At 69.2% G+C, this 55,610-nt stretch carries 50 protein-coding genes, 1 tRNA gene and 2 pseudogenes (1 of these 53 running past the window's edge); 34 read left to right on the top strand and 19 right to left on the bottom strand.

Annotated features, from left to right (window positions below; all coding sequences use genetic code 11):
* Positions 1-119, bottom strand: partial view of an ATP-binding protein gene (locus VFZ09_RS29590; RefSeq protein ID WP_329731048.1) — the 5' end (the start) only. The gene continues 1,927 nt to the left of window position 1, outside the view; only the first 119 of its 2,046 coding nucleotides appear in the window; its start codon is at positions 117-119; its stop codon lies beyond the left edge, outside the window.
* Between the two features lie 386 nt (positions 120-505).
* Between VFZ09_RS29590 and VFZ09_RS29585 the strand changes: the two genes are divergently transcribed.
* Complete coding sequence (locus VFZ09_RS29585) at positions 506-1,306, top strand: NAD-dependent epimerase/dehydratase family protein (RefSeq protein WP_329731047.1); 801 nt, start codon at positions 506-508, stop codon at positions 1,304-1,306.
* A gap of 290 nt (positions 1,307-1,596) precedes the next feature.
* A complete protein-coding gene (locus VFZ09_RS29580; protein WP_329731046.1) occupies positions 1,597-2,184 on the top strand; it encodes a tetratricopeptide repeat protein in 588 nt (195 codons plus the stop codon).
* Position 2,185: 1 nt separating this feature from the next.
* Here VFZ09_RS29580 and VFZ09_RS29575 read toward each other — a convergent pair whose 3' ends face one another.
* Entirely contained in the window at positions 2,186-2,629 is a 444-nt protein-coding gene (locus VFZ09_RS29575; RefSeq protein WP_329731045.1) for a GNAT family N-acetyltransferase, read from the bottom strand.
* Positions 2,630-2,741: 112 nt separating this feature from the next.
* On the opposite strand from VFZ09_RS29575, the gene VFZ09_RS29570 reads away from it, so the two are divergent.
* The 5 genes from VFZ09_RS29570 to VFZ09_RS29550 all read left to right on the top strand — a co-directional run bounded on the left by VFZ09_RS29570 (position 2,742) and on the right by VFZ09_RS29550 (position 6,715).
* Positions 2,742-3,299: a sigma-70 family RNA polymerase sigma factor gene (locus tag VFZ09_RS29570; protein ID WP_329731044.1), complete on the top strand. Its 558-nt coding sequence runs from the start codon at positions 2,742-2,744 to the stop codon at positions 3,297-3,299.
* Complete coding sequence (locus VFZ09_RS29565; protein ID WP_329731043.1) at positions 3,296-3,868, top strand: hypothetical protein; 573 nt, start codon at positions 3,296-3,298, stop codon at positions 3,866-3,868. The genes VFZ09_RS29570 and VFZ09_RS29565 overlap by 4 nt, the downstream gene beginning before the upstream one ends.
* A 50-nt stretch (positions 3,869-3,918) precedes the next feature.
* Complete coding sequence (locus VFZ09_RS29560) at positions 3,919-4,518, top strand: periplasmic heavy metal sensor (protein ID WP_329731042.1); 600 nt, start codon at positions 3,919-3,921, stop codon at positions 4,516-4,518.
* 85 nt (positions 4,519-4,603) lie between these two features.
* A complete protein-coding gene (locus tag VFZ09_RS29555) occupies positions 4,604-6,058 on the top strand; it encodes an amino acid permease (RefSeq protein WP_329731041.1) in 1,455 nt (484 codons plus the stop codon).
* 48 nt (positions 6,059-6,106) lie between these two features.
* Positions 6,107-6,715, top strand: a complete 609-nt coding sequence (locus VFZ09_RS29550; RefSeq protein WP_047858431.1) for a hypothetical protein — start codon at positions 6,107-6,109, stop codon at positions 6,713-6,715.
* Positions 6,716-6,838: 123 nt separating this feature from the next.
* Here the strand turns inward: VFZ09_RS29550 and VFZ09_RS29545 are convergent, their stop codons facing one another.
* On the bottom strand, positions 6,839-7,786 hold the full coding sequence (locus tag VFZ09_RS29545) for a hypothetical protein (RefSeq protein WP_329731040.1): 948 nt from the start codon (positions 7,784-7,786) through the stop codon (positions 6,839-6,841).
* A 78-nt stretch (positions 7,787-7,864) separates the two neighbouring features.
* Positions 7,865-8,305 carry an EVE domain-containing protein gene (locus VFZ09_RS29540; RefSeq protein ID WP_329731039.1) on the bottom strand — a complete coding sequence of 147 codons (441 nt, stop codon included), beginning with the start codon at positions 8,303-8,305 and terminating at the stop codon, positions 7,865-7,867.
* A 22-nt stretch (positions 8,306-8,327) separates the two neighbouring features.
* Between VFZ09_RS29540 and VFZ09_RS29535 the strand changes: the two genes are divergently transcribed.
* Positions 8,328-9,806 (top strand): amidase, encoded by a 1,479-nt coding sequence (locus VFZ09_RS29535; RefSeq protein WP_329731038.1) that lies wholly within the window; start codon positions 8,328-8,330, stop codon positions 9,804-9,806.
* A gap of 90 nt (positions 9,807-9,896) precedes the next feature.
* Here the strand turns inward: VFZ09_RS29535 and VFZ09_RS29530 are convergent, their stop codons facing one another.
* The 3 genes from VFZ09_RS29530 to VFZ09_RS29520 form a co-directional block, all read right to left on the bottom strand.
* Positions 9,897-10,100, bottom strand: coding sequence for a cold-shock protein (locus VFZ09_RS29530; protein ID WP_043433126.1), 204 nt, complete (start codon positions 10,098-10,100; stop codon positions 9,897-9,899).
* Positions 10,101-10,239: 139 nt separating this feature from the next.
* Complete coding sequence (locus tag VFZ09_RS29525) at positions 10,240-10,908, bottom strand: hypothetical protein (protein ID WP_329731037.1); 669 nt, start codon at positions 10,906-10,908, stop codon at positions 10,240-10,242.
* Positions 10,909-10,993: 85 nt separating this feature from the next.
* On the bottom strand, positions 10,994-11,881 hold the full coding sequence (locus VFZ09_RS29520) for an RNA polymerase factor sigma-32 (RefSeq protein WP_329731036.1): 888 nt from the start codon (positions 11,879-11,881) through the stop codon (positions 10,994-10,996).
* A gap of 47 nt (positions 11,882-11,928) precedes the next feature.
* Between VFZ09_RS29520 and VFZ09_RS29515 the strand changes: the two genes are divergently transcribed.
* The 3 genes from VFZ09_RS29515 to VFZ09_RS29505 all read left to right on the top strand — a co-directional run bounded on the left by VFZ09_RS29515 (position 11,929) and on the right by VFZ09_RS29505 (position 17,140).
* Positions 11,929-12,297: an ATP-binding protein gene (locus tag VFZ09_RS29515; protein WP_329731035.1), complete on the top strand. Its 369-nt coding sequence runs from the start codon at positions 11,929-11,931 to the stop codon at positions 12,295-12,297.
* A 66-nt stretch (positions 12,298-12,363) separates the two neighbouring features.
* Complete coding sequence (locus VFZ09_RS29510; protein WP_329731034.1) at positions 12,364-16,479, top strand: MG2 domain-containing protein; 4,116 nt, start codon at positions 12,364-12,366, stop codon at positions 16,477-16,479.
* Positions 16,480-16,699: 220 nt separating this feature from the next.
* Positions 16,700-17,140: a DUF6918 family protein gene (locus tag VFZ09_RS29505; protein WP_329731033.1), complete on the top strand. Its 441-nt coding sequence runs from the start codon at positions 16,700-16,702 to the stop codon at positions 17,138-17,140.
* A gap of 68 nt (positions 17,141-17,208) precedes the next feature.
* Here the strand turns inward: VFZ09_RS29505 and pip are convergent, their stop codons facing one another.
* The 3 genes from pip to treZ are packed head-to-tail and all read right to left on the bottom strand — an operon-like array spanning position 17,209 to position 22,109.
* Entirely contained in the window at positions 17,209-18,168 is a 960-nt protein-coding gene (pip, locus tag VFZ09_RS29500) for a prolyl aminopeptidase (RefSeq protein WP_329731032.1), read from the bottom strand.
* Positions 18,169-18,195: 27 nt separating this feature from the next.
* Positions 18,196-20,232, bottom strand: a complete 2,037-nt coding sequence (locus VFZ09_RS29495; protein WP_329731031.1) for an amylo-alpha-1,6-glucosidase — start codon at positions 20,230-20,232, stop codon at positions 18,196-18,198.
* Positions 20,229-22,109: a malto-oligosyltrehalose trehalohydrolase gene (treZ, locus tag VFZ09_RS29490; protein ID WP_329731030.1), complete on the bottom strand. Its 1,881-nt coding sequence runs from the start codon at positions 22,107-22,109 to the stop codon at positions 20,229-20,231. Before treZ ends, VFZ09_RS29495 begins: the two co-directional genes overlap by 4 nt.
* A 305-nt stretch (positions 22,110-22,414) precedes the next feature.
* Here treZ and VFZ09_RS29485 point away from each other — a divergent pair, with 305 nt between their 5' ends.
* A complete protein-coding gene (locus tag VFZ09_RS29485) occupies positions 22,415-22,585 on the top strand; it encodes a hypothetical protein (protein WP_329731029.1) in 171 nt (56 codons plus the stop codon).
* A 54-nt stretch (positions 22,586-22,639) separates the two neighbouring features.
* Here the strand turns inward: VFZ09_RS29485 and VFZ09_RS29480 are convergent, their stop codons facing one another.
* Positions 22,640-22,840, bottom strand: a complete 201-nt coding sequence (locus VFZ09_RS29480) for a hypothetical protein (protein ID WP_329731028.1) — start codon at positions 22,838-22,840, stop codon at positions 22,640-22,642.
* A 359-nt stretch (positions 22,841-23,199) separates the two neighbouring features.
* Between VFZ09_RS29480 and VFZ09_RS29475 the strand changes: the two genes are divergently transcribed.
* The 6 genes from VFZ09_RS29475 to VFZ09_RS29450 all read left to right on the top strand — a co-directional run bounded on the left by VFZ09_RS29475 (position 23,200) and on the right by VFZ09_RS29450 (position 29,912).
* A complete protein-coding gene (locus VFZ09_RS29475; protein WP_329731027.1) occupies positions 23,200-23,841 on the top strand; it encodes a polysaccharide biosynthesis/export family protein in 642 nt (213 codons plus the stop codon).
* Positions 23,842-23,898: 57 nt separating this feature from the next.
* Positions 23,899-25,053, top strand: a complete 1,155-nt coding sequence (locus tag VFZ09_RS29470; protein ID WP_329731026.1) for a hypothetical protein — start codon at positions 23,899-23,901, stop codon at positions 25,051-25,053.
* Positions 25,054-25,080: 27 nt separating this feature from the next.
* A complete protein-coding gene (locus VFZ09_RS29465; protein ID WP_329731025.1) occupies positions 25,081-26,502 on the top strand; it encodes a GumC family protein in 1,422 nt (473 codons plus the stop codon).
* 40 nt (positions 26,503-26,542) lie between these two features.
* Positions 26,543-27,280, top strand: a complete 738-nt coding sequence (locus VFZ09_RS29460) for a CpsD/CapB family tyrosine-protein kinase (protein ID WP_329731024.1) — start codon at positions 26,543-26,545, stop codon at positions 27,278-27,280.
* Positions 27,281-27,378: 98 nt separating this feature from the next.
* Positions 27,379-28,764, top strand: coding sequence for a sugar transferase (locus tag VFZ09_RS29455; RefSeq protein WP_329731023.1), 1,386 nt, complete (start codon positions 27,379-27,381; stop codon positions 28,762-28,764).
* A gap of 89 nt (positions 28,765-28,853) precedes the next feature.
* Positions 28,854-29,912, top strand: coding sequence for a gluconeogenesis factor YvcK family protein (locus VFZ09_RS29450; RefSeq protein ID WP_329731022.1), 1,059 nt, complete (start codon positions 28,854-28,856; stop codon positions 29,910-29,912).
* 30 nt (positions 29,913-29,942) lie between these two features.
* Here VFZ09_RS29450 and VFZ09_RS29445 read toward each other — a convergent pair whose 3' ends face one another.
* Positions 29,943-31,358: an FAD-dependent oxidoreductase gene (locus VFZ09_RS29445; protein ID WP_329731021.1), complete on the bottom strand. Its 1,416-nt coding sequence runs from the start codon at positions 31,356-31,358 to the stop codon at positions 29,943-29,945.
* A 230-nt stretch (positions 31,359-31,588) separates the two neighbouring features.
* Here VFZ09_RS29445 and VFZ09_RS29440 point away from each other — a divergent pair, with 230 nt between their 5' ends.
* The 6 genes and pseudogenes from VFZ09_RS29440 to ppsA all read left to right on the top strand — a co-directional run bounded on the left by VFZ09_RS29440 (position 31,589) and on the right by ppsA (position 40,170).
* Positions 31,589-32,707, top strand: a complete 1,119-nt coding sequence (locus VFZ09_RS29440; protein WP_329731020.1) for a GNAT family N-acetyltransferase — start codon at positions 31,589-31,591, stop codon at positions 32,705-32,707.
* Positions 32,695-33,870: a DegT/DnrJ/EryC1/StrS family aminotransferase gene (locus VFZ09_RS29435; RefSeq protein ID WP_329731019.1), complete on the top strand. Its 1,176-nt coding sequence runs from the start codon at positions 32,695-32,697 to the stop codon at positions 33,868-33,870. Before VFZ09_RS29440 ends, VFZ09_RS29435 begins: the two co-directional genes overlap by 13 nt.
* Before the next feature lie 59 nt (positions 33,871-33,929).
* A complete protein-coding gene (locus tag VFZ09_RS29430; protein ID WP_329731018.1) occupies positions 33,930-35,141 on the top strand; it encodes a GNAT family N-acetyltransferase in 1,212 nt (403 codons plus the stop codon).
* A gap of 89 nt (positions 35,142-35,230) precedes the next feature.
* Positions 35,231-35,542 (top strand): annotated as a pseudogene (locus tag VFZ09_RS29425) (sensor histidine kinase); the annotation flags it as partial.
* A 127-nt stretch (positions 35,543-35,669) separates the two neighbouring features.
* Positions 35,670-37,361 carry a polysaccharide deacetylase family protein gene (locus tag VFZ09_RS29420; protein WP_329731017.1) on the top strand — a complete coding sequence of 564 codons (1,692 nt, stop codon included), beginning with the start codon at positions 35,670-35,672 and terminating at the stop codon, positions 37,359-37,361.
* A 202-nt stretch (positions 37,362-37,563) separates the two neighbouring features.
* Positions 37,564-40,170 carry a phosphoenolpyruvate synthase gene (gene ppsA / locus VFZ09_RS29415; protein ID WP_329731016.1) on the top strand — a complete coding sequence of 869 codons (2,607 nt, stop codon included), beginning with the start codon at positions 37,564-37,566 and terminating at the stop codon, positions 40,168-40,170.
* A gap of 74 nt (positions 40,171-40,244) precedes the next feature.
* Here the strand turns inward: ppsA and VFZ09_RS29410 are convergent, their stop codons facing one another.
* The 5 genes from VFZ09_RS29410 to VFZ09_RS29390 all read right to left on the bottom strand — a co-directional run bounded on the left by VFZ09_RS29410 (position 40,245) and on the right by VFZ09_RS29390 (position 43,986).
* Positions 40,245-40,880: an ankyrin repeat domain-containing protein gene (locus VFZ09_RS29410; protein ID WP_329731015.1), complete on the bottom strand. Its 636-nt coding sequence runs from the start codon at positions 40,878-40,880 to the stop codon at positions 40,245-40,247.
* A gap of 3 nt (positions 40,881-40,883) precedes the next feature.
* The gene (locus VFZ09_RS29405) at positions 40,884-41,885 is read right to left on the bottom strand and encodes a hypothetical protein (protein WP_329731014.1); all 1,002 of its coding nucleotides are present in this window, start codon (positions 41,883-41,885) and stop codon (positions 40,884-40,886) included.
* A 146-nt stretch (positions 41,886-42,031) separates the two neighbouring features.
* Positions 42,032-42,949 (bottom strand): hypothetical protein, encoded by a 918-nt coding sequence (locus VFZ09_RS29400; protein WP_329731013.1) that lies wholly within the window; start codon positions 42,947-42,949, stop codon positions 42,032-42,034.
* Positions 42,946-43,434 (bottom strand): cytochrome c-type biogenesis protein, encoded by a 489-nt coding sequence (locus tag VFZ09_RS29395; RefSeq protein ID WP_329731012.1) that lies wholly within the window; start codon positions 43,432-43,434, stop codon positions 42,946-42,948. The genes VFZ09_RS29400 and VFZ09_RS29395 overlap by 4 nt, the downstream gene beginning before the upstream one ends.
* Before the next feature lie 135 nt (positions 43,435-43,569).
* A complete protein-coding gene (locus VFZ09_RS29390; protein ID WP_329731011.1) occupies positions 43,570-43,986 on the bottom strand; it encodes a helix-turn-helix transcriptional regulator in 417 nt (138 codons plus the stop codon).
* A 238-nt stretch (positions 43,987-44,224) separates the two neighbouring features.
* On the opposite strand from VFZ09_RS29390, the gene VFZ09_RS29385 reads away from it, so the two are divergent.
* The 7 genes from VFZ09_RS29385 (at position 44,225) to VFZ09_RS29355 (ending at position 51,722) form a co-directional block, all read left to right on the top strand.
* A complete protein-coding gene (locus tag VFZ09_RS29385; protein WP_329731010.1) occupies positions 44,225-45,376 on the top strand; it encodes a serine/threonine-protein kinase in 1,152 nt (383 codons plus the stop codon).
* Positions 45,377-45,464: 88 nt separating this feature from the next.
* Positions 45,465-45,872 (top strand): (deoxy)nucleoside triphosphate pyrophosphohydrolase, encoded by a 408-nt coding sequence (locus tag VFZ09_RS29380; RefSeq protein WP_329731009.1) that lies wholly within the window; start codon positions 45,465-45,467, stop codon positions 45,870-45,872.
* A 1-nt stretch (position 45,873) separates the two neighbouring features.
* Complete coding sequence (locus tag VFZ09_RS29375) at positions 45,874-46,818, top strand: hypothetical protein (RefSeq protein WP_329731008.1); 945 nt, start codon at positions 45,874-45,876, stop codon at positions 46,816-46,818.
* Between the two features lie 206 nt (positions 46,819-47,024).
* Entirely contained in the window at positions 47,025-49,088 is a 2,064-nt protein-coding gene (gene ftsH / locus VFZ09_RS29370; RefSeq protein WP_329731007.1) for an ATP-dependent zinc metalloprotease FtsH, read from the top strand.
* Between the two features lie 117 nt (positions 49,089-49,205).
* Positions 49,206-49,451 (top strand): hypothetical protein, encoded by a 246-nt coding sequence (locus VFZ09_RS29365; protein WP_329731006.1) that lies wholly within the window; start codon positions 49,206-49,208, stop codon positions 49,449-49,451.
* Between the two features lie 50 nt (positions 49,452-49,501).
* Entirely contained in the window at positions 49,502-50,122 is a 621-nt protein-coding gene (locus VFZ09_RS29360; RefSeq protein WP_329731005.1) for a nucleotide exchange factor GrpE, read from the top strand.
* A 151-nt stretch (positions 50,123-50,273) separates the two neighbouring features.
* Positions 50,274-51,722, top strand: coding sequence for a trypsin-like peptidase domain-containing protein (locus tag VFZ09_RS29355; RefSeq protein WP_329731004.1), 1,449 nt, complete (start codon positions 50,274-50,276; stop codon positions 51,720-51,722).
* Between the two features lie 12 nt (positions 51,723-51,734).
* Here the strand turns inward: VFZ09_RS29355 and VFZ09_RS29350 are convergent, their stop codons facing one another.
* Positions 51,735-52,412, bottom strand: coding sequence for a DUF6066 family protein (locus tag VFZ09_RS29350; protein WP_329731003.1), 678 nt, complete (start codon positions 52,410-52,412; stop codon positions 51,735-51,737).
* A gap of 202 nt (positions 52,413-52,614) precedes the next feature.
* Here VFZ09_RS29350 and VFZ09_RS29345 point away from each other — a divergent pair, with 202 nt between their 5' ends.
* Entirely contained in the window at positions 52,615-52,980 is a 366-nt protein-coding gene (locus VFZ09_RS29345; RefSeq protein WP_329731002.1) for a PilZ domain-containing protein, read from the top strand.
* 77 nt (positions 52,981-53,057) lie between these two features.
* On the opposite strand, the gene VFZ09_RS29340 is transcribed toward VFZ09_RS29345, so the two are convergent.
* Positions 53,058-54,608: a Glu/Leu/Phe/Val dehydrogenase gene (locus tag VFZ09_RS29340; RefSeq protein ID WP_329731001.1), complete on the bottom strand. Its 1,551-nt coding sequence runs from the start codon at positions 54,606-54,608 to the stop codon at positions 53,058-53,060.
* A 312-nt stretch (positions 54,609-54,920) separates the two neighbouring features.
* On the opposite strand from VFZ09_RS29340, the gene VFZ09_RS29335 reads away from it, so the two are divergent.
* Together VFZ09_RS29335 and VFZ09_RS29330 are read left to right on the top strand one after the other, a co-directional pair.
* Positions 54,921-54,996, top strand: a tRNA-Thr gene (locus tag VFZ09_RS29335).
* 89 nt (positions 54,997-55,085) lie between these two features.
* Positions 55,086-55,610: pseudogene (locus VFZ09_RS29330) on the top strand (hypothetical protein); the annotation flags it as partial.

The following is a 55,610-nucleotide window of genomic DNA, read 5'->3' as shown; positions in this document are numbered from 1 at the left end:
AGTGCCTCCATTGCACAGCCGAGCGCTGCCTGCAGCCGCTGCTCGGGCTCCCCGGCCTGCTCCATCCGCTCCGTCATCCGCAGGAGCACTTCGAGCGGCGAGCCTCCTGGCGCAGTCATTGGCACGGTACCCGAACCCAAAGCAGGCCCCGCCGGAGCCTGCATCGAAACATCTCTATTCCTTGGAATGGGGGTGACTTCGGTGACGTTGCCTGGGACTTCCTGGTCTCCTCCCCCGGGCGGGGGCCTCCTTGATTCGCCGCTCGAGCGCGGGGGTCCTCCGGAATCGGAGACTCCGTGCTTCTCGATGAGCCCACGGGGGCTGTAACGGCCCTCCGGGAGGCGCGCTGACAGCTGTGGACGGCCAGAGAAGCCCGGCTGCTTTCCTGAGCTGCAACCATGGCTCCGCGCGCTGGCCAGCAGTGCTTCAGGTGAGCGGGGGGTAGACGGGCCGGGGCCACGGGGACGAAGCTCGAGGCGGTGTCGCGCGTGCTCGAGGCTCGGACATGGTTCCTCTCCACCTGCTGGGATGTGGCTATACGTTGACGCGGCTGGCGCGCGAGGAGGCCCGGCGGGGACGTCCCGTACGGGCGGTGACGCGCGACGCGGCTCGCCGGGAGGAGCTGTCCCGCGAAGGTGTCCAGCTCCTCTCGCTGGACGAAGCCGTGGCGTCCTCGCAAGGCGCCCACGTGGTCCTCTCCATCCCGCCGGAGGCCGGGCTCGACGCCTCCCTGTCCGAGTCCCTGGCGCGCACGGCTCCCGCCCGTCTCGTCTACCTCTCCTCCACGGCGGTCTACGGCGGCGCGCGGGGACACGTGGACGAGGACACGCCCGTCGACTCGGCCTCCCCGAGGGCCCAGGGCCGCATCGAAGGGGAAGCGACGTACCGTCCGCTCGGTGGAATCAGCCTGCGCATCGCGGGCATCTACGGCCCCGGCCGGGGCCTGCACGAGCGCATCCGTACCGGCACGCTCCGCATCCCCGAGAGCGGGGGAGGCCGCATCTCCCGGGTGCACGTGGACGACCTGGTGGAGGCCATCCGCGTGGTGCTGGAGCGCGGCGAGCCGGGAGGCACCTGGTGCGTGGCGGATGACCGTCCGGCGACCCAGGCCGAGACCGCCGAGTGGCTGTGCGTCCGGCTGGGGCTGCCCCTTCCACCCTCGGTGCCCCTGGCTTCCCTGCACGAGTCCCTCCAGGGCGATCGGGCCATCTCCAATGCCCGGCTGAAGGCCCTGGGCTGGCGGCCCCGCTACCCGGATTTCATCGCGGGTTTCTCGGCCCTCCTGGACCCCGGCGCCTCGCGCTGACAGCCGCGATTCCGCCGACTGACGCCGCCGTCGCTCTCGCAGTCCTCGCTCGTGCTGGAGAAGGGCCCTCGCCCCTGACGCAGCGCGGGGTGCGCCCGTGCAGAAGATGTGCTTTCCGCCCGGAGAAGCCGGGCGCCCGGTGTGCGGTGTGGCCCGGGCCACAGGTGGAGAAGCGCCTCTCGTTTGCGGGTTCTCGGCGAGCCCCCCGGCCTGTCACGCTCGGGGTCCCCGGCTGTACACTGAAGGACCGGGAACTCGGGCCGGCAAGCGGGCCGGCGAGAAGGGGCCATATGTCCACGCTGTTAGCGGCATTCAACGAGGGCGTCAGCCACTCGATGTCCGGCAACCACGAGGCCGCGCTCAAGGTGTTCGACCGCGTGCTGTCCCAGGATCCCAGCCACGTGTTGGCGCTGAGCGCGAAGGGATCCTCGCTCACGAGTCTGGGCCGTCCACACGAGGCGCTGAAGTGTTTCGAGCGCGCCATCGACCTGGACCCCGAGACGGCCGAGCACTACCGCAACGCGGCCATCTGCCAGCTGGAGCTGGACGAGCCCGAGGCGGCGAGGGGGCTGCTGGAGGAGGCCCTGCAGCTCAACACCGAGCTGGCCTGGCGCGAGGCGGCGGCGGTGGAGATCGCCAACCTGGGCGAGGCGCTGCTGACGGAGTCCGGCAAGCACCGCACCCGGGGCATCGGGCTGACGGGCAAGGCGCGCTACCGGCACGCGCGCCACGTGCTGGAGATGGCGCTGGAGCTGTACCCGGCGCTCACCGAGGCGGCCAGGTCCCTCGCGGACGTCTGGGCGCACCTCGGCGACACCGAGAAGCGCGATCAGTACACCCAGCTGGCGGGCCGGCTCCTGCGCGCCTCCGGGGGCTGAGTCAGAGCGGGCGCCACATGAGGTAGTGCGGGCCGATACCGGGCAGCTCGAACTCGGCCCCCTCCACGTTGAAGCCCAGCCGCTTGTAGAAGCCGGACGCCGTCGTGCGCGCGTTGCACCACAGCCGGGTGCCGCCCTGACGCGCCGCGTGATCGATGCAGGCCTGGAGCAGGGCCGCGCCGTAGCCCCTGCCCTGGTTGGAGGCGAGCACCGCCATGCCGCGCAGGCGCCACTCGGTGGTGGACTTCGTGCCCGGCCGGGGCTCGCGGTAGAGCGAGGCCACCCCATGCTGCTGGCCCCCCACGTACAGCGCGAAGTGGACGGTGTCCGGGGCGTCGTCGCCCGGGTAGATGAGCTCCTCGGGCCGCTGGTGGGGGCGGAGCACGACGTGGCGGAGGTAGCGCGTCTCCGAGGCGGGGACTCGTTGGAGCTCGTACGGGGCCATGGTGCGGGGGATTCTCCCGGAGGGGCCGGAAAATAGGGGGAAAATCCACCGGTATGCCGCCCGGGCGCCTCGTGCGTCCTCCTTCCTGGAAACCGGGCAACGAGGTCCAACCTTGAAGGGCACCGCCGTCATGGACGAGACGCCGATGGAAGCGAGGGGCAGCCCCCTCGACTTCGACGTGCTCGTGGAGGGGGAGCAGGCGGCCCTCCTGCGCCTGGCGCGGCGGCTCGTCTGGGACGGGGAGGAGGCGAGGGACCTGGTCCAGTCCGCCCTCGCCGATGCCTACGAGAAGCGCCACACCCTGAAGGATCCGAAGGCCGGTCCGGCCTGGCTGCGGCGCATCCTCGTCTCGCGGGCCATGGGGCTGCTGCGCCGCCGCCGGGTGTGGAACGTGGTGCGCGAGGTGCTGGACCTGGGGCCCGCTCCACAGCCTTCACCCGAGGAGCGCTTCGCCGGTGCCGAGCGCTGGCGCGCCTTCGGCCGGGCCCTGCGCACGCTCCCGGCCCAGCAGGCCACGGCCTTCTCCCTGCGTTACCTGGAGGGGCTCGACCTCGATGCCATCGCCGATGCCATGAACATCGGCCGGGGCACCGTCCGCATCCACCTCTACCGCGCGTTGCAGAAGCTCAAGGCCGCTGACGCGCTCCAATTCCAAGGAGACACCCCATGAGCTGCCAGGACTTCGCCGCGGCCCTCGTGGACGAGCGCCTGCCCAGGCCTCCCGGCTTCCAGGCCCACCTGGAGCAGTGCGCCGCGTGCCGCGCGCTCGCCGGCCTCCACGCCTCCGCCAACTCGCTGCGTCTGCCGGACCCGCCGGTCCCCGCCCGGATTCCTCGCGAGGCGATCCTCGGCGAGGTACGCCGCCGCCAGCATCGCCGCCGCAGGGTGGCCAGCGGCACCGCCACGGCCGCCGTGGTGGCCCTGGTGCTCCTTGTCTCGCCCCGGGTGCGGACGCCGGTGAGCGTCGAGAACGAGCCGGTGGTGGGAGGCCCCGTCGAGGGCTCCCTGCGGGCCGGGGAGCCCGTGGCCGAGGCACCGGTGGGGCAGGGGAGCGAGGTCGTCTCGCTCGAGGTGCTGGTCGACGAGGTGCACGGCTACACGCGCACCAACCCGAGCGTCGAGGACGAGGCGTACGCGCCCTTCGGAGCGCTGGCCGCGTGGGTGCGCCCGCCGGATGTCACGGCGCTCGACTCGGAGCCCTTCCAGACGGCCCTCGCGGTCCTCGAGGTGTCCCGGTGATCTCCCCTCTCCCCCTGGGAGAGGGCCATGCGCAACAAAGGAGCAGAGCCATGATGAAGAAGCTGCTGTGTGCCCTCGTGGTCCTCACCGCGGTCCCCTCGCTGGCGCAGGACAAGGAGGAGGACGTGCGCGTCCGGATGCACGGGCCGGGCGCCGCGCCGATGCCGCCCCGGCCTCCGATGCCGCCGATGCCTCCCGAGCCCCCCATGGGGCCGCCCTCCTTCGGGATTCCGCCGGAGGTGGCGGCGAGGATCGGCCTGCCGCAGACCCTCGTGCAGAAGGTGCAGGACCTGAGCTTCGAGGCCAATGACGCACTGATCGGCCTGGAGGCGGATCTCAAGCGGGCGCAGCTCGCGCTGGAGAAGGAGCTGCGTCAGCCCGCCCCGAACGAGGGGAGCGTGAAGGACCTGGTGGAGAAGGTGGGCCGGGCGGAGACGGCGGTGCGGCAGAACCGGGTGGGCCTGATGGTGGCCATCAAGAAGGCGCTGGGCCCCGACAACTGGCAGAAGCTGGAGGCGGAGATGGGGAGTCTGAGCATGGGAGGCTTCCCGCGCCGGGTCCACGTCTTGCGGCGCATCGAGGATCCGCGGGGTGGCCCGCCGGGCGCTCCCGTGCCCCCCGGGCAGGAGCCCCAGGAGCGCAAGCGGTAGGTCCGCCTCCCCGGAGTGCCGACGAGCCCACACTCCGCACCGGCGTCCCCTTCCATCTCCCGGCCGAGTGTTCATGGTGCCGGGCATGGACGCCGACAAGAAGCACCAGTTGGACGCGGATGCGGCCCAGCTCCAGCGGTTGGGGTACGCGCAGCAACTGCTGCGTGACATGGGTGGCTTCTCCAACTTCGCCGTCTCCTTCTCCATCATCTCCATCCTCACCGGGGCGGTGACGCTCTATGGCCATGGCCTGCGCTTTGGCGGGCCGTTCGTCATGGCGGTGGGGTGGCCGTTGGTGGCGGTGATGACGCTGACGGTGGCGGCGAGCCTCGCGCAGCTCGCCTCCTCGTTCCCCACGGCGGGGGCGCTGTACCACTGGTCGGCGATGCTGGGCGGCCCGCGGGTGGGCTTCTTCACGGCGTGGCTGAACACGATGGGCCAGTTCGCCATCACCGCGGGCATCGACTTCGGGCTGGCGGAGTTCCTGGCGGACATGCTCGGGATGCCGCGGGAGCGGGGCTATGTGCTGCCGCTCTACGCGGCCATCCTGCTGTCGCACGCGGTGCTCAACCACGTGGGCGTGCGCGCGGTGGCGCTGCTCAACAATCTGTCGGCCTGGTACCACGTGGCGGGCGTGGCGGTGGTGATCGGCGCGCTGGTGGCCTTCGCGCCCCGGCAGGACGCGGCCTTCCTGCTCACCCGCTTCACCTCCGAGCCCAACGTCTACACGTACGGTTTCCTGATCGGCCTGTTGCAGGCGCAGTGGACGTTCACCGGCTATGACGCGAGCGCCCACGTGTCGGAGGAGACGGTGGATCCGACGCGCAACGCGCCCTGGGGCATCTTCCTGTCGGTGGCGGTGAGCGCGGTGGTGGGCTACGCGCTGCTGGTGGGGGTGACGCTGGCCATTGGAAACCTGCCGGCGGCGGCCGCGGCGCCCAACCCCTTCCTGTACGTGCTGCGCGAGTCGCTCGGGCCGGCGTTGGGCGGGGCGCTGGTGTGGATCGCGATCGGGGCCATGTGGTTCTGCGGACTGTCCTCGGTGACGTCCAACTCGCGGATGCTGTTCGCGTTCGCGCGGGACGGGGGATTGCCGGGCTCGACGCACCTGGCGCGGGTGTCTCCGCGCTTCCGCAGCCCGCATGTGGCCATCTGGGTGTCGGTGGCGGCGGCCTTCGGGGTGGCGATCTGGAGCGGGGCCTACGCGGCCATGGTGGCACTGAGCACGCTGGCGCTCTATGCGTCGTACGCGCTGCCCATCTGGGTGGGCTGGCGGGCGAGGCGCAACGGGGCGTGGGCGCACCGGGGACCGTGGGACCTGGGACGCTTCTCGCCGCTGGTGAACGGGGTGGCGCTCGGCTGGAGCGCGGTGGTGATGGTGCTCTTCATCCTGCCGCCCAACGCGCTGGCGGGGTACACCTTCGCGGGCGCGCTGGGCCTGCTGATTGTCTACTGGGCGGCATCGCAGCGGCACACGTTCGTGGGGCCGAAGGTGACGTTGCTGGCGCCGGCACCAGTCCAGGCGGGTTCCGGGAAGTGAGATCTGCTAGGACGCGAGAGACGTCCCTTCTTCTGGAGTGGCACACGTATGAGCAAGCGGCAGCAATCCGAGTCCTCCGAGCTGGTCAGTGCCGCGGCGTCCATCGAGGAGGAGCTGCGCAAGTTCGAGTCACTGGCGGAGGAAGTGCGCACGGGGACGATGAAGTCGCAGAAGAACCTGGAGAAGATGGGGAAGCTGCTGACCCAGGTGGCGGACTGCGACGAGCGGATGGTGGGGCACATGCGCACGCTGCTGGGGGTGCTGAACGGGTGGAGGGATCGGCAGCAGACGTTGGCGGCCGAGGTGAACGAGCGGGCGCTGGAGCTGCAGGAGCGCACGAAGGTGTACCAGACGCTGATGGAGCGTTTCGGCGAGCTGGGGCAGCAGGCGGCGTCGTTGAGCTCGCAGATGCACCAGGTGGCGGGGATGACGCAGCAGGGGCAGGCGATGAAGACGGAGGAGGTCATCGCCTCGTTGCAGGCGGTGAACGAGCGGATGACGGAGGTGGCGGAGGGAGCGGGGAAGCTGGCGAGCGACGCGGAGGCGCAGGACTTCATCGACGTGTCGCGCGATGCCGAGTCCCTGCGTCAGCAACTGTTGTCGGCGCGCAACCGGGCGAACCTGTTGCAGCAGAAGCTGCACTCGGCGAATGCCTGAGCCCATTTCCAGCACCCATCGTCCGCACCAACCCCGTTCACACCACGCCCATCTCCCCTCAATTTCCCCTCTCCCCCCGGGAGAGGGACGGGGTGAGGGTATCCGGACCCCGGGTTGAACCTGTCACCCGGGGGCCGGTGTATCGGGAGTAGCCGGAGGCTCCGGGTCCTTGTGGAACATCCGTGCGAGGATCCGTTCCGCGGCATCCGCGAGCAGATCCCGCTCGAGCCGGATCTCCTCGCCGAAGAACCGGGACCCCACGGAGGTATCGAGCACGTGGGTGGCGAGGAGCGCGAAGGCGGCGCCCTCGTCGAAGGAGGTCTCGGAGGCCAGCACACGCTTGCCGGGCTGGAGGTCCTCCTGGTCGAAGCGGCCCTCCCAGGTCTCGCCGAGGGTGACGGAGAAGTACTGAAGGGCCACGTTCCCGGGGCGAGCGGTGTGAGACACGGCGACCACGGCGCGAAGCCGGGCGAGCTCCTCCGGGGTCATCTGCTGTTTCCAGGCCTCGATGGTGGCGTGCATGGTCTCGATCTGATCGCGGGCGGCGTCCTCGGCATTGCGGAGGATGTCGGGGACCTGGGCGCGGGTATAGGCGGAGAGCGCCTCGGCCGAGACACCGCCCGCGGAGAGCACCTGTTCGAGAATCGCGGCCGAGGCCTCGAGGACGCGGCGCTGGCGTGCGCTCTGCTCCTGGGTGAACCCACGGCGCTCGAGACCCTCCAGGGCGGCGGAGATGATCCGCTGTATCCCAGCGAGCCGCTCCCGCGTAGCCGGGTCCACCCCACCACGCCGGCCCGAGAGCAGCACATGAAGGGCGAGGGGAACGTGGGCGACCACCTTGAGCTCGTGGTAGCGCCGGGTGCGCGCGGGCCCGACGAGGCGCTGCCCGCCGCGCCGGAGGATGAGCAGGTCATCGATCTGGGCGATGACCGGGCCCATGCTGGCGAGGATGGCATCCCGGCGGGACGCATAGGCCTCGCGGAAGGCCATGTTGAGCGCGGAGAGCGGATCCGAGGGCTCGAGGGCGGCATCGGAGCTCGGGGGAGCGGACTCTGCGGGACCATCAGCCATGCGAGCACCGTAGCGCGGTGCACGCGGAGGCGCGTGGGTCCCGGGGAGCACCTGCTTCCTGCGCGACAGCGGGCCGGCTCAGGAGGCGCGGGCCCTGGGCAGCTTCGTCCCGCCCAGCTCCAGGATGCGCTGGAAGTGCTCGGGCGTCACGGGGGCCACGCTCAAGCGGCTCCGGGTGATGAGGGGGAACTCCTTCAAATCGCGGGTGGCCTTGACGGTGGCGAGCGTCACGGGCTCCTTCAGGGCGGCCACGGGGCCCACCACGACGGAGGCCCAGTCCTCGCCGGGGGCGGTGGGGTCCTCGGTGGGCCCGGAGAGCACGCGGGCCACGGCCACCACGGCCTTGCCCTCGTTCGAGTGGTAGTAGAGGCACAGGTCCCCGGGCTTCATGGCCCGGAGGTTGTTGCGCGCCTCGAAGCTGCGCACGCCCGTCCACTCCGTCCTGCCGTCCTTCTCCAGCTGGGCGTAGGCGTAGACGGAGGGCTCGCTCTTGATCAGCCAGTACTGGGGTTTCGCCATGGCGGTGCTAGATAGCAGGCCCATGGCCATTCAGGGATACGACGCACTCGACGCCACGGCGCTCGCCGAGCGGGTCCGCGAGAAGGAGCTCCAACCCATCGAGCTGGTGGAAGAAGCCATCTCGCGCATCGAAGCCGTCAACCCGAAGCTCAACGCCGTGGTCCACAAGATGTACGACCAGGCGCGCAAGGCCGCCGCGGGCCCGCTGCCCCAGGGGCCCTTCTCCGGGGTGCCCTTCCTGGTGAAGGACCTGGACGGCTATCTGGCGAACGAGCCCTACGCGGGCGGGTGCCGGGCACTGGTGGGCTTCGTCCCGGACCACGACGCGGAGCTCATGGCGCGCTTCCGCCGCGCGGGCGTCGTCATCGTGGGCAAGACGGCCACGCCCGAGCTGGGCATCCTCGGTGTCACCGAGACGGTGCTCAACGGGCCCACGCGCAACCCGTGGAACCCCGAGCACACGCCGGGCGGCTCCAGCGGAGGCTCGGCGGCGTGCGTGGCGGCCCGGGTGGTGCCCATGGCGCACGGCGGCGATGGCGGTGGCTCCATCCGCATCCCCGCGTCCGCGTGCGGCCTCTTCGGGCTCAAGCCGACCCGCGCCCGCAACCCACTGGGCCCCGACGTGGGGGAGGGGTGGGGTGGCTTCGTCCAGCAGCACGTGCTGACCCGGAGCGTGCGGGACAGCGCCGCGATGCTCGATGCGACCCAGGGGCCGGACCTGGGCGCGCCCTATGCGGTACTTCCCCCCGCGCGGCCCTTCCTCCAGGAGGTGGGCACGCCGCCCGGCCGCCTGCGCATCGCCTTCTCCACCGCCTCGCTCTACGGCAAGCACGTGCACCCGGACTGCAAGGCTGCCGTCCAGGACGCGGTGAAGCTCTGCCAGGAGCTGGGCCACGAGCTCGTCGAGGACGCGCCCAAATTCGATCGCGAGGAGCTGGTGCGCTCGTACCTGGTGAACGTCGCGGCCAACACCACGGTGCAGATGGACGAGATCGCCCGGGCGACCGGCAAGCCCGTGACGGCGGACGACGTCGAGCCCTCCACCTGGGCGCTGGTGCAGCTCGGCGGCATCCTCACCGCGGCGGACCTGCAGCGGGCGCGCAACACCATGCACCGGGCCGGCCGGATGATGGCGGCCTTCCACGAGCGGTACGATCTCTTCCTGGACGCGACGCTCGCGTACCCGCCGGTGCGCATTGGCGAGCTGGCGCCCAAGCCCGCCGAGCTCGCGGCGATGGCCATGCTGCGCAGGCTCCCGCTCAAGCCCGTGTTCCTCAAGCTGCTGGACGTGCTCGCCGCCAACTCCCTGGAGCGGACGCCCAACACGCAGCTCTTCAACCAGACGGGGCAGCCGGCCATGTCCGTGCCGCTCTACTGGAATGCCGCCGGACTGCCGGTGGGCGTGCAGTTCGCCGCGCGCTTCGGGGACGAGGCCACGCTGTTCCGCCTCGCCTCGCAGCTCGAGCAGGCGCGCCCGTGGGCCGGCCGCAAGCCGTCCTGACCTCCAGAAACACCAAGGGCCTGCCCCCGAGGTTGGGAGGCAGGCCCTGGATCGAGCCTCTATCGTCGAGCGAAGTGGCTCAGGTCCCCATCAGATGGGGCGCACGTTCTGCGCCTGCAGGCCCTTGGGGCCGCGGGCGACGTCGAACTCAACGCGCTGGCCCTCGGCCAGGGTGCGGAAGCCCTCGGTCTGGATGGCGGTGTGGTGGCAGAACAGATCCTCGCCACCGCCCTCCTGCGTGATGAAACCGAAGCCCTTCGCGTCGTTGAACCACTTCACAGTACCAGTCGCCATTACTTGTCTTCTTTCTCGTCCGACGCGGTGGAATGCGCCGGATCTCCGCCGCTCTGTGCGATCGGAGGCCCCTATCTGGCAGCTTTGAGGGAACAAAGGAAGTCCCCCCTTTCATTTCTTGGCGAAAAGTGTCGGGGAGTCACCCGGAACGTCCGATGAAGAGCGTATGGAGCGGCCCACCGCCCTTGCCTCGTGCCGGGGTTTCCACGACGTCCGTGGCGAACCCGGCCCGTTTCAGCCGCGTGACGAAGGCCCCGTCCGGTGAGGCGGACCACACCACCAGCACGCCCCGGGGCTTGAGGGCGCGCCGGATGGAGGCCAGCCCCCGCTCGCCGTAGAGCCAGCGGTTCTCCTCCTGGGTGAGCGCCTCGGGGCCGTTGTCCACGTCCAGAAGGACCGCGTCATAGTGCCCCTCCGCCTGGCGGAGCAGCTCCCCCACGTCGCGTGTCTCCACCTTCACCCGGGGATCCTCCAGCGGCCGTCCGGCCAGGGGTCCGAGGACACCCAGGTTCCACGTGACGACGGCGGGGACCAGCTCCGAGACCACCACCTCGGCTCCCGGGGGGAGCCGCTCCAGCGTGGCCCGGACGGTGTAGCCCAGCCCCAGGCCTCCCACGAGCACCCGGGGCCGCTTGCCGCCGAGGCCCGTGCAGGCCACCTCGGCCATCTTCTCCTCGGAGCCGTGCTGGCGGCTGGACATGAGCTCGCGGCCATTCACCCGGATGGCGAACTCCTCGCCCCGTTGGTGCAGCACCAGCTCTCCGCCGCCCGGCGCGGGCGCCCGATCAATCACCTTCCACGGCTTCATCGTCCCGCTACCTTACGCGTTCCCGAGGCAGCGTGGAGGTCCCCTCTCCCCCTGGGTGAGGGAGAGGGTGAGGGTCCGCCGCCCCCTAGCGGGCCTCGGCCGACTCGTCCTGGCCCACCTCGGCCATCAGCGAGGCCAGCTCGGCCTTGAGCTTGTCCTTGGCGCGGATCTCCAGCTGGCGGGCGCGCTCGCGCGAGAAGCCGAAGTGCTCGCCCAGCTCGCTCAGCGTCATCTCCGCGTCGCCCATCACCCGGTTCTCGATGATGAAGCGCTCGCGCGGATCCAGCCGCTGCAGGGCCATGCGGATGCGCTCGCGGGTCATCTGCGCCTGCTGCCGGTCGGCCACCTCGTCCACCTGGGAGGCGGACTCGGACTCCACGAAGTCCAGGTGCGTGGCGTCGCCCTCCTCGCCCACGGGGGCGTCCAGGGACAAGTCACGGCCGCCCATGCGCTGCTCCATCTCGCGTACCTCGGAGGCCTTCACGTTGAGCTTCCGGGCGATCTCCTCGGCGTCCACGATGGCGCCATCCCCCGAGCCCAGCTTCTCCAGCTCGCGGCGCGTGCGGGCCAGGCTGAAGAACAGCCGGCGCTGCGCCTGCGTGGTGCCGAGCTTCACCAGCGACCAGTTCTTCAGGATGTAGTTCTGGATGTACGCGCGGATCCACCACACCGCGTAGGAGATGAGGCGGATGCCCTTGTCCGGATCGAACTTCTGCACCGCCTTCATCAGGCCGATGTTCCCCTCCTGGATGAGGTCGGACATCTTGATGCCGTAGGAGCGGTACTCGTAGGCCACCTTCATCACGAACCGCAGGTTGCTCGTCACCAGGCGGTGGCCGGCGGACAGGTCGCCCGAGCGGAAGTTCCGGGCCAGCGTCTGCTCCTGCTGCACGGTCAGCAGCGGGTACTGGCTGATGTCCGAGAGGTACGTGGTGAGGGTTTCGGCGGAGGAGAGGGAGTGGGAGGCCTGCATGGAGTCTCTCGGGGGATGGAGGACGTTGAGCTTCGCGCTGCGACTTCGTGCCCATTGCCAAGAGCAACGGGGATGCCAGCCGCCAACTGGCACCGTTCCTCAGTGAATGCGCGGGGTTGCATCGCGAGCCCATCGTGCCTAGGGCGGAACCCTGTCGTATTTACAGGGCCGGTTTTGGAGGTTTTTTCGGGCCCCACCTGGACGTACGGAGGCCCACCTCCTGCCCTCGGGTAGGCGGCTGCGGGATTCCCGTGGAGAACCTCGAGCGCATCTTCGAGCCCTTCTTCACCACCAGGCCGGTGGGAGAGGGGACGGGCCTGGGGCTGTCCATCAGCCACGACATCGTCCGGGGGCTGGGAGGAACGCTCTCCGAGGAGCCGCGCCCCATGGCGCCCGGGCGTCACTCCGTGGCCTGAACCCCAGAACTTTCGACGTGCACGGCCGTTCCCCGTGGGCTCCTATTCTCGGGTCCAGGGAAATCCATGCTCGAACACGTCGTCCCACGCGCCCTCCTCGCCCTCCTCACCGTGGGCCTCGTCCTTCCCCCCGTCCATCAGCAGATCCTGGCCGCCCGGGCGGACACGGGTTCACTCGGCGGGCCCGGCCGGCAACTGACCTTCATCAGCACCGACAAGCCCCTCTACCGGCCCGGTGAGCAGGTGATGGCGCGAGGGCTCGTGCTCGAGGCCCAGGGTCATACCCCCCTCGCCAACCAGGTACTGGCCCACGTGGAGATCCGGGGTCCCAAGGGGGATGTCGTCACCTCCTCGCAGGTGGTGAGCGAGCACTCGGTCTGGGGCTACTCCTGGACCGTTCCGGAGGACATGGCCGGGGGCGAGTACACGCTGAGCGTCTCCTATCCCCATACGGGCGAGGCCCCCGCCGAGCGCAAGTTCGACGTCCGGGCCTATCGGGCGCCCCGGCTCAAGTCGCAGATCGAGTTCCTCCGTGATGGTTACGGACCGGGGGACACGGTCACCGCCACGCTCGACGTGAAGCGGGCCGAGGGGGGCATTCCCTCGGGCGCCCGGGTCACCGCCACCGCCCTGGTGGATGGCGTCACCGCGGCGCAGGTGACGGGCGTGGTCGACGCGCGGGGGTTGTGCACCGTCAGCTTCAAGCTGCCTGGCCGGATCGAACGGGGCGAGGGCTCGCTCGCCTTCGCCATCGAGGACGGCGGGGTGGTCGAGACGGCGGCCAAGACGATCCCCATCCTGCTGCGGACGCTCGATCTCACCGTGTATCCGGAGGGCGGTGACCTGGTGGCGGGGCTGCCCTCGCGCGTCTACTTCCAGGCGCTGACGCCCGCGCACGAGCCCGCGGACCTGTCCGGCGCGGTGATCAACCTGGCCACGGGCGAGGTGGTGGCGCGGGTGCGCTCGGAGCACGAGGGCCGGGGCCGCTTCGAGCTGACCCCGAAGGCCGGTGTGAAGTACGCGCTGCGCATCGACGAGCCCTCGGGCATCCGCACGCCCTTCCCGCTGCCCGAGGTGAAGGCCCGGGGCGCCGTGCTGCGTGCGAGCGAGGACGTCATCCCCGCCGGACAGCCCGTGGTGCTCACCGTGGGGCTGTCGGGGGTGAAGCAGGCGAAGCTGACCCTGAGCCAGCGGGAGGTGGAGCTGGCCTCGTCCGTGGTGGATCCGAACGAGAAGGTCATCCTCAACCCGAAGGACGCGGACGGGGTGCTCATCGCCACGGTGTGGGACGCCGACGGCCGTCCGCTCGCGGAGCGGCTGGTGTTCCGCCAGCCCGCGAAGGCCCTGTCCATCGAGTTGAAGGCGAACAAGCCGCGCTACGTGCCGGGCGACCGGGTGGAGCTCACCGCCCGGACGACGCGCGGAGGCAAGCCGGTGCCGGCCCTGGTGATGCTCACCGTCACGGACGACGCGGTGCTGGAGCTCATCGAGAAGCGGGATCAGGCGCCCCAGCTGCCGGTGATGGTGCTGCTCGAGCCCGAGGTGCGGGAGCTGGCCGACGCCCAGATCTACTTCGACGAGAAGAACCCCAAGGCGAAGCTGGCGGTGGATCTGCTGCTGGGCACCCAGGGCTGGCGGCGGTTCGCGCTGGCGGACGCCGAGCAGTTCGTGGCCCAGCATGGAGATCTGGCCCGGCGCGCGCTCGCCGTCCGGGTGCCACTGCCGCAACCGGAGCCGGTTTTCGAGGCGGCCCCCGCCGGGGTGATGGCCGGAGGGCCGCCCCGCATGCGCGCCCTGGTGCCCCAGGCCGCGGGGGTGCCCCAGGCCGCGCCGGTTGCCAAGGCCGTGCCGGCTCCCGCGCCCGTGAAGGCTCCGCCGCCCGCGGCCGTTGCCGCGAAACCCGTGGCGCCCAGGGGCAGGGTGGAGGCGGAGCGCGGGGCCAGGAAGGAAGCCCCGCGGAAACAGGCGATCGCCGCGGACAGGGACATGCCAGCGGAGGTGCTCATGCGGGAAATGACCCAGGACGAAGAGGTCAGGGTCTATTTCCGCGAGTACGCCCACACGGTGCGGCCCGGGCGCGAGCCGGGGGACCGCATGGACTTCACCGAGACGCTCTTCTGGAACGCGGGCGTGCGCACGGATGCGAAGACGGGAGAGGTCCGCGTCTCGTTTGGCCTGAACGACTCGGTCACCAGCTTCAAGGCGTTCGCGGGCGGCGTGGGGGACGATGGCGCGCTCGGCTCGGCGGTGGCCACGATCGAGTCGGTGCAGCCCTTCTATGTCGAGCCCAAGCTGCCGCTCGAGGTGACGTCCGGGGATGTGATCCACCTGCCGCTGGCGCTGGTGAATGGCACGTCCACGGCGCTCCAGGGGGCGGCGGTGAAGGTGGACCTGCGCGGTGACGTGAAGGCGTCCTCCTTCAGCGGGGTGAACCTGGCCGCGAACGAGCGGGCCCGGCGCATCCTGGAGCTGAAGGTCGGTTCCCAGTCCCGGCCCGTGGAGGTGTCGCTCACGGCGAGCGCGGGCAACTACGTGGACACGGTGAAGCGCACGCTGAGCATCAAGCCCAATGGCTTCCCCATCCATGCCTCGTTCGGCGGGCTGTTGTCGTCACGGCAGCCGGTGGTGCACGCGGTGACGCTGCCGGCCAACCTCGTGCGCGGCAGCGTGAAGTCCTCCATCGCGGTGTACCCCTCGCCCCTGGCCAACATGACCGAGTCGCTGGCGCGGCTCATCCAGGAGCCCTCCGGCTGCTTCGAGCAGACGAGCTCGACCACCTATCCGATGACGATGGCGCAGCAGTACTTCCAGACGCACAGCGGGGTGAGCCCCGAGCTGGTGGCGTCGGCGCGCGAGAAGCTGGAGACGGGCTACAAGCGGCTGGTGGGCTTCGAGTGCCCGGAGAAGGGCTACGAGTGGTTCGGAGAGAATCCGGGCCACGAGGCGCTCACGGCGTTCGGGTTGATGCACTTCAGCGACATGAAGCAGGTGCGGGACGTGGACGCCGCGATGCTCGAGCGCACGCGGGCCTGGCTGCTCAAGCAGCGCGATGGCAAGGGCGGCTTCGAGCGGAAGCGGCGCGCGCTGCACACCTGGATCGAGGACCCCGACACCTCCAATGCCTACATCCTCTGGGCCCTGCTGGAGAGCGCGGACAAGCCGGCGGAGCAGGCGCGTGAGCTGGCCAAGGAGGTGGGCGCGTTGAAGGCGGCCGCCACCCAGAGCAAGAACAGCTACGTGCTCGCACTCGCCGCGAACGTGATGAAGCTCGCGGGGGAGGGGGCCGAGGCCCGCAAGCTGATGGAGCGGCTCGCCGCGAAACAGGGGAAGACCGGGGTGGTGGAGGGGGGCACGCAGTCGATCGTTGGCAGCTCGGGCGAGACGCTCGAGATCGAGACCACCGCGCTGGCGGTGCTGGCCTGGCTGAGGGAGCCTGCTCATCTGGTGAACGTGGAGCGCTCGATGCGCTTCCTGGCGGACTCGTGCGAGGGAGGCCGCTACGGCTCGACCCAGAGCACGGTGCTCGCGCTGCGAGCCATCGTCGCCTACGACCAGGTGCGCTCGGCGAAGCGGGCGCCGGGCTCGGTCCGCGTCTATGTGGACGGCCGGCCCGTGGGCAGCGCCGTGAAGTTCGATGGCAAGACGCAGGAGGCGCTCAAGCTGCCGGACGTGTCCGAGCTGCTCAGCGCGGGCGAGCGGAAGATCGAGCTGCGGATGGAAGGCGGCTCGGAGCTGCCCTATTCGATCGAGGTCACCTACAACGCCTTGGTGCCGGCCAGCTCGCCGGACACCCGGGTGGACCTGGAGGTGGCGCTGGCGAAGAACTCCCTGTCCGAGGGCGAGCCCACCGAGGCGCGCGTCCGGGTGACGAACCGGAGCGACGAGAAGCTGTCCACCACGGTGGCGATCTTCGGCGTGCCGGGAGGGCTCGAGGTCCGGCATGACCAGCTCAAGGAGCTGGTGAAGAAGCACACGGTGGACGCCTACGAGGTCATCGGCCGCGACGTCGTCCTCTACTGGCGGGGCATGGAGCCGCGGAAGACGCTGGAGGTGCCGCTGTCGCTCATCGCGGCGGTGCCGGGTACCTACACGGGTCCGGCGAGCCGCGCGTACCTCTACTACGCGGACAATCACAAGGTCTGGCGCGACGGCCTGAAGGTGTCCATCGCTCCGAAGCAGTGAGTGCTTCCCGGCCGGGCAGGCCTTCACACCTGCCAGGACCCGGACATCCGGTGCGTCCCCCTCCTTGATTCGGACTCCTCGCGTGTCTACCTGACGCATCGCACCGAGGCGCGAGGACCCTCCCGTGGGTGGGTTGTTGTGCTATGCGCTCAGGCGGGCCGGACGGGATTCCGCTGCCTTCGGGCACGTTTCACGTCCAGTGAACGAAAGGCACGATTCGATGGCGTCACTCACCGAGACGTTGACCAACCCGAACAAGAAGGCGGCGGTCATTGACGACTGCTGCACGCTCATCGACGCCGAGGTCGCCGACAAGGGCGGCATCTCGGGGCTCGCCATCAAGGCGGGCTACAGCGCCGTGAAGAACATCAAGCCCGGCTTCATCCGGCACGCCGTGGAGGATCTCCTCCCCGACTTCGCCAAGGCGCTGGATCCGCTCTTCCAGGAGGCCAAGACGGGCGGGAAGCCGGTGGGGGCGCACATCACGTCCAACGCCGGGCGCGCCGCGGATGCGCTGCTCACCATCACGGATGGCAAGGTGCGCAACGCGCAGAGCGGGCTCGTCAAGGGCACCTACGAGAAGCTGCGCGGCACGGCGAAGAAGAACGTCGAGGCCGCCATCCCCCGCATCGGCAAGCTCCTCGAGAAGCACGGCGGCTGAGCGGTGGGGGGAGTCCCACGGGGACTCGAGTCGGGCTGAAGCAGGGTCTGGAGGCCCTGCTCCGGCGTCTACCGGCGGAACTTGTCCGTGGCCTCGACGAGCGCGCTCGTGGTGCCCGGCTCGAAGGCCGCGTGTCCCGCGTCCGCGATGATCTTCAGCTCCGCCTCCGGCCACGCCTTGTGCAGCGCCCAGGCGCTGTCCATGGGGCAGCACATGTCATAGCGGCCCTGGACGATGACGGCCGGGATGTGGCGGATGCGCGGCACGTCGTCCAGCAACTGCGTGTCATTGCGCAGGAAGGCGCGATTGACGAAGTAGTGGCACTCGATGCGTGCGAAGGCGAGTGAGAAGTCGTCCTCGCCCAGGTGCGCGATGTAGTTCGCGTTGGGCGCCAGGTAACTGGTGCGGCCCTCCCAGATGCTCCAGGCCCTCGCCGCCTCCTGGCGCACCTTGGGATCGTCCCCCATCAGCCGCCGGTAGTAGGCCTGGACCAGGTCTCCCCGCTCCTCGGGAGGGATGGGCGCGAGGTAGTCCTCCCACGCGTCCGGGAAGATGGTGTGCGCGCCGTGCTGGTAGAACCAGCGGATCTCCTGCTGGCGCAGCAGGAAGATGCCGCGCAGCACCAGCTCCGAGACGTGCTCCGGGTGCTTCTGCGCGTAGGCCAGCGCGAGCGTGCTGCCCCACGAGCCACCGAACACGAGCCACTTGTCGATGCCCAGGTGACGGCGCAGCGTCTCCATGTCCTCCACCAGGTGCCAGGTGGTGTTCTCCTCCACGCTCGCGAAGGGCGTGCTCTTGCCACAGCCGCGCTGGTCGAAGAGGACGATCCGGTACGCCGCCGGATCGAAGAAACGCCGCTGCTTGGGATCCGTGCCGCTGCCCGGCCCACCGTGCACGAAGACCACCGGCTTGCCCTTCGGGTTGCCGCTCTCCTCGAAGTAGAGCTCATGGAGGTCGGACACCCGGAGGCGGCCGGTGTTGTACGGCTCGATGGGCGGGTAGAGGGTGCGAAGCTCGGTGGTGGCCATGGGCGCGCACCCTAGCAGACGGTCGCTTCAATGCACGCCGGTCTTCAGGAAGACGCGGAGCGCTTCCGCCACGCTCCACGCCTGGGCGACGCATCCGCGCGGCCGGTATGGCTCCGTGGCATCGAAGATCTCGCTGATCTGCCCCACGCCCGAGTGCTCCAGGTGCTCCTCCAGCCCCTTGAGCAACGCCCGCGCCGCCGTCTTGTCCGTGTTCACCTTCAGCGTCGCGTCCACGTAGTGGCCGATCAACCAGCCCCACACCGTGCCCTGGTGGTAGGCCGCGTCGCGCGCCCGCAGATCTCCGTCGTACTTCGGCTTGTAGTCCGTATGTCCCGGCGCCAGGCTCCGCAGGCCCACCGGCGTCAGCAGCTCCCTGCGCACCTTCTCCAGCACAGGCTCCCACTTGTCCCGCCTCAGCACCGGGTACTTCAACGAGATGGAGAACACCTGGTTGGGCCGCACCGCCGGATCATCCCGCCCGTCCTCTCCATCCACCACGTCGAACAGGCACGCCTCCGGCGCGTTCCAGAAACGCCGGTTGAAGCTCGCATACGCCTTCTCCGCCGCCGCCGCGTAGGGCCTCGCGTCCTTGCCCAGCCGCTCCGACCACTCCACCATCAACCGCAGCGCGTTGAACCACAGCGCGTTGATCTCCACCGGCTTCCCGCGCCGCGGTGTCACCACCCAGCCGTCCACCTTCGCGTCCATCCACGTGAGCTGGTAGCCCTCCTGCCCCTGCGTCAGCAGACCATCCGCTGGATCGATGCGGATGTTGTGCCGCGTGCCCCGCTGGTGGTGCTCGATGATGCTCGCCATCGTCGGGTAGAAGTCCCGCAGCAACTCGTGGTCCTTCGTGTGCTCGAGGTACCGGTCCACCGCGTGGAAGAACCACATCGTCGCGTCCGCGGTGTGGTACAGGCCCTCGTGGCCGCCCTCGGGGAAGAGGTTGGGCAGCAGGCCGTCGCGCACGTAGTGCTGGAAGGTGCGCAGGATGGCCGCCGCCGTGCGGGGCCGGCCCGTGCACAGCGTCAGCCCCTCCAGGGAGATCATCGTGTCCCGGCCCCAGTCCGTGAACCAGTGGTAGCCGGCGATCACCGAGCGCGCGTCCTGACCCACCGCGCGCGCCCAGGCGTCGTCCGCGGGGCGCATCGGGTCGATGATGAACTGGTCCGCCGCCAGCACCAGCCGCGCCGGCACGCCCGCGCGCGCCTCCTCCGGTACCCGCACCAGCAGCCGCCGCTCGCGCTCGTACTCCAGCTTCAGCGTCTCCACCGGGTCCCGCTCCAGGATCGTCCAGTCCTCCGTGGTGACGCCCAGCGCCAGGTGCTCGCCCGGCCGCAGGGTGCACTCGAAGCAGCCCGGGCTCGTCAGCGTCTCCTCGTAGTCGTACCCGCGCGACTTCTCCACCCGGAAGAACTGGGGCGTGCTCGTCTCGCTCAGGCTCACGAACGGTACCGAGCAGGGCGAGTAGATGCGCATCCGCATGGGGGGCGCGTGGTCCGTGGCCTGCATCTCCACGCGCGCGCCCCTCAGGTGCACGACGGGCTCGAGCAGCGTGTGGTGCAGCTTGTCATCGTGCATGCGCAGGGCCGGGAAGGGGCGCAGCCGCAGCGTCACCTCCGGTCCCGACAGGTGCTCCCACAGGACGACGAGCGTGTCCTCCCCGTGCACCAGCGCCAGCTTGCGCTGCAGGCGCGCCTCGCCCACCTGGTAGATCCAATGCGGCACCAGGCCGTCCAGGTGGAAGCCGCGCAGCAGCGTGGGGCCCTCGGCCACCTGCGTCCCGTCCGCGCGCTCCTCCGCGTCCAGCCGGTACGTGCGGCCTTCCACCATGGCATGCTCGCTCAGCCGTGCCAGCATCACCGTGCGGCCGCGCTTCTCCATGCCGGGAATGAACAGCCCGTGGTAGCGCCGCGTGTTGCACCGTGCCACCGTGCCCGAGGCGTACCCGCCCCGCCCGTTGGTCACGAGCCACTCGCGGGTGATGACGTCCGAGAAGTCCGCGCCGGTGGGCCAATCGAAGGCGAGCCGGGGCAGGGAGGGGCACTCAGTTCCAGGGGTCACGTCTTCGTCTCCTCGCTCGCGAGCACGAGCGATGTCTGTCCAGGCACCCTCATGCGCGTCTCGTTCGCGAAGGAGGGGCTTCCCATTCCGCCGTAGCGGACCTGCTCAGAAGCCAGCAGGAGGCTCCACTTATTTCCCGGAGGCGGTGCCAGCAGCGGCTCGGGGCACGGGGCCACCTCCAGCTCCGTCCCCAGGTTCAGCACCACCAGGCGGTCGCCCTCCTGCTCGCTTCCGAAGTAGCGCAGCACCAGCGCGTGCGGTGACAGCACCGCCCCCGCGATGTTCCTCAGGTCCTGCGCCGCGAACACCGGATCCTCCCGCCGCAGCTTCAGCAGATCCCGGTGCAGCGCCAGGGCCGAGGTGTTCTTCTCGCGCTCGGACCAGTCCAGCTTGGACAGACGGAAGGCCTCCTCGCCGAAGGGCACCTGGTATCCCTCCTTCTCCAGCGCATGGCGGGCGCTCGCGAACTGGGAGAGGAAGTCATTACGGCCCTTGCGCACCAGCTCCTGCAGCTCCGCGTGGTGGTCCACGAAGTAGAGGAAGGGCGAGGAGGCGAAGAACTCCTGGCCCATGAAGAGCATGGGCGTCTGTGGCAGCAGCAGGAGGAACGTCGTCAGCGCCCGGGCCCGCGCGGGCCCCGCCTGCTGGTGCAGCCGCTCGCCCTTCAGGGCGTTGGCGAGCTGATCATGGTTCTGCAGGTAGAAGACGACGTGCTTCGCCTCCGTGCGCAGCAGCGGCGTGCCCCGGGGCTTCTTCTGCCACTGGTAGTACTGCCCCTGGTACAGCGAGTTGCGCAGCACGCACGACAGCAGCTCCTGCGCCGTGCCGCAGTAGTCCTGCAGGTAGGCCTCGGAGCGGCCCAGCGCCGCCACCTTCGCCGAGTGGTGGAAGTCATCCACCCAGAGGGCGTCCACGCCGTACCCTCCCTGGGTGGGAGGCTTCACCAGCTTCACGTCTTGGGGCTCGTTCTCCCCGATGAGGAGGACGTTCCGCTTCCCCGCGGCCTCGCGCACCCGCTCGACGAGCTCCCCGACGATGTTGCGGGGCGAGGCGTCGTACAGGCTCTGCGTGGCGTCCACGCGCAGCCCGTCGAAGTGGAACTCGGACACCCAATAGCAGGCGTTCTGGATGAAGAAGTCGCGCGAGGGGCCGGCCGCCTCCCCGTCATCGAAGTTGGTCGGGTCGCCCCACTCGTTGGGGTACTTCTTGTTGAAGTAGCCCTCGGAGTACTGGGCCAGGTAGTTCCCGTCCGGCCCGAGGTGGTTGTAGACGACGTCCAGGATGATGCCGAGCCCCAGCCGGTGGGCCTCGTCCACCAGGCGCCGCAGCGCGTCCGGGCTCCCGTAGGCCGGGTGGGGCGCGTAGAGCTGCACGCCGTCGTAGCCCCAGTTGAAGCGGCCGGGGCAGGTGTGCAGGGGCATCAGCTCCAGCGTGGTGACGCCCAGCTCCTGGAGCAGTGGCAGCTTCCGGGCCGCGGCCTCGTAGGTGCCCTCGGGGGTGAAGGTGCCCACGTGCAGCTCGTAGAGCACCTGGCCCTTCACGGTGATGCCTGGCCACCCCTCGTCCTTCCAGGCGTAGCGCGTGGGATCCACCACCTGCGAGGGGCCATGCGGGCCCTCGGGCTGGAAGCGCGAGCAGGGATCCGGGAAGGCCTCTCCGCCGTCCAGGCGGTACTTGTAGAGGCTGCCCGCCGGGACGGGCAGGGTGCCCTCGTAGTAGCCGCGTCCGGTGTGCTCGAGGGGCAGGTAGCGCAGACCGCCCGGCTCATGGAGACAGACGTCCACCCGCCGGCGCCGGGGTGCCCAGACCCGGAAATGGGTGCGGCCATTCTCGAGCAGGCGGGCGCCGAGGGTGAGTTGGAAGCTTCTGGACCCCAATGGCTCCTCCCAAGCGGAATGGGGATGCCGTGAGGGTGTGCAGGGTCATGCGCCAGGAGAAGGCGTGCCTCCCTCGACACCTCTCCTGGCGAGCCTTGCGCATGCCCGCCCGCATGCCTCCCGAAGCCAAGCGACTTCCTGGGAGCGGGCGGGGCACCCAGGTGGGTGTCGCCCGACCTCTTCTCCGTGGCCGCCAGTGTGCTAGCAGCGGGCTCGAACGCCGTATGCGATCCCTGGAGGGGGAGTCAGCATGCGGCTTCTTCCTGGTGAGGACCAATGGGTCGGTCACGGACGGGACCTGTTTGATGGCCGCCAGCGATTACACCGTGTCGGGAGAGAACCGGGAGCGCGCCCAGATCGTCGTGAGTCTCTGCTACAGCTCGACGGCGACCTCCGCTTCGACCGGCTTCTACTTCACGCAGGGCAACTTCCTCTGCCACCAGGCCACCTTCCAGGACGCGGGGAAGGGGGCCTGACCTCCTGGGCTCGCGGAGTTCCCATCCACTCCGCGAGCCTTCTCCGTCGCTTTTTCAGGCCTCCTTGGCGATGCCGGCCGTGGGTACCGTCTCCTTGCCGCCGCTGAGCACGGAGCTGCCCGCGAACAGGCCCACACCCACCAGCGCCAGCGAGGCCGCCTCCGCGTAGGTGCCCAGCACCGAGCCGAGCAGCGTCATCATTCCCGCTCCCACCGCGAACATCCCGACCACCGCCCCCGCCGCCGCCTTGCGCATAGCCGCCGTCCACTCCTCGCTCGCCCGGGCCTTTCCCGCGCCCGGGTTCCGCGAGAGATGATTTCAAGCGGCGTGCCACGTCTTCCCCCGAGGAGATGGGAAAAGCCCTGACACGGTGTGGGAAATGCTTTTCCCTTTGTATGTGCCCTCGGGCGAGTGATCCGCATCCTCCCCACGGTGTGATGCCGGAATTTTTTCCCGGACATCCCTCCCTCTTCCTCAGGGGTGTAGCGCGTAACCCATGACGATCCGGGGACTTTGCCCGCCCGGGGGCTTTGGCACACCCGCTGCTAATGCCTCCCGCGAACATGTGAGCCCTGTCCTTTTGGGAGGCAGGGGACTTTGGGGAGAGGCGAGCGATGGGAAAGACGAGCGCGAGGTGGTGGGTGGTGCTGGGATTGCTCCTCCTGTCGGGGTGTGCCCACCGGGGCACGGCGCGGGTGGACAACTCGGACCAGCCGTACCGCATCGGCCGTGAGGACGTCCTCGATGTGGCGGTGTGGCGTGACGCGGATCTCTCGCGCACGTTGCCGGTGCGCCCGGATGGTTTCATCTCCCTGCCCATGGTGGGCGAGGTGAAGGCCGAGGGCCGCACCCCCAACGAGCTGGCCGATGAGATTCGCGAGGCCCTCAAGCCGTACGTGCAGGAGCCCCGCGTCACGGTGATCGTCCGCGAGGTGAACAGCAGCCGCGTCTTCATCACTGGCGAGGTGACGCACCCCGGCGCATACCCACTGCGCGGCCGGGTGTCCATCCTCCAGGCCATTGCCCTGGCGGGTGGCTTCACCGACTTCGCGGACCAGGACGCCATCGTCGTGCTGCGCCGCTCGGCGGCGCAGCAGGCCAACAAGGCGGAGGGCTCGGGCACGGGTGGCTCGGGTGACACGGAGGGCGCCACGCAGGGCGACTACATCTCCGTGAGCTACCGCGACCTGGTGGAGCAGCCGCAGAAGTACGAGCCGCTCATCCTGCGGCCCGGTGACACCATCATCGTGCCGTAGTGGAGACGAGGCACCGCGGGGCGTGGTCTGGGTGGGTGCGTGGGGATGGAGGGTGCCGTGAGGGTTTCCTGGAAGAGATGGTTGACGGCGGCGGCGGTCGTGGGGACCTCTCCGGCCGCGCTCGCGAGCACGGTGGTGGAGCCTCGGGCCCGGGTGTCGCTCGAGGAGCGCTACGACGACGACTTCCGGCTCAACGACGCCGGTGTGACGGGCGGTCAGATGATGACCAAGGTCACGCCGCGGATCGGGCTGGACGCGAAGGATCCGACGCTGAAGCTGGAGTGCTACTACGCGGCGGATCTGCTGATGCGGCATGGCAGTGGCCGGGTGACGTTGGATCACCGCAGCGGGCTGCTGGTGAACAAGCGGTTGTCGCGCCGCCTGCGGGTGGAGGTGTCCGGCAACATCTACCGGGTGACGGACCCGGCCTCGCTGCCGCGTGACAGCGTGGCCCGTTCGACGGACCCGGTGCTGTACGGCCAGTCGCGGGTGTACGCGTCGGGGCGGCTGAGCCGGGTGGTGGACGTGGGCGCCGGCTACGCGTTCGAGGGCGTGAGGGTGCAGGTTGCGGGCAGCGACGCCGGCTTCGTGCACACCCCGTTCGCGGAGCTGTGGCTGCGCACCACGCGGCGGTTGTCGCTGGGGGCGGAGTACCGCTACCAGGGCTTCGTCTTCGGCGACAACTTCCAGCAGGCGCACGGTGCCTTCGGTGCGCTGCGCTACCGGCTGTCGCGGCAGACGACGTTCACCGCCCGCGGTGGCCCGGTGTTCTTCACCGCCCAGGATGGGACCGGGGGAGTGATTCCCCGGGTGAAGCTGGAGCTGCTGCACGAGGCGGGGCCGTTCGACCTGGGCTTCGTCGCGGGGCACGACCTGGTGGGAGCCAGTGGCTTCACCAACGCGCTGTGGGCGGACTTCGCGGGCCTGGTGCTCAACCGGCACTTCAACGACCGGGTGTCCGTCTACGGCATGGCCAGCTTCTTCCGCAATGGACGCGCGCCAGGGGAGGGGGCCTTCACCTGGGATGGGGGGGCGCGGGTGGCCCAGGGCTACGCGCTGGGCGCGGGGCTCGAGTTCAAGATCAACCGGTATGTGTCGATGCAGACGGCCGTGGACCGTATCGCGCAGGTGGGGATGGACGAGGAAGTGGCGGCGGGAATGAACCTGACCCGGAACGTCGCGGCGGTCCGGCTGCACATGAAGGCTTGGTGACACGTGGAGCGAGGAGGAGGAGCGCACATGGAGCGTGGGATGACGGCAGACCAGGTGCTCAAGGCACTGTGGCGCCGGAAGGTGCTGGTCGGGGCCATCGTGCTGGGAGTGTTCGCGGTGGGAGCCGCCATCGTGTTGAGCCAGCCGAACGTGTACGAGGCGACGGCGGTGGTGCGCGTGCAGCACCAGCGCCCCGGAGAGGAGATGGTGCAGCGCACCGTCAGTGAGCTGGTGGAGCAGCGGCTGCTCACCGTCCGCCAGGAGCTCATGGCGCGGCCGGTGCTGCAGAAGGCCATCGAGGAGATGAACCTCTATCCGGACATCGTCTCGGACAAGGGCATGGAGGCGGCCGTCAACCGCATGCGCAAGGACATCACCGTGCGCGTGGAGGGGGAGAGCGCCTTCGAGCTGACGTACGCCAGCACGGATGCGGACGTGGCGGCGCGGGTGGCCAACCGGCTGCCGCAGCTCTTCGCGGAGGAGGCGCAGAAGTCCCGCCAGGAGCAGGCGGCGCGCGCCACCCAGCTCTTCGAGGACGAGGTGGTCGCGCTCTCCAAGAGCGTCACCGAGTGGGAGAAGAAGATCGCCCAGTTCAAGGTGGAGCACCAGGGTGAGCTGCCCGAGCAGCTGGAGATGAACATGCGCGGCCTGGAGCGCGTGGGCGCGCTGCTGCAGACGAAGTCCGAGGAGCTGCGCGTGGCCGAGGCCCGCCGCTCCGACCTGGCGCGGGCCCGCAACGCCGCGGACAGCGAGGCCGGCCGTCTCGAGGCCGCCGAGAGCACCCTCACCCAGGGCCTGGTGGCCGCCCGCTCCTCGTGGACGGCGGATCACCCCGAGGTGAAGCGCATCACCCAGGAGCTCAACACCCTGCGTGAGCGCCGCAAGGATGCCGAGAGCCGCCAGTTCGCCGAGCGCCAGGAGCGCGCCCGCGTGGCCGACCTCATCACCAACATCCAGAAGGAGATCGAGGGGCTGCACGTGCAGGCCAAGGAGTACCAGTCGCGCCTGGATCGCACCCCGCAGTGGGCGCACGCGCTGGGCGTGCTGAACCGGGACTACGAGATCGCCCGCACCAAGTACCAGAGCGTGGTGTCCCGCCGGGTGGAGGCGGAGCTGGCCCAGGAGCTCGAGGCCAAGAGCGCCGCGAGCCTCTTCAACACCATCTCCCCGGCCGGCGTGCCGGTGGCGGCGGCGAGGCCGGACCGGGTCAGCGGGTTGCTCATCGCCTTCCTGCTCGCCCTGGGCGTGGGCGTGCTCACCGGGGTGGTGATGGAGATGCGCGACGACAGCATCCGCGACACCCAGGAGCTGCGCGAGCGGCTGCCCCTCCCCGTGCTCGCGGTGGTCCCGAACATGCAAGGCAAGGCGGAGAAGCGGGTGCTGATGCCCGCCACGGGGAACCGCAATGGAGTGGTGACGTCGTCCACGAACGATTCGCCGCTCAACTAGGAGACTTCGGGTGAACAACGCGGAATCCGGGAGGAATGGAATGGAGCAGCAAATGGAACGGGCGGGGAATTTCCTTCCCCGGGTGGATGAATCGGCGGGCTCGCCCAACGCGGTGGACAGGCGGGTGGTGTCGCTGACGGCGCCGGCGTCGAGTGCGGCGGAGCAGTACCGCAGCCTCTACTACCGGCTGGAGCGGATGCGCGAGCTGCGTCCGCTCAAGGTGGTGGGGGTCACCTCGGCCATGCCCGGCGAGGGCAAGACGGTCACCACCGTCAACCTCGCCCTGGCGGCGGCCCGGGCGAATCCGGAGCGGCGCATCCTCCTCATCGACGCGGACCTGCGCCGCGGCCAGGTGGCGGACGTGCTCGGCATCAAGGGCCGGCCCGGCCTGACGGAGCTGCTCAACGGGGAGTGCGAGGTGCGCGAGCTGGTGCGCCGCTTCCACGCCACGCGCATGGCCGTCATCACCGCGGGCTCCACGCCCGAGGAGCCCACCCAGTCGCTGGCCAGCGGGAAGATGAAGCAGTTCCTCAAGGTGGTGCGCGAGCACTTCGACGAGGTCTACATGGACCTGCCGCCGACGCTGCCCTTCGCGGACTCGGCCATCCTGGGGCACCAGACGGACGGTCTGCTCATGGTGGTGCGCGCCAACGTCACCCCGGCCCGGGCCGTCAACCAGGCCGTGGAGCAGCTGGGCGGCGCGCCCATCCTGGGCTGCGTGCTCAACGGCGCGGAGATGAGCGACACGCCGTACCTGAAGAACTACGTCCGGAAGTAGCGGACGGTGCGGTCCACCCGGCCACGCGGGAGCGGTGCGTGGCCGGGTGTCGCGGGGCAGCACAGGGGGGATTGGGCGAGGCGGTCGGAGGGAGATACGTGCTTCGGGTTTTCCATCATTACTTTTCATCCAGGAAGCTGACGCTCTTCGTCATCGAGGGCGCCGCCATTGCCCTCGCGTGTGTGCTGGGGGCGGCGGCCTGCGCGAGGATGCTGGCGCCAGCGGACACCCATCTGGCCCTTCACCAGGCGATGCCGGGGTTGCTGCTGCTGGGGGCCACGTTCGTTCCCACCTTCCAGTTCTCGCTCTACCTGATGGATCTGTACAACCTGAAGGTGGCGGCGGAGGACCGGGGCCGGGGCGCGCGGTTGCTCAAGGCGGCGGGCGTCACGACGGCGGTGGTGGGCCTGTTGATGCTGGCGGTGCCGGCGGTGCTGCCGGTGCAGCTGCCGCCCGGGGCGCTGCTGGGCGGGGCCGTGGGCGCCCTGGTGGGGACGCTGCTGGTGCGCTCCTCGCTGCGCGCGGTGGTGGGGGTTCCCAGCCGCGTGCTCATCGTGGGGGATGGCCTCAAGGCGCGCTCGGTGGCCAACGCCATCGAGCAGGGCGGTGAGGGCAGCTTCCAGGTGGTGGCGCTGGTGGATCCGCGCGAGCCGCGGGCCAACGGAGAGCCGGCCGAGCCGGTGGACGTGATGGCCGAGCGGCTCGGGGCCGAGTTCGTGGTGCAGGCGGCGGACGACATGCGCGGGGCCAACTGGATGGAGGCGCTGCTGCGCTGCCGTCTGGCCGGGCGCCGGGTGTACGAGGCCGCCGGCTTCTGCGAGCGCGTGCTGCGCCGCTTCCCGGTGGCGCACCTGCGCACCAGCGACTTCGCCTTCGCGGACGAGCTGACGGTGTCGCGCCCCCGGCGGTGGGCCAAGCGTGTCTTCGACATCGCCGTGGCCTCGACGCTGCTCTTGTGCGCCGCGCCCTTCCTCCTGCTGGTGGCGGTGGCCATCAAGCTGGAGTCCAAGGGGCCGCTCTTCTACCGGCAGGAGCGCGTGGGGCTGCATGGCAGGACGTACTGGCTGTGGAAGTTCCGCAGCATGCGCACCGACGCGGAGAAGGACGGCGCGGTGTGGGCCCGGGCGAATGATGACCGTGTCACGCGGGTGGGCCGCTTCATCCGCAAGACGCGCATCGACGAGATTCCCCAGGTCTTCAACATCCTGACGGGAGACATGAGCTTCGTGGGGCCGCGGCCGGAGCGCCCCGTGTTCGTCGAGCAGCTCAAGCAGCAGATTCCCTTCTATGGGTTGCGTGAGGCGGTGAAGCCCGGCCTCACGGGGTGGGCGCAGATCCGCTACCCGTATGGGGCTTCGGTGGAGGACGCGCGCAACAAGCTGGAGTTCGACCTGTACTACGTGAAGAACGGCTCCCTGTTCCTGGACATGGGCATCATCTTCCACACCGTGCGGCACGTGTTGCTGGCGCGGGGAGCGCGGTAGGGCGGTACGGGCCGGAGTGGCTCGGGTCGGGTGGACACCGCCGGGGGGCCCGGCGGTGGTGGTGGGGATGGGCGTTGGAGGGATGGGACATGCTCGAGTCGTTGGAGTGGGAGGCGCGCGAGGAGCGCCGGACGGGCAACCGCAACGAGCTGTTGCAGGCGCTCGATGTCCGGCCGACGCGGATCGTCGCCATGGGGGGTGGGACGGGGTTGCCCATGGTGCTGCGCGGCCTGGCCCGGCGCGCGGATCCGAAGCTGGGAGACCCGGGTCTGGACATCACCGCCGTGGTGGCGATGAGTGATGACGGCGGCAGCTCCGGCCGGCTGCGGCGCACGCGGGGGACGCTGCCTCCCGGGGACGTGCGCAACTGCCTGGTGGCCCTGGCGGGCGGCAAGGGCAACAGCCCCCTGAGCGAGGTCTTCCAGTACCGCTTCGCGGGCAAGCGCGGGCTGGCGGGTCACGCGGTGGGCAACCTGCTGATCGCCGCGCTCGCCGAGCTCAAGGGCGACTTCCTGGAGGCGGTGCGCGTCTCGGGGGACTTGCTGGGCGTGAAGGGCCGGGTGCTGCCCAGCACCACCTCGCCGGTGCAGCTGGTGGCGCAGATGGAGGACGCCACCGAGGTGGTGGGCGAGCGCAACATCAGCCGCGCCCACGGCCGCATCCGCAAGGTGCTGCTCAGCCCGCGCTCGCCGCCCCCGGTGGACGGGTTGATCGAATCCATCCGCACCGCGGACCTCATCGCCATCGGGCCGGGCTCGCTGTACTCGAGCGTGATGCCCAACCTGCTGGTGGACGGGGTGGCCCAGGCGCTGTGCGAGACGCGGGCGCTGAAGGTGATGGTGGCCAACCTGATGACGCAGCCGGGGGAGACGGACGGCATGGACTGCCTGGACCACGTGCGCGCCGTCATCGACCACGTGGGCCCGGTGCTGGACGCGGTGCTGATCAACGGCGCCCTGCCGTCCGAGGAGGCCGCGAAGCGCTACGCCCTCAAGGGGCAGTTCCCCGTCCGGGTGGATCGCCGCGCCCTCATCAGCGCGGGCGTCGTGCCGGTGGAGGCGGACCTCCTCAAGGAGGGCCCGCGCGTCCGTCACGACAGCCGCAAGGTGGCGCGCTGCCTGCTGAAGATGGCGCGCTCCGGGCTGTAGGCGAGGGCTCCTCCCGGGGGAGCCGCCCGCTCAGGCCGCCTGCTCCTTGACGGCGGCCGGGGCGTAGGGCGGCTCCGGCTTGCGCTCCCGCGTGGCGGCGGTGGGCTGGGAGGTGAGGACCTTCAGCGCCAGGCGCGGCGAGAAGAGGGCCGTGGGGGGCTCGATCATCTGCATCACCCGCACGAAGGTGAGCAGCGCCTCCTCGTCGGAGCACGCGAGCCGCTGGAAGCGGTCGCCGTACCAGTTCGTCAGGGCGAACGCGGGAGGCCGCTTGCCCGCCACCTGGGGGAAGCGCAGGTCCCCGGTCGTCGCCATGACCCAGGGCGCTTCCAGGAGCTGGCCCACCTGCCGGCGGTAGCGCTGCACCACGCTGTCCAGGCCCTGGCTCAGGCACTGGCCCAGGGTCCGCGCCTGCAGCGCGCCCGTGGTCATGCCCTGGCCGTAGATGGGGTTGAAGGAGCAGAACGCATCTCCCACGGGCGCCAGGCCCTCCGGGAAGCGGGGCATGCGCTCGTAGTGGCGCCGCTGGTTGTGGGAGTAGCGGAAGACGTTGATGGGCCCGAGCGGCTCGGCGCGCTGGAGCACCTCGTACAGGTGGGGCTGCGCCAGGGTCCGGGTGAACTCGACGTAGCCGGCATCATCCAGCGGCGGTTGCACGCCATGCCAGCCGCCGAGCAGCAGCAGCATCTGGTCGTTCTCGATGGTGGAGAGCACGGCCATCCGCGGCTCGGTGGGCAGCTGGGGCGCGAGGGTCATCATCTTCCAGTCCGCCACCAGGTCCGGAGGCCGCCGGAAGAGCCGGCTGGCGTAGACCACGTCGACCTGGATGTGCGTCTCCTCCACGCGCGGGTAGCCCAGGGCCTCCAGCCACTGGGGCGTGCGCGAGCCGCGGCCACTGGCGTCCACCACCAGCTCGGCCTCGAGCGTCTCCTCCTGGCCTCCGCCGGGGACGCGCAGGTGGACTCCCGTGACGCGGCCCTTGTCCGCGCTCGTCTGGAAGCCCGTCACCTCGCGGCCATCGCGCACGGTCACGTTGGGCAGGGCCAGGAGCCGCTTGCGGATGATCCACTCGAGCAGCGGCCGGCTCTGCGCGTAGAAGTGCAGGCCGCACCGGAGCCTGGGGCGCCAGAAGCCGCCCATGAACCAGGCATGATCGCCGGTGAAGTCGACGAAGCGGGAGCCGGCGGCCTGGAGCTCCTCGCGGAAGCCGGGGAAGACCTCGCACAGGGCGTTCATGCCGGGCGTGAGCAGGCCGTGGACGTGGGCCCCCTGGGGGACGCCCTTGCGCAGCTGGGGGCTGTTCTCCAGGCGGTCGCGCTCCACCAGGGTGACGCGCTCGAAGTGGCGGGACAGGACGCCCGCGGCGATCAACCCGGCCGTGCTGCCGCCATAGACGAGGGCGTGCTTGCCGGCAGGCGGGGGGGAGAGGGGAGTCGCAGTGCTCATGAGGACCTCGGTGCCGCGGATGAGGGCCTGGAGCGTAGGCGACAACCCGCCTGAACGTCGAACACCTGACAGCCTGCCTGCCCGGAGCGACCGGTTCCCACCATGTGTGCTCGTACCCGGGGGCCAGAGGGAAATGCCGCGCGTGGGTTGTGGGCGGGCGCGTCCGTTACCACCTTCCGGCGCACGCGGACCCTTGGGGCTCCGCGCCGTCAGGAGCCGGATACATTCACATGGAAGCCAGACAGCTCTCCCCCGCGCCGGGCGTCATCGAGGTGCCGGATCGGACCGCCTTCATGGCGCTCGAGCCCGAGTGGAACGCGCTCGTGGAGTCCACGGCCGATGAGCCCTTCTACCGTCACGAGTTCATCCGGGTGTGGGTGGACAACTTCGCCCCGGAGTCTCGGCCGCGGGTGCTGACGCTGCGCGACGAGGCGGGGCGGCTGAGCGCCGTGCTGCCGCTGATGGCGGGGCGGGCGTCGATGTATGGGGTGCCGGTGCGGCAGCTGAGCGCCACGGCCAATACCCACTCGTGCCGCTTCGACGTGGTGGCGCGCGAGCCCGGGGCCGCCGCGGAGGCGTTCTTCTCGCACCTGCGCGCGGACAAGAGTTGGGACGTGCTGCTGCTCACGGACGTGCCCGAGGGTGGGGCCGGCTGGTCGCTCCATGAGGCGGCGAAGTCGGCGGGGCTGTCGGTGGGGACGTGGGAGTCGCTGCAGTCGCCCTACATCCCGCTGCCGGGCTCGTGGGAGGCGTACCAGCAGACGCTGCAGTCCAAGTTCAAGGCCAACTGCCGCCGCCGGCGCCGCAAGCTGGAGGAGAAGGGCCGCGTCACGGTGGAGCGGGTGGAGGGCGGGCTGGAGCTGGAGGCGAAGCTGGAGGAGGGCTTCGCGCTGGAGGCGAGCGGCTGGAAGGGCCAGCGCGGGACGGCGATGGCGCAGGACACGCGGACGCGGGGCTTCTACTCGGAGCTGGCGCGCACGGCGGGGTACGCGGGCCGGCTGGCGCTGTATTACATGCGGCTGGACGGGCGCGCGGTGGCCTTCCAGTACGCGCTGGAGTACGGCGGGCGCTACTTCCTGCTGAAGCCTGGCTACGACGAGTCGCTGGGAGATTGCAGCCCGGGCCAGCTCCTGATGGAGGACGTGCTGCGCGACTGCATCTCGCGGGGCCTGCGCGAGTTCGACTTCCTGGGGCCGGACATGGTGTGGAAGCGCGACTGGACGGACAAGGTGCGCCGCCACACGTGGCTCTACGTCTTCAACGACACGGCATTGGGCCGCGCGATGTGCGCGGCGAAGTTCCGCTGGGCCCCGGTGGCCAGGGAGGTGGTGGCGAAATGGAAGCGCTGAAGACCACGAAGTTGTTCGTCCCCGCCCTGCCGACGTTGTGGCCGGGCATGCTGCTGGGCCGCGGTGAGCCGAGCGGCTTCATGCCCTTCAGCGCGCCCAACGTCCGCTGGTTCTACTTCGCCCGCAACGCCGTGTGGCTGACGGTGAAGATGCTGGGGTTGGACAAGGGCGAGGTGTTGATGCCGGCCTACCACCACGGCGTGGAGGTGGAGGCGGTGGCGGACGCGGGGGCCACGCCGCGCTTCTACCGGGTGGGCAGCCGGTGGGACGTGGACGTGGAGGACGTGGAGCGGCGCATCGGGCCGAACACGAAGGCGCTCTACCTCACGCACTACGCGGGCTTCCCCGGCCCGGCCGAGGAGATGCGGCGGATCGCGGACAAGCACGGGCTGCCGCTCATCGAGGACTGCGCGCTGTCGCTGCTGAGCGCGGATGGCTCGGTGCAGCTGGGGACGACGGGGGACATTGGCATCTTCTGCCTGTACAAGACGCTGCCGCTGCCGCACGGCGGGGCGCTCGTCGTCAACGGCCCGAGACAGTACAGCCTGCCCGAGCCGCCCACGCCGCCCTTCACGTCCACGCTGAGCCACACGCTCTCCGCGCTGCTGCAGAACCTGGAGCTGCGCGGGGGCCGGTTCGGGCGCGGGGTGCGCAGCTTCATCCGGAGCCTGGGCAAGGGCGCGGTGAAGGCGGCGGACATCCAGCGGGTGGCCACGGGCACGCAGCACTTCGACCGGCGGCACGTGGACCTGGGGATGAGCCCGTTCGCGAAGCGGATCGCCCAGGCGCAGGATCTGGAGGCGATCGTCGAGCGGAGGCGGCGCAACTACTTCTTCCTGCTGGGGCGGCTGAGGGACGTGTCGCCGCCGCTGTTCAACCAGCTGCCGGCGGGGGTGAGCCCGCTCTTCTACCCGCTGGTGGTGGAGGACAAGGCGGAGGTGCTGGCGAGGCTGCACGCGCGGGGGATCGAGGCCATCGACTTCTGGAGGCACATGCACCCGGCGTGCGACGCCTCGGCCTTCCCCGAGGTGATGCAGTTGAGGCGGAGCATCGTGGAGATTCCGTGCCACCAGGATCTCTCGCCGGAGGTGATGGCGGAGGTGGCGCTGGCGGTGAGGGGAGCGCTGACGCAGGACCGGCGCACCCGCAAGCACGCGGGCTGATCCACCCATCCGTCCCTGAAACCCATCCCAGACGTCCCTCCCTCCCACGAGGTCGAACCGTGATCCACGAAGCGGAACTGTCACCCACTCCGAGCCCGGCGCGATGGCTGGAGGTGGGCACCGTACGGGAGCTGTCCCAGCTGGCGAGCCTGAGAAGCACGTGGAGCGAGCTGCTCGACGCGAGCAACGCGGGTCCGTTCAACGCGTGGGAGTGGCTGTATCCGTGGTGCCGGCGGATCGGCGCGGACCGCAAACCCTTCGTGTTGCAGGCGAAGGATCGGACGGGGGCGCTGGTGGGGCTGATGCCGCTGGGCTTCGAGTACCACTGGATGCTGGGGAGGCCGGTGAGGCGGCTGGCGTTCCTGGGCGAGACGCACGTGGGCAGCGACTACCTGGACGTGGTCGCGCGGAGGGGCCGCGAGGAAGAAGTGGCGCGTGTCTTCGCCGAGGTCCTGTGGGAGCTGAGGGATCAGTGGGACGTGCTGGACCTGACGGACCTGCGCGAGGACTCGGTGACGGTGCGGGTGCTGCGGGAGACGTTCGAGAAGTACCGGGCGGACCTGCGGATGTCCACGCGGTACGTGTGCCCGTACGAGTCGTTGCCGAAGGGCGAGACCTTCGATGGCTTTCTGAAGCGGACGAGCCGGCGGGACAACTTCCTGCGGCGGAAGAAGTGGCTGGAGAAGCAGGAGGGCTACCGCATCGAGAAGACGGAGGCGCCTGGGGCGCTGGCGGGGCCGCTGACGGACTTCTTCCGGCTGCACTCGGCGCGGTGGGAGTCGGACGGGGGCTCGCAGGGCATTCGAGGGAAGGGCGTGGAGTCCTTCCACCGTGACGCGACGCAGCTGCTGGCGGAGCGGGGGCGGCTGCGCCTGTACACGATGAAGGTGGGAGGCCAGGCGGTGGCCTCGGTGTACGGCATCCTGCACCGGGACACGTTCGTCTACTTCCAGTCCGGCTATGATCCGGCGTGGCGCAACCGGAGCGTGGGCCTGGTGCTGGTGGGCGAGACGTTCAAGGACGCCATCGAGGCGGGGCTCACCGAGTACGACTTCCTGCGCGGCACCGAGTCCTACAAGTCCGACTGGACGACGCAGCAGCGGCGCACGGTGTCGGTGCGCGTGCTGTCGCCCGGTGGGGCAGGGGAGTGGCTGGTGCGGCGCGAGGAGGCCATGAGGCAGGTGCGCGAGGTGGCCAGGCGCGTGCTGCCGCGGGACATGGTCGAGCGGGTGCGCCGGTTGCGGCGCAAGCTCTCCGCGGTCCGCGGTTGAGCCCTCGAGCCAGCCAGGAGTAGCCGACACGCTTCTCCAGGGCGTGCAGGGACTGGTGCTTCACAGTTCGACAGCGTGGCAACGCGGTACGCCACGCGAAGGCCCAGTCCATCGCCGTGTCCCTGGCCTATGACGCGCACGGTTTGAGCCTGTGCGTGAGGGATGACGGCTGGGGCCTGGAGCCCCTCTATGCCAACCACCAGGGCAAGCCGGGCCGCTACGGCATCAAGGGCATGTTCGAGCGCGCCAGGCGCCTGGGGGGAGCGCTGCGGATGAGCAGCGCGCCGGAGGGCGGCACGGAGGTGGACGTGAGGATCCAGGCGGCCTCCGCCTACGTGGAAACCGCATCCAACCCGTTGCTCCGGTGGATGAAACGGCTCGAGGCCGCCAGGCACGGGTGACCCGCACTTCGAGTGATCCAACCGCATCCGGAAAACTCAAGGGAGAGCGGTATTCATTGCGTTCCCTTCACGTTCTCTATGATGGCGGCCGTTTGGACGAGGGGGGATCCATGACATTGAGGTGCACATGGGCGGATTGACCGGGTTGTATCGAGTGCTGTGCGGGCTCGTGGTGGCCGTGTGGGTGGGAGCGGGAACCGCGAGGGCCTCGACGCCGTTCCAGCGGGGCATGGTGAGCATCACGCTGGATGATGGCTGGCCGTCGCAGTTCACGGGCGCGCGCCCGGCGCTCAACGCGCGTGGCATCCCCGCCACGTACTTCCTGGTCACCGAGGGCATCCGCAACGGGTGGCTCGGCTACATGACGGTGCCGCAAATCCAGACGCTCATCGCCGAGGGCAACGAGATCGGCGCCCACACGATGATGCACCGGGATCTCACCACCCTGTCCGCCACGGAGGTGGAGACCGAGCTGCGCGACTCGCAGGCGTGGCTGAAGACGCAGTTCGGCCTGGCGGCGGTGCCCTCGTTCGCCTCGCCCTACGGCGCCTACAACGCGGGCGTGCTGGCCACCGTGCAGAAGTACTACGGCAGCCACCGCACGGTGAACGGCGGGCAGAACTTCAAGGACTCGAACATCCTCCAGCTCCGCGCCTACGACGTGCACAGCGCCGTCACCGTGGACACCGTGCGCGGGTGGATCGACAGCGCCGCCGCCGATGGCAGCTGGCTCATCCTCACCTTCCACCAGTTCGTGAGCGGCACGCCCACCCAGTCGATGGAGATCAACCAGGCCAACTTCGAGGCCATCCTCGACTACCTCCAGACGAAGAATCTCCAGCCCGTCACCGTCGCGCAGGGCGTGGCGCTGATGGATGGACTGACGGGAGACACCTCGGGCAACGCGACCGTCTATGACGACGCCCCGGGCGATGGCTTCGCGGACTGGAGCTATGCCACGCACAACCTCGCCGACCGCACGGTGGTGCACAGCGGCCTGACGTCCATCTCCGCCGAGCTCGATGGCTGGAATGCCCTCTTCCTGCACCACAACACGGGGCTCGCCGCGAACCAGTTCTCGGCCCTCGAGCTGTGGGTGAACGGCGGCACCTCGGGTGGCCAGGGCGTGCGGCTGGTGTTCTACGATGGCTCGCGGTTGCTCGGCTCGGTGCGGCTGGACGCGGTGCTGGGCCACCCCATTTTGGCGGGCACATGGCAGCAGGTCACCGTTCCGCTGAGCACCGTGGGCCTGTCCACCGGCACCGTGCGCGACATCTACCTCCAGGACGACACGGGCGGAGACCAGGCCACCGTGTACTTCGACGACATCCGGCTGTTGAAGGCCGGCACGACCACGCCGCCTCCGCCGCCTGCGGCCTTCTCGCTCTACGCGGATGGCCTCGGCGCCGGCTTCGATGACTGGAGCTGGGCCACGCACGACCTCTACTCGAGCGGCACCGTCCACGCGGGCACGTCCGCCCTCTCCGTCGAGCTGGACAGCTGGTCGTCCCTCTACTTCCACACCAGCGCGGGCGTGGACCTGAGCCGCTACAAGACCCTCTCGATGTGGGTGCACGGTGGCACCTCGGGCGGGCAGATCGCGCGAATCATCTTCAGCGACGGCTCGAGCTTCCTCGGGGAGATCCGCCTGGACCAGGCGCTGGGCCACCCCATCCAGCCGGGTACGTGGGAGCGGATCGTCCTCCCGTTCAGCGCGCTGGGGGTGAGCAACGGTACGCTCCGCGAGGTCTACATCCAGGATCAGTCGGGCGTCGATCAGGGCACGCTCTACCTCGACGACGTGCAACTGCTCCCCTGAGACTCCCCATTCCCAACCCCTAGAAGGGGGGGGATGCGGCGCTAGAGAAGGCTCAAGGCCCCAGGTTCCAGAGAACCCGGGGCCCTGAGCCGTCTCGCGTTTCAGGGGTCACCCCTCCGCCCAGCTCGACACTCGAGAGCTCCAACAGGTCCGCCAACGCGGGCACCGGCTCGTTGAAGCTCTTGCTCCCCAGGAACAATCCATGAACGCATACGTGCTTGGGTTTCACGAGATCGACAGAACGAAGCTGAAGCTTGCAGGCGGCAAGGGCGCCAACCTGGGCGAGCTGTCCGGAATCAAGGGGATCCAGGTCCCGGCGGGTTTTTGCGTGACCACCGAAGCGTATCAAGCAATGACCCGCGATAATCAGGGGCTGGCTCGCTTGCTGGATGAGCTGACGCATCTGAAGGCGGAAGAGCGGGAGCGGATCAGCGGGATCGGCGCGAAGATTCGTCTGGCCATCGAACGAGCTCCCATTCCCGAGGGGATTGCCGAAGAGATCGCGGGCGCTCTCGCGAAGTTGGGTGAGCAGGGTGCGTTTGCGGTGCGGTCCAGTGCTACGGCCGAGGACCTGCCGACGGCTTCTTTCGCCGGGCAGCAGGATACCTATCTGAATATCATCGGAGAAAAGGCCATCCTGGCGCATGTCAGCAAATGCTGGGCTTCGCTGTTCACGGACCGCGCGATCATCTACCGGATGCAGAACGGCTTCGACCACCGCAAGGTTCAGTTGTGCGTGGTCGTGCAGAAGATGGTCTTCCCGCGGGCGGCGGGAATCTTGTTCACCGCGGACCCCGTCACGTCGAACAGGAAGGTGGTGTCCATCGATGCCGGCTTCGGACTGGGTGAAGCCATGGTCTCCGGATGGGTGAATGCGGACAGCTACAAGGTGCGCAACGGCGAGATCGTCGACAAGAAGATCTCCACCAAGAAGCTGGCGATTCATGCCGCGAAAGGCGGCGGCACGAGCGAACAGGAGATTGCGCCGGAACAGCAAAACCGGCAGGTGCTGACGGACGAGCAGATTCAGCGGCTCGAGCGCTTGGGCAGAAAGATCGAAGAACATTTCGGCCAGCCCCAGGACATCGAATGGTGCCTGGCGGATGATGCATTCCACATCGTCCAGAGCCGGCCGATCACCACGCTATTCCCGGTCCCGGAAGCGAGTGATCAGGAGAATCACGTCTACGTCTCCGTCGGTCATCAGCAGATGATGACCGATCCCATCAAGCCCCTGGGATTGTCGTTCTTCCTGCTCACCACCCCCGCGCCCATGCGCAAAGCGGGTGGAAGGTTGTTCGTGGATGTCACCCAGAGACTGGCTTCGCCTGCCAGCAGGAACCTGGTGATAGAGGGCCTCGGAAAATCCGATCCGCTCATCAAGGACGCTCTCTTGACCGTCATGGAGCGGGGAGATTTCGTCAAGCCGGTGCTGGATGAGAACAAAGCGCCGGTTCCCAGTGGAGGGAATGCCGGTGCGCCGGCTGCGGGTCTTCAGGCCCAGACCGAAACCGATCCGGCAACCCTGATTGCGCGCAGTCAGGCCTCGATAGAGGCGTTGAAGCGGGACATCCAGACAAGGTCAGGAGCGGAGCTCTTTGATTTCATTCTGGACGATATCCAGGAGTTGAGGCGGCTCTTGTTCGATCCGCAAGGCCTCGGCCTGATCATGGCTGCGCTGAATGCTTCTTCGTGGATCAATGAGAACATGAAGGAGTGGCTGGGTGAGAAGAATGCGGCAGACACGCTGACGCAATCCGTGTCAGGCAATATCACGTCGGAAATGGGTCTGGCGCTCCTGGATGTCGCGGATGTGATTCGTCCATATCCGGAAGTGCTTGCCTATCTGCGGCATGCCACGGACGATGGCTTTCTGGACGGGTTGCTGAAGTTCGAGGGCGGACGGGAAGCCCGGGACGCGATCCAAGCGTTTCTCGACAGATTCGGTATGCGATGTGCCGGGGAAATCGACATCACCCGGACGCGTTGGAGTGAAAAGCCAGCGACGCTCGTCTCCACGATCCTCAGCAACATCAAGAACTTCGAGCCTGGTGCCGGCGGCCGGAGATTCGAGCAGGGGCGGCAGGAGGCTTTGAAAAAAGAGCAGGAGCTCTTGGAGCGGTTGGCGCAACTACCGGAGGGTGATCGCAAAGCCACGGAGGCGAAGCGAATGATCAGCCTGGTCCGGAATCTCATCGGCTACCGGGAGTATCCGAAGTACGGCATGGTGAGCCGCTACTTCGTGTACAAACAGGCCTTGCTGAAAGAAGCCGAGCGGCTCGTACAAGCCAGGGTTCTTCATGAGAAGGAAGATGCCTATTACCTCTCTTTTGAAGAGTTCCGCGAAGTGGTTCGCACGAACAAGCTGGATGACCAGGTCGTCACCAGGCGGAAGGACGAGTACAAGCGGTATGAAAAGCTGAGTCCCCCGCGGGTCATCACGTCTGAGGGGGAGTGCATCGCAGGCGCGTACAAACGGGGAGCGCTTCCCGCCCAGGCCATCGTCGGACTGGCTGTTTCTTCCGGGGTTGTGGAGGGACGGGCCCGCGTCCTTCTCACCATGGAAGACGCCGATCTGGAGGATGGGGACATCCTGGTCACGGCCTTCACCGATCCGAGCTGGACACCCCTGTTTGTCTCCATCAAGGGGCTGGTCACCGAAGTGGGCGGACTGATGACCCACGGGGCCGTCATCGCACGCGAATATGGCTTACCGGCGGTTGTCGGCGTGCAGCATGCGACCCGGCTGATCAAGGACGGGCAGCGGATCCGGGTGAATGGAACGGACGGGTATGTGGAGGTGCTGTAGAGAGCGAGGTTGTAGAGCGAGAGCGAAGTAGCAGTTCCATGGAGGCGCCTCCGTGAGCCGGAGGCGCGCGCCTTCTATCCTACCGGGTTGCGGCCCTGCGCTCCTCCCAGTAGCTCGAACGCGGCGTCCCATGTCTGGGAATCGGATTCATCGCGCGGCGGCAGGCGCTCGCGGGTGGGCTGGCGGTTGTCGTCCGGGGCCTCCGGATCCGCGCCCGCCTCGAGAAGCAGTCTCATCATCGGAATGTCCAGCCGCGATATCGCAATCCCGAGCGCGGTGCATCCGGTCAACCCGCCCCAGTCGTTGATCGTCCGGATGGCCCCCGCGCCCAGCAGGAGAGAAGCCATTCCCACGTTGCCCATCTCCGCGCACGCCCGCAGCGGCGTGTCCCCTTCACTGCTGCGCACGTTGGGCTCGGCCCCCGCCTTCAGGAGTACTTCGACTGCCGCCAGCTGGTTTTCGCAGACTGCTTCCAACAAGGGAGTCCTGTCCCGCTCGGCATCCCATGCGTTGACGTCCGCGCCGTGCTCGAGGAGTGCCAGGAGCACATCGAGTTCGCCTCCATCGTCGAGTGCGTGAATGGCCACCTGCAGCGGAAGCAGCCCCGGCCACTCCTGCTGCGGCTCGTTCGGATCGGTTCCTCTGGCCAGCAGTGCCTTGACCAGGGCTGTATCGTGCTGCTTGATCGCCGCGAAGAGTTCTTTCGACATGGCTCACAGCTCCGCCATCGGATGACCCGGGGCGCAATTCTGCTTTCCGAGCTTCTCGGTATTCGCAATGCCCTTTTCAAGTTCGATCATTGCCAGGTCGTGACGCGGATCGGGTTTTCCTCCAAAGCATTCATTCTCAATCTCCCACCGCTTCTCCAGAACTCTCTTCATCGCTTCAAGACGCAGCCGGATCCTGGAGCACGGCACCTTGTCCAGCTTCTCTTTGTTCTTCGATCTGGGCGACTTCGGATCGAGGGGTGGGACTGAGCGGGTGAGCAGATCCTTCTCCTCCTGAAGCTCGTCGAGTCGGCTGTTTTTGCAGGTCTGATCCGCGTGGCGGGGGACTCGGTCGTACTCCTCCACGCTGGTGTAGTTGCTGCCCGTCGCCGGATTGGTCTTTTTCCGCCAATGGGTGGGAGCCGTGACGACCTCCTCTGCTTCCTGACGCTCGAATTCCTCCATGAGCCGCCGCGATTCCTCCGCTATGTCCAGCAGCCGCGACTCGTACTCCCGCTGAGCGTCGACCCACTCCGGGCGGCGGTCGATCTCCGCTGGGGCGGTGTTGAAGGGATAGAGCAGGACGAGCACCACGAGCAACGGGCCCACACGGGGGCTCGTTTCAGCGACCGTCCTGGCGCGTCCAGCCTGCGCGGCCCCCTCCACCCCCCTCGACACCTCGGCAGCGTGCCCGCGCGTCTTCGCGGCTCTGGAGAAGCGCTCGAAAGCTCGTTCCGCCGCGGTGAGCTTCTCGTCCAACGCTTCCCATTGACGCGGCTCCAGGTCCGTGCGCGCCCGAGAGAGCAGCGCCCTGGCCTGGTCCAGGTCCGCTTTTCCAATCCGCGACTGTTGCTGCACCGGGTCCATCGGCGCGGACACGAGCCGGATGCTCGGGCCCGAGGGAGGAGTCGGGACGAAGGTATGACGCCGTGGAATCGACAGTGGGGCGGGCGCGCTCGCGCAGGCCGATGCAAGAAGCAGAAGTGCGATGCACACTCGGAAACGCATGGCTACGTCCTCAAACCCCTTCAAGACCTGAAGGGTCCTGGTGGGGCTGAGCGGAGTATGCCTGCGCAATCTGTCCGTGAGGCTCTGCTGGGCCTTCCAGGTTGTCCCTGACGGGATTCGAACCCATCGGGACAGGCTTTGGCTTTCTACCGGCCCAGCTCGCCGCGCAGCTGCTGGATGGCCGCGAGCAGCGGCGGCGGGTGCATCTCGCCAGGCACTTCCACGGCGAAGCGCTCGAACATCTCCAGCGCCTTCGCCTTGTCTCCCCGCCGCATCGCGATGGCGCCCATGAACAGCAGCGCCTCCTGGGCGTCCGGGTACGTGTCCACCAGCTTCATCAGATCCTGCTCCGCGCCCAGCTCGTCCCCGCGCACCGCCTTCAGCACGCCCAGGTGCACCCGGAGCTCCACGCTGAATGGATCCACCGCCAGCGCCCGGTTCGTGATGCGATCCGCCTCCTCGTACATCTGCCGCCGGATGAGCTCGTGGCTCAGCAGCGCCGCGGCGTCGAGATCCGACGGGTTGTTCTTGAAGCGCTCCATCGCCTCGGTCAGCTGCGGATCCTCCTGCGGCTGCTGCGCGGTGCCGCCCATGCCCGGCGGCACCCGGCCCGTGGCGGCATCCTCCTCGCCCCGCGTGCGCTGCTCGGACACCAGCGTGTAGCTCAGCGTGGCGAAGAACAGAACGATCCCTCCGCCCCATAGCGCGCCCTTGAGCTGCGGTGACAGCAGGCCCTTCGTCGCCGGGGCTTCCCGCCGCGCGCCCGGGGTGGCCCCGTGCTTCAGGTGCTCGTCCTTCGCACGCAGCGCCGCCGCGGCCTCCAGCTCCAGCCGCTTGCGCTCCGCCGTGTAGCGCTCCGGCTCCAGCGCGTGCTTCTCCGCCGCCAGCTCCTTGAGCTGCTCGATGAGGGACTGGTAGCGCCGCTCCAGATCCTCGAGCACGTCATCCTTCGCCTCGGGCGAGGACGCGGCCACCTTGCGGGTGAAGATGAACAACGCGGCGGCGATGAAGCCCACCGTGAGCACGATGAGGCCAGGAGCCCAGTTGGTGGCAGTGGGGTTCATTGATCCAGCTCCCGGCGCACGGCCGCGAGGTAGGGGTCCTCGGAATCGGTGGAAGCGGCGGGGGGCGTCGCGGGCGTGGAGGCGGCCGGAGTGGCCGCGGCGGGCTCGCGCCGCACCTGCCGGAAGATGACGAAGGCGCCGCCCAGCAGCAGGGCCACCGGGCCCAGCCACACGAGCAGATTCACGCCCTCGGCCTTGGGCTGCAGCAGCACCCACTCGCCGTAGCGGGCCACGAAGTAGTCACGGACCTCCTGGTCCGACTTCCCCTCGGACACCAGCTCGCGGATTTTATCGAGCTGGGCGCGGGCCATGGACGAGGGGCTGTCCGAGACGGAGAGGCCCTGGCACACGGCGCAGCGCAGCTCCTTGCCGAGCGTTTGCACGCGGGCCTCGAGGGCCGGCGCGAGGGGTTCACTTCCAGCCTGCTGGGGCGCGTACTGTCCCGAGGCGAGAAAGAGGGTGAGCGTGAGGAGGGCAGCTGTCATGGGGTGGCCGGAATCCGGCACACCTACCTAGCGCCCCGGGCCGGGTGTTGCCCAGGGAAACCCGAGGGTAGGAGGGCGGAGCCTCCCCCGGCCGCCCGCTCCCCCGGCACCGCGGAGGGTCCAGGGACGGGACGCTCAGGGGGGAGAGGAGTCGTGGGAGGAGCGGCCGTGGCGCATCAGCCGCAGGCGCAGCAGGCCGGTGGCCATGAGGCTCAGCAGGCGGAACTCGGCCGGCTCCAGCCGCTTCACCGTGCGCACCAGGCGGCGGATCTCCCCCGGCTCCTCGACGGGCCGGGCCGGCGGCTCCTTGGTCCAGAAGTTCTCCTGGGCGGGCGTCAACCCCAGCAGCACGTCCGAGGGGATGCGCAGGACCTCACACAGCTTCTTCAGGGTGGGGACACTGGGCAGCATGCCGCCGCGCTCCAACCGTCCATACACCTCGGTGGCGAGACCCACCCGTTCGGCCACGTCCTCCTGGGTGAGATTGGCCTGGACCCGAGCCGCCCGGGCCGCTGTCCCGATGGTCCCAGCCAGTCCTCGTGGGAGTGCCATGCCGTGCGATCCTGAGAAAGAAGTGGAAGGCGCAGGGCCCGGAGCACCCGGGCCTACGTGACTTCTAAGATAACCGGAAAAGTGGTGACTTCAAGAGTCATGTGAGAGGTAGACACGACTTTGGAGGTCATGGCCTGAACGTCCGCCCTGCTGGATCCCCGTCATCGTTCTTGGTGCTTCGGGGGGCGCATGTTTACCTTTGGAGTCAGCCCGTGCAAACCCCCAAGGAGTACTTCGCATGTCGATCCGGACGACCCCTGAAACAACCTCCCCACGTGAGACCCACCCGGTGGTATTCGATGCCGGGATGGTGAGCTACGAGCTGGTGCGCTCGTTGGGCCAGGGCCATCACGGTGAGCTGCTGCTCACGCGCCAGCGTTACCACGACGGAGAGGGCGGCTACACCGTCCTCAAGCGGCTCAACCGCGTGGTGCGCCAGGAGGACTACCAGCGGCTGGTGGAGGAGGCGCGTCTGGGCAGCCAGATGCGCCACCCCAACATCGTCTCGGTGCAGATGCTCGGGGGCAGCGCGGACACGCCGCTGCTGCTGCTGGAGTACGTGGAGGGCCGGCCCCTGGGTGACCTGATGCGTCTGGCCGCCCGGGCCGGCCGCTCCTTCTCCGAGGCCTTCGCCTGCCATGTGACCTCCGAGGTCGCGGATGGATTGCACTACGCGCACGCGCTCGTGGACCCGCGGGGCCGCGCGCTGGGTGTCGTGCACCGGGACGTGACACCGCAGGGCATCCTCGTGGGCCGCCATGGCGAGGTGAAGCTGATGGACTTCGGGGCGGCCTGGTCCCGGCTGGAGGGGCGCATCTCCACCGAGGGCGACAGCGATCTGGGCAACCTGGCCTACAGCTCCCCCGAGCGCGCCATGCTGGAGCAGCTGGATGGGCGCTCGGATCTGTTCTCCCTGGGGCTGATCCTCCTGCAGTTGCTCACCGGCCAGCACCTGCTGGCGGCGGCCGAGCGCCACGAGGCGGAGCTGCTCAGCCGCCAGCTGCGGGCGCGGGGGGACGGCCGGGTGCCGGGCCTCGAGGAGCTGGGCACCGTGCGCACCGGCGAGTTGATGAAGCGCATGCGCCAGCTCAGCCCGCAGGACGTGCAGGCGGCGACGCGCTCGCTGCCGGAGGGGTTGCGGCCCATCGTCCACCGGACGCTCGCGCCCCAGCGGGAGGAGCGTTATGCCACGGGGGCGGAGCTGGCCCGGGCGCTGAGGGATCATCTGTGGGGCTCGGGCCAGCGGTACGGGCGGGACGAGCTGGTGGCGGAGGTCTCCGCGCTCCACCAGGCCGTCCTGGAGGACCTGGAGCAGCCCCCGGGCACCCCGAAGCGGGGCAGGGGAGCGGCGACCCGGGGCCGCCGGGGAGGGCCGGGAAAGGCCTCCTGAGGGCGGCGGGGGGCCCTGAGGCTTGGCCTGGGGCCCCGGGCCGTGTTAGTCCGCCCCCCTTCCTGCTTCCGTGAGAAGGAGTCCGGAAATGGCTCGTCGTCACATCCGCGTCGTGGGCGCGATGCTTCAGAACGCCGAGGGGCGCTACCTCATCACCCAGCGCCCGCCCAAGGCGACCCTCCCGCTGCTGTGGGAGTTCCCGGGTGGCCGTGTGGAGGAGGGGGAGTCCGACGAGCGGGCCCTCGCGCGGGAGATCCGCGAGGAGATGGGCGTGGAGGTGGAGGTGATGGAGCAGGCCCTCCACACCCATCACGACTACCCGAGCTACGACATCGACTTCCGCGTCTACCGCTGCCGGCTCACCAGCGCCGAGTCGGCCATCCAGCACCTGCGCGTGCATGATCACCGCTGGGTGACGCTGGAGGAGATGGCGAAGTACCAGTTCCCCGACGCGGACGCGAAGACGCTGGCCAAGCTGCTGGGTCTGGAAGCCTGACGTGGGCCGTCGTACCGCCCTGGTGCTCGCGGGGCTGTTGCTCGGGGCCTGCACGACGAAGAAGCCCTCCAGTCCGGATGCCTCCACCCCGGCGGCCGATCCGCGCTACCCGCCCGCCGAGGGCCTGCCCGGCTGTGTGCTCTATGGGGAGCCCCGGCGCGTGGGCCAGGTGCCGCTGGAGCTGGCCGAGCTGTCCGGCCTCGCCGCCAGCACCCGCCACGAGGGGGTGCTGTGGGCGCACAACGACTCCGGCAACGCCTTCCGGGTGTTCGCCCTGGACATGTCCGGCAAGGTGCTCGCCACGGTGACGCTCACCGGGCTGGAGCCGAAGGACGCGGCGAGGATGGACCTGGAGGACATCACCCTGGGCCCGTGCGCCCCGGGCGATGCGCGCACGTGCCTCTACCTGGCGGACACCGGGGACAACTTCGAGCGCCGGCCTCGGGTGCGCATCGTCCGCTTCCCCGAGCCGGAGGTGGCCGACGGCAGTGTCGCCGTGGAGACGTTGGCCTTCACGTACCCGGACAGGCCGCATGACGCCGAGTCGCTCGTGCTCGAGCCGGGCACGGGCCGGCTGGCGGTCATCACCAAGGAGCGCGGCTCGCTGGGCGAGGTGTTCGCGCTGGAGGGGCTCGCGCCGGGCACGGTGGCGAAGGCCACGCACCTGGGCACCTTGCATGCGCCCGGGGGGGTGGACTACCGCACCACGTCGGCGGCGCTCCATCCGTCCGGCCAGCGGATGCTCCTGCGCACCTATACCCGGGTGTGGGAGGTGCGCGCCCCGGGCGCCTCGCGGCTGGAGGAGCTGGTGCGGGGGCAGGTGGTGGAGGTGCCCGGCCCCAGCCAGGCCCAGTCCGAGGCCATCACCTGGTTGCCCGGTGGCCGCTCCTTCGTGCTCGGCTCCGAGTTCGCCGCCCAGTTCATGTACCGGGTGGACTGCCGCTAGCGGTGTCTCCCCGCATGAGGTGTTCGCTGCCGGGCATTGCTGTCGCCCGGATGGACGAGCGCTGTTCCGGCGTTACCACCATTACCCAGCTGAGTGGGGCATGCCGGGTTGACCGGCTGGCGGGTGTGGACATCTTTTGCCTGCGGATCAGTCGTACCACGTACCACCAGGGGTACGTGCAATGGGGGAGGGGGAGTGCGTCGACGATGAAGCCTCAGAACACCATGCCGCCGGGGATGAGCCCTCGCGGAAAGAAACAGGAAAAGCCTCAGCCTCCACCCGCCAACAAGGGGTTCCGGTTCGGCTCGCCACTGGGCTACATCGCTCTGCTCCTCCTGGGCTTCATGCTCTTCAAGAACGTCTTCCAGGACGCGGGCGTGCAGCGCAAGACCTACAGTGAGTTCCGGACGGCCATCCAGGAGGACAAGTTCTCCAAGGTGCAGGTCGCGCCGGACTGGGTGAAGGGTTTCCTCAAGGAAAGCTCGGCGGCCCGTACGTCCGGCACTCCCTCGGGAGGAGCCGAGCGCCTGCGCCCCGAGCTCAGCGACCTGCCGTGGATGGCCTATCGCGTGGAGGGAGACGAGCAGCTCGTCCCGCTGCTGGAGCAGCAGGGCGTCCCGTACGAGGCGGTGGTGCGGTCCGGCTTCAGCGATGTGCTGCTGGTCTGGCTGCTGCCGCTGGCGTTCGCCTTCGTGTTGTGGAGCTTCATGATGAGGCGGATGGCTGGAGGTATTGGCCAGGGTCCGCAGAGCGTCATGAGCTTCGGGAAGACACGCGCCAAGGTACAGGCCGAGGCCGACACCGGCGTGGGCTTCAAGGACGTGGCGGGCGTGGACGAGGCCGTGGACGAGCTGCGGGAGATCGTCGAGTTCCTCAAGACGCCGGAGAAGTTCCGCCGGCTGGGCGGCCGCATCCCCAAGGGGGTGCTGCTGGTGGGCCCGCCGGGAACGGGCAAGACGCTGTTGGCCCGGGCCGTGGCGGGTGAGGCGGGCGTGCCCTTCTTCAGCCTCTCCGGTTCCGAGTTCGTGGAGATGTTCGTCGGCGTGGGCGCCGCCCGGGTGCGCGATCTGTTCGCCCAGGCCACCGCCAAGGCGCCGTGCATCATCTTCATCGACGAGCTGGACGCCATCGGCAAGAGCCGCAACGCGGGGGTCGCCGGTGGCCATGACGAGCGCGAGCAGACGCTCAACCAGCTCCTGGCGGAGATGGACGGCTTCGACAGCCGCGCCGGCCTCATCATCCTGGCGGCCACCAACCGTCCGGAGATCCTCGACAGCGCGCTCATGCGTCCGGGCCGTTTCGACCGGCAGGTGCTGGTGGACCGTCCGGACAAGCGTGGCCGCGAGCGGGTGCTGGAGATCCACTCCCGGGGCGTGAAGCTGGGACCGGACGTGGACCTCAAGTCCATCGCCTCGCGCACCCCGGGCTTCGCGGGCGCCGACCTGGCCAACGTGGTGAACGAGGCGGCCCTGCTCGCCGCGCGCCGCAACCGCGACTTCGTCATGCGCGCCGACTTCGAGGAGGCCATCGAACGCGTGGTGGCCGGCCTGGAGAAGAAGAACCGCCGGATGAACGAGCGCGAGAAGGACATCGTCGCGCACCACGAGGCCGGCCATGCGGTGGTGGGGTGGATGCTGCCCTACACGGAGCGGGTGACGAAGGTGTCCATCATCCCCCGTGGCCTCGCCGCGCTGGGCTACACCATGTCCCTGCCGCTCGAGGACCGGTACCTCATGTCCTTCGACGAGCTGCGCGACAAGATGGCCGCGATGATGGGCGGGCGCGCCGCCGAGGAGATCTTCATCGGCGAGGTCTCCACCGGTGCCTCCAACGACCTGAAGCAGGCCACGGAGATCGCCAGGCTGATGGTGCGCGACTACGGCATGAGCTCCCTGGGCCCCGTGGCCCTGGGCAGCGAGCAGAATGCCTTCCTGCGCTCGGCGGGAGGTCCGGAGGTGCGCTCCTACTCGGAGCAGACGGCCCGGATGGTGGATGAAGAGATCCGCAAGATGGTGACCGAGGCGCTCGACCGGGCCCGGGAGGTGCTCACCACCCACCGCGACAAGGTGGAGGCCCTGGCCGCCCGGCTGCTCGCCACCGAGGTGGTGGATGAGGACGAGATCCTCCGCATCCTCGGCCCCAAGGCCACCGCCGCCCGGGGACTGCTGCACCCGGAGGCCCGTCAGGTCATCTCCGCCCACCCGGCGGGCGGTGACGAGACGCCTCCGCCCGGGGCCCAGCACTCCAGCGGGAAGATCCCCGACGCCTGAACCGGGCCTCCGGGCGCCTGCCCGGTTGCTCACTGGCCTTGCCATCGCCCTTTCACGCCGCATGTTCTGCGGTGTGGGAAGGGCGAAATTATGTTGGCCGGGAAGGAGGGAGAGGTCGTGGAGAATCGAATCGGAAAGAGCTACACGGCGCGCAAGGCACTCTTCGCCAAGGGACTGAGGGAGGGCCGCCTGTCGGTGCAGGAGATCGAGCAGGCCCTGCCCGCGGGGACCCTCACGGCGGCCGAGCGGTGGTTGTTGTACTACTCGCTGCGGGCGGCCCAGGTGGAGATCATCGACGAGGTGACGGGCCAGGTGGATCACGGCTTCATGTCGGAGCAGCCCGCCGTCCCCGCCGAGCACTAGTCTCGTCGTCAGAGCGTTGACACAACCCCGGGGCTGGTTACGTTCGCCGCATGAACGGCAATCCCCGGACAGACGGTCCGTCCCAGGACGCGCAGGCCCAGGAGGCCGCCGCCACGGCTGCGCCCGAGGCGTCCACCGAGCAGCAGCAGACTCCGGCCCAGGAGGCCGCGCCCGTGGTGGATGCGGAGAAGCAGCGGTTGGAGGCGGAGTTGAACGCGGCCCGGCGGCGCGTGGATCAACTCGCCCGTGCCTACCAGGAGCTGGAGAAGGACCGCGAGGAATTCAAGCAGCGCCTCACCCGCGAGCGCGAGCGGATGATGGACGTGGAGCGCGGCAACGTGGCCACCACGCTGCTGGAGGCGGTGGACGAGCTGGATCGCTCCCTCGCCATGAGCGGGGGAGACGTCTCGTCGCCCCTGGCGCAGGGCGTGAAGATGATCCGTGACGGGCTGCTCTCGAAGCTGCAGCAGATGGGCATCGAGCGCATCCAGGTGGTGGGGTTGCCGTATGACCCCAACACGGCCGAGGCCACGGACATGGAGATCACCACCAGCCCGGACGAGGACCAGAAGGTGGTGGCCGAGGCCCGCGCGGGCTACAAGCTGAAGGAGCGGATCATCCGTCCGGCCCGGGTGAAGGTGGCGAAGTACATCGCCCCCGCCCAGGCCTGATCCGCCCCCCAGAGCCCCATCGTGGGTGTTCCCTCTCCCTTTGGGAGAGGGCTAGGGTGAGGGTCTCCCCCCTCGCCCCTCCGTGCTTTGGACGCGGATCCGGACAATCCTGGGAAATAGGCGCGGGGAGTGGCTGTTCGAGCCCATCGCCATGGCCCGTGTCGTGAATCCCCGAGCTCCCGTCCTCCTTCCCCTCCTCGCGCTGCTCTCGCTGGTGCTGGTCCCGGGTGCCCGGGCGCAGCAGGGAGCGCTCGCTCCGTGGCTCCAGGCCCGGGCGCGGGAGCACGCGGCGTGGGCCGAGGACTCCAACCGGGTGAACAGCGGGCCCATGGGGCTGTGGCGGGAGTGGGCCTCGAGCGAGCCGATGCTGCCGGGTTTCGTGCCGCCCACGTCGCTGGCGCCGCTGATCCGCGCGGTGGAGGCGGGCGTGGTGAACATCAACGTCATGAAGACGGTGCACCCGCTGCGGGGCCCCACGCGCGCGGCGAGCGGCTCGGGCTTCATCCTCACTCCGGACGGGCTGGTGGTGACGAACAACCACGTGGTGGCGCGCGAGAACGAGGCCGCCAGTGAGATCCTCGTGCGCCTGTCGGACGGGCGCGAGTTCCAGGCCGAGGTGGTGGGCCGGGACGCGTCCACGGACGTGGCGCTGCTGCGGCTGTTGGGCAAGGGCGTGGGCGGGCTGCCGGCGGTGTACCTGGGGGACTCGGACCGGATGGAGGTGGGGGACTGGGTGGTGGCCATCGGCAACCCCTTCGGCCTGGACCACTCGGTGTCGCACGGGATGATCTCCGCCAAGGAGCGGGTGATCGGCGTGGGCCCCTTCGACGACTTCATCCAGACGGACGCGCTCATCAACCCGGGCAACTCGGGCGGGCCGCTCTTCAACATGCGCGGCGAGGTGGTGGGCGTGAACACGGCCATCATCTCCGAGGGGCAGGGCATCGGCTTCGCGGTGCCCATCAACATGGTGAAGGATCTGCTGCCCAACCTGCGCAAGAACGGCCAGCTGCAGAAGGGCTGGCTGGGCGTGGTGATCGACGAGCAGCCCCAGGTGGGCACGCGCGCCGCGGTGGTGACGCGGGTGTACCCCACCAGCCCGGCGGCGCAGGCGGGCATCCGCCCGGGAGATCAGGTGGTGCGGGTGAACGGCAAGCAGGTGGACTCGTTCCAGCAGCTGTTGCGCAAGGTGGCCATCATGGCGCCGGGCTCCGAGGCGAAGCTGACGCTGCTGCGGGACGGGGTGTCGCAGGAGGTGCTGGTGAAGCTGTCCGCCCGTCCGGCGCAGGAGGTGCTGGCGGCGATGAACAGCCCGGGCAACCTGGGCGAGCTCGGCCTGGTGCTGCGGGACGTCACCCCCGAGGTGGCCGCCCCCATGGGCCTGGAGCCCTACGCGGGGGTGCTGGTGTCGGGGGTGTTGCCACGCAGCCCGGCGGCGAGCGCGGGGCTGCGCACGGGCGACGTGGTGATGGAGGTCAACCGCCGCAAGGTGAAGGACGTCGCGGCGGTGCGGAGCGCGCTGGAGAAGGGCGCGGGCGCCTCGGTGCTGCTGCGCGTGCAGCGCGGGGATGTGCAGCAGTACGTCGCGCTGAAGTACTGAGCCCCCCGGCGGCTACTTCTTCTTGCCCTTCTTGCCACCCTTGGCCGCGGGCTCCTTGGGGGCGGCCGTCGTGGGCTGCTCGGCGAACCACAGGCCCAGCGGATTCCCCGTGCGCGCGTGCGTGAGGAGGATGGCTTCTATCCGCGCCGCGACCCCCTGCGCCTTGCCGCCCTGCTTGCGCGGCAGCGTCCACACCCCCTGCGGCGTGAAGACGATCTGCGCGCGGATCTGCCGGGCGGAGAAGAGCCGCAGGAAGTCCGTGGCGGCCCAGCCCTCGGGGGTGGTGCCGGTGATGCGGATGAGGGGCAGCAGCGGGTTGCCCGCCGAGTCCGTCTGCGTGGGCGTGCCCTGGGTGAGCGCATAGCCCTCCCCCGGGAAGTAGGGGATGACCTGGATGGTGTAGTTGCCGCTGCCGGGCTGGTACGGGCCCGGGGTGAGCATGGTCGCCGCTTCCTCGCCGACGATCATGTACAGCTTCCGGCCGCCGTACTTCGCGCGGAACGCCTCGGCGTCGCTCCGGCAGGAGGGGCTGACGAACAGGCCGGCGCACTCGCCAATGTACTTGTCCAGGAACGACGAGAGGCTGCCCAGGGCCTCGGCCTGATCCCTCAGCTGGGCGAAGCGCGCATCCACGTCCGCCAGGGCGAGCGTGGGCAGCAGCAGCAGGGTGGCCAGGAAGAGACGTCTCACGCGGGGGCTACTCCAGGAAAAGGGGAAGGGAACAGGGGACGGGGAGGCCGATGGTGCCACCCCCGGGCCCCTCCGGGCACTCCGGAGATGGGTACGTGGCGGTACGTGCTGGTATGTGGCGGTATGGGTTGGTGGAGATTTTGACTACATGCTCTCACCATGTAGTTTCCGTCCCACCTCACCCCCTACCCGGAGTCACCGGATGGCACCCCAAGCCCAGGTCCGCGAGCGGCGTTCCCACCTTCGTTTCGACAAGGTCTTCACCATCTACCTCTCGACGGAGGGGGGGTTGAGCCGGGGGATCGGCCGCAACATCAGCGCCCAGGGCCTGTTCGTGGAGACGCGGGAGCAGCTGTCGCTGGGCGAGCGGGTGAAGGTGACGTTCGCGGGCGAGGACGGCACGGAGATGACGTGCCTGTGCGAGGTGCGCTACCAGGTGGCGCTGGCGTACGGGCGCAAGGATGGGCGCGAGGGCAACAGCCGCGGCGTGGGCCTGCGGGTGGTGGCCTACGAGGTGGCGGAGGATCAGCCCCTGCTGCTGGTGGCGCGCGAGCGCGTGATGCACTGAAGCCGCGGGGGGCGGGAAAAGCGAAAGGGCACGGCCGCTGAGAGTGGCCGTGCCCTTCGTGCTTCAGGGGTAGGGGCTTACTGCGAGAAGCCCTCGAGGAGGTAGTGGGCCTCGATGCGCTTGAGCGCGAGGATCATCGCGGCGCAGCGGGGATCCACTTCCTTGCCGATGCAGAACGGACGGCTGTCGTGCGTGTCCGAGCGGCGGGCCTGGTTGCGGGAGATGTCGCGGATGATGCGGTAGTTGCGCTTCATCGCGTGCTCGAGGCGCTGGTTGACCTCGGCCTCGCTCCAGCGCTCCATGCGCTTGTTCTGGATCCACTCGTAGTAGCTCACCGTCACGCCACCGGCGTTGGCGATGATGTCGGGGATCATGTCGATGCCGCGCTTCTGCAGGACGCGATCGGCCTCGGGGGTGGTGGGGCCGTTGGCGCCCTCGGCGATCAGCTTGACCTTGAGGCGCTCGGCCACGTCCGCGGTGATCTCTCCACCGAGGGCGGCGGGGATGCACATGTCGGCCTGGACCTCCCAGAAGTCCTTCTTCTCGATCTTCTGGGCGCCGGGGAACCCGAGCACGCTCTTGCGCAGGTTCTTCGGATCGCTCACGTGGGCGATGAGGGCGGGCACGTCGATGCCGTCACCGTTGTAGATGGTGCCGTCGGCGTCGTTGACCGCGAGCAGGCGGGCGCCCATCTTCTGGAGGATGGCGGCGCCGTGGCTGCCCACGTTGCCGAAGCCCTGGAGGATGAAGGTCTTGCCCTTCAGGGTCTCACCCTTCTCGGCGTAGTAGTCCTCGATGCAGAAGGCCACGCCCTGGCCGGTGGCGGCCGCACGGCCCTCGGAGCCGCCGATGCGCACGTCCTTGCCCGTGACGATGCCGCGCATGTTGTGCCGCTCGCGCTCGCCGTCCGAGTACTGGCGGTACATGAGCGCCATGATGTCCCCGTTGGTCCCCACGTCGGGAGCGGGGATGTCGATGTTGGGGCCGATCAGGCTCTTGAGCTTGTACATGAAGCGCAGGGTGATGTTCTCCAGCTCCTCGCGGCCGTACGAGCGCGGATCGATCTGGATGCCACCCTTGCCACCGCCGAAGGGGACCTCGGAGATGGCGGTCTTCCAGGTCATCTCGGCGGCGAGCGCCTTGAAGAGATCCAGGGAGACCTCGCGGTGATAGCGGATGCCGCCCTTGTAGGGGCCGCGGGCCTGGTTGTGCTGCACGCGGTAGGCCTTGAAGCGTTGGGACTCACCGGGCACCAGCTGGTACACGTTGCCGTCGGGCAGGCGCAGGTGGCCGCGGCTGATGTTCACGTCCGAGCCGAGGAGGGCGCGGCCGTTGAGGATGATCTTCCCGTCGGCGAGGCGCTCGAGACCCTCGGGGTTGCGCACCTGGGTGACGGAGAGGCTGGCGAAGTCCTTGGCCTGCTCGGGGGCGAGCGGGACCAGGCGGTCCTTCAGCTTCGCGGTGACGTAGAAGATGTGCTCGTAGTCGGGCTCCTCGAGCTCCAGACGCACGCGCTTGTCGAGACCGATGAGGTCGGCGGCGCGATGGAAGATCTCCATCGCCTCCGTGTAGACGGTGCGCTTGGGCGTCGGGGCCGGGGCGCGCATGAAATTCTCTTCGCTGGCCATGTGAAAAATCGCTCCTTGGGGAAAGGCGATTGTTGAGTAGAGGCGGGGCCCTTATGCGCATAGGCCCCCCCATGAGGTCAACCGTTGGACAGGCTTGTTGGAATCCAAACTTTTAGTTTTTTCAGGTAGTTAGCCAACGCGGCGTGTCATTCACGGCGGGTGCTCGCCTGCATGCTCTCCTGGGCCGTGGCGGGGCCGGGGAAGGGTGGATGGGGGCCAGAAGTGGGGGGGATGAAAGAAGTGCTTGCCCTGTCCGGAACCGCGTGTTACTTCGCGCCCATCTTCGGTGACGCCGAAAAGCGCTGTGGTTGTGCCGACATAGCTCAGTCGGTAGAGCAACTGATTCGTAATCAGTAGGTCCCCAGTTCAAATCTGGGTGTCGGCTCCATGAACGGGTCGCCAGGTGAAAGCCTGGCGACCCGTTCTCTTTTTCAGGCTCCCCGTTCCTGCCTGGGCGGCGCGCTGGGGAGGTGACGCTTGAGTACCCCTCCCATGGGCATGCCTCCGGCGAGCGCGCGGCGGCGTCCGGGGCTGAGCGCCTGGGCCCTCATCGTTCTCCTGCTCCACGCCGCGTGTGTCACGAGCGTGCCTCGGGGCGGCAGGCGGGTGGAGTCCCCTTCCGGGCCACCTCCGGTGGTCGCGGTGGGTGAAGCCGGGGACGAGCGGGTCCACCTCTCCGTGCCCACCCGGTTCGGGGCGGTGCGGGTGAGCGACTCCGAGCTTGATGACGCCCTGGCCACCCTGGTGCTGAACGTGCCGCTGCGGCTGGCCGACTGCCCTGTCCCTCTCTATCTCCACCGGAAGCTGGCCCTGGCCTCCGTTCCGCTCACGGGCGAGGCGTGGCGCACGCCCCTGGCGCGCTCCTACGGGGGCTTCTGCGAGCGGCAAGGCACGCCGGGCGATTGCCTCGGGTTGTTCAAGGACGGGCCGGGCCTGGACGGCGAGGACAAGCGCGACCTGGCCCTGGCGCTCTCCGTGAACGCGGCGCTGGAGGCCCGGGAC

The sequence above is a fragment of the Archangium sp. genome (assembly GCF_036277355.1).
Classification (GTDB): Bacteria; Myxococcota; Myxococcia; order Myxococcales; family Myxococcaceae; genus Archangium.
Note: the sequence above shows the minus strand (reverse complement) of the source record. Positions and strands in the feature narration are given on the sequence as shown.

Bases quoted from the DNA above. Each gene is read 5' to 3' on its own strand.
- VFZ09_RS29460 (WP_329731024.1), top strand. From the start codon at position 26,543: ATGGAGCAGCAAATGGAACGGGCGGGGAATTTCCTTCCCCGGGTGGAT.
- VFZ09_RS29440 (WP_329731020.1), top strand. From the start codon at position 31,589: ATGGAAGCCAGACAGCTCTCCCCCGCGCCGGGCGTCATCGAGGTGCCG.
- VFZ09_RS29345 (WP_329731002.1), top strand. From the start codon at position 52,615: ATGGCACCCCAAGCCCAGGTCCGCGAGCGGCGTTCCCACCTTCGTTTC.
- ppsA (WP_329731016.1), top strand. From the start codon at position 37,564: ATGAACGCATACGTGCTTGGGTTTCACGAGATCGACAGAACGAAGCTG.
- VFZ09_RS29380 (WP_329731009.1), top strand. From the start codon at position 45,465: ATGGCTCGTCGTCACATCCGCGTCGTGGGCGCGATGCTTCAGAACGCC.
- VFZ09_RS29360 (WP_329731005.1), top strand. From the start codon at position 49,502: ATGAACGGCAATCCCCGGACAGACGGTCCGTCCCAGGACGCGCAGGCC.
- VFZ09_RS29520 (WP_329731036.1), bottom strand. From the start codon at position 11,881: ATGCAGGCCTCCCACTCCCTCTCCTCCGCCGAAACCCTCACCACGTAC.
- ftsH (WP_329731007.1), top strand. From the start codon at position 47,025: ATGAAGCCTCAGAACACCATGCCGCCGGGGATGAGCCCTCGCGGAAAG.
- VFZ09_RS29485 (WP_329731029.1), top strand. From the start codon at position 22,415: ATGGCCGCCAGCGATTACACCGTGTCGGGAGAGAACCGGGAGCGCGCC.
- VFZ09_RS29585 (WP_329731047.1), top strand. From the start codon at position 506: ATGGTTCCTCTCCACCTGCTGGGATGTGGCTATACGTTGACGCGGCTG.
- VFZ09_RS29525 (WP_329731037.1), bottom strand. From the start codon at position 10,908: ATGAAGCCGTGGAAGGTGATTGATCGGGCGCCCGCGCCGGGCGGCGGA.
- VFZ09_RS29560 (WP_329731042.1), top strand. From the start codon at position 3,919: ATGATGAAGAAGCTGCTGTGTGCCCTCGTGGTCCTCACCGCGGTCCCC.
- VFZ09_RS29420 (WP_329731017.1), top strand. From the start codon at position 35,670: ATGGGCGGATTGACCGGGTTGTATCGAGTGCTGTGCGGGCTCGTGGTG.
- VFZ09_RS29575 (WP_329731045.1), bottom strand. From the start codon at position 2,629: ATGGCCCCGTACGAGCTCCAACGAGTCCCCGCCTCGGAGACGCGCTAC.
- VFZ09_RS29475 (WP_329731027.1), top strand. From the start codon at position 23,200: ATGGGAAAGACGAGCGCGAGGTGGTGGGTGGTGCTGGGATTGCTCCTC.
- VFZ09_RS29580 (WP_329731046.1), top strand. From the start codon at position 1,597: ATGTCCACGCTGTTAGCGGCATTCAACGAGGGCGTCAGCCACTCGATG.
- VFZ09_RS29550 (WP_047858431.1), top strand. From the start codon at position 6,107: ATGAGCAAGCGGCAGCAATCCGAGTCCTCCGAGCTGGTCAGTGCCGCG.
- VFZ09_RS29545 (WP_329731040.1), bottom strand. From the start codon at position 7,786: ATGGCTGATGGTCCCGCAGAGTCCGCTCCCCCGAGCTCCGATGCCGCC.
- VFZ09_RS29510 (WP_329731034.1), top strand. From the start codon at position 12,364: ATGCTCGAACACGTCGTCCCACGCGCCCTCCTCGCCCTCCTCACCGTG.
- VFZ09_RS29450 (WP_329731022.1), top strand. From the start codon at position 28,854: ATGCTCGAGTCGTTGGAGTGGGAGGCGCGCGAGGAGCGCCGGACGGGC.
- VFZ09_RS29355 (WP_329731004.1), top strand. From the start codon at position 50,274: ATGGCCCGTGTCGTGAATCCCCGAGCTCCCGTCCTCCTTCCCCTCCTC.
- VFZ09_RS29565 (WP_329731043.1), top strand. From the start codon at position 3,296: ATGAGCTGCCAGGACTTCGCCGCGGCCCTCGTGGACGAGCGCCTGCCC.
- VFZ09_RS29445 (WP_329731021.1), bottom strand. From the start codon at position 31,358: ATGAGCACTGCGACTCCCCTCTCCCCCCCGCCTGCCGGCAAGCACGCC.
- VFZ09_RS29410 (WP_329731015.1), bottom strand. From the start codon at position 40,880: ATGTCGAAAGAACTCTTCGCGGCGATCAAGCAGCACGATACAGCCCTG.
- VFZ09_RS29385 (WP_329731010.1), top strand. From the start codon at position 44,225: ATGTCGATCCGGACGACCCCTGAAACAACCTCCCCACGTGAGACCCAC.
- VFZ09_RS29540 (WP_329731039.1), bottom strand. From the start codon at position 8,305: ATGGCGAAACCCCAGTACTGGCTGATCAAGAGCGAGCCCTCCGTCTAC.
- VFZ09_RS29530 (WP_043433126.1), bottom strand. From the start codon at position 10,100: ATGGCGACTGGTACTGTGAAGTGGTTCAACGACGCGAAGGGCTTCGGT.
- VFZ09_RS29405 (WP_329731014.1), bottom strand. From the start codon at position 41,885: ATGCGTTTCCGAGTGTGCATCGCACTTCTGCTTCTTGCATCGGCCTGC.
- VFZ09_RS29535 (WP_329731038.1), top strand. From the start codon at position 8,328: ATGGCCATTCAGGGATACGACGCACTCGACGCCACGGCGCTCGCCGAG.
- VFZ09_RS29505 (WP_329731033.1), top strand. From the start codon at position 16,700: ATGGCGTCACTCACCGAGACGTTGACCAACCCGAACAAGAAGGCGGCG.
- VFZ09_RS29400 (WP_329731013.1), bottom strand. From the start codon at position 42,949: ATGAACCCCACTGCCACCAACTGGGCTCCTGGCCTCATCGTGCTCACG.
- VFZ09_RS29390 (WP_329731011.1), bottom strand. From the start codon at position 43,986: ATGGCACTCCCACGAGGACTGGCTGGGACCATCGGGACAGCGGCCCGG.
- VFZ09_RS29435 (WP_329731019.1), top strand. From the start codon at position 32,695: ATGGAAGCGCTGAAGACCACGAAGTTGTTCGTCCCCGCCCTGCCGACG.
- VFZ09_RS29465 (WP_329731025.1), top strand. From the start codon at position 25,081: ATGGAGCGTGGGATGACGGCAGACCAGGTGCTCAAGGCACTGTGGCGC.
- VFZ09_RS29555 (WP_329731041.1), top strand. From the start codon at position 4,604: ATGGACGCCGACAAGAAGCACCAGTTGGACGCGGATGCGGCCCAGCTC.
- VFZ09_RS29340 (WP_329731001.1), bottom strand. From the start codon at position 54,608: ATGGCCAGCGAAGAGAATTTCATGCGCGCCCCGGCCCCGACGCCCAAG.
- pip (WP_329731032.1), bottom strand. From the start codon at position 18,168: ATGGCCACCACCGAGCTTCGCACCCTCTACCCGCCCATCGAGCCGTAC.
- VFZ09_RS29395 (WP_329731012.1), bottom strand. From the start codon at position 43,434: ATGACAGCTGCCCTCCTCACGCTCACCCTCTTTCTCGCCTCGGGACAG.
- VFZ09_RS29480 (WP_329731028.1), bottom strand. From the start codon at position 22,840: ATGCGCAAGGCGGCGGCGGGGGCGGTGGTCGGGATGTTCGCGGTGGGA.